Raw genomic sequence first — 57,671 nt, 5'->3', positions numbered from 1 at the left:
CGAGTTCAGGTGATTCACGGGCGTGCTGAAGCGGTCACCAGTGCCATCATGCAGGCTCAGGAAAATGACGTGGTGCTGGTGGCGGGCAAAGGACACGAAGATTATCAACTCGTTGGTAATCAACGTTTTGATTATTCCGATCGCATCACCGTTGCCCGTCTGCTGGGGGTGATTGCATGATTCGCGTTTCCTTGCAGCAGCTTGCCACGGTGCTGAATGCGCAGTTGATTGGCGAAAACATTGATATTGAAGATGTTTCAACCGATACGCGCAAGCTGTCGTCTGGTTGCTTATTTGTCGCGCTAAAAGGCGAAAAATTTGATGCACACGATTACGCTGCTGATGCGGTGAAAGGCGGTGCGGCGGCTCTTTTAGTCAGTAAGCGCTTACCTACTGATGTGCCTCAATTGCTGGTGAACGATACGCGTTTGGCGCTGGGCCAATTAGCGGCCTGGGTACGCCAGCAGTCAACGGCGCGTGTTGTTGCCTTGACAGGCTCATCCGGTAAAACCTCGGTTAAAGAGATGGTGGCGGCGATTCTGCGTCAGTGCGGTTCCGTGCTGTATACCGCGGGTAACTTCAATAACGACATCGGTGTGCCGTTAACGCTGCTGCGTTTGACCGCGGAACACCAGTTTGCGGTGATTGAGCTGGGGGCGAATCACATTGGTGAGATTGCCTATACCACCGATCTGGTGCGGCCGGAAAGTGCGCTGGTCAACAATCTGGCTGCCGCGCATCTGGAAGGTTTTGGTTCACTGGCTGGTGTGGCGCAGGCGAAAGGTGAGATTTTTTCTGGTTTGCCAGTAGACGGCGTAGCGATCGTGAATGCAGACAGTAACGATTTCCCGCACTGGCAGGTCATGTTGAATCATAAAACGGTCTGGCGTTTCTCGCCGCAGGCTGCTGGCGACATTGATTTCTTTGCCAGCGATGTAGCCGTTTTAGCGCAAGGTACGCGTTTCACGCTACACACGCCATTTGGCGAAATTCAGGTTCTGCTGCCTTTGCCTGGTCGTCATAACATCTCGAATGCACTGGCAGCGACTGCGCTGGCAATGTCCGTCGGAGCAACGCTGGAAGCTATTAAATCTGGATTATCCCAGCTTCAGGCGGTGCCGGGACGGCTGTTTCCGATTGCTTTGTCTGAAGGCAAGCTGCTGTTGGATGATAGCTACAACGCCAACGTGGGCTCGATGACGGCCGCGGCACAGGTATTGGCAGAGATGCCGGGTTACCGCGTGATGGTTGTCGGCGATATGGGCGAGCTGGGGGATGATGCTCCTGAGTGTCATCGTCAAGTGGGCGAGGCGGCGCGTGTTGCGGGCATCGATCGCGTATTGAGTGTGGGAACTTTGAGTGAATTGATCGGCATTGCCAGCGGCAATGGTGAGCATTTTCAGGATAAAGCTGCACTGGTTTCACGTTTGAAGGTGCTGATGTCAGAACATAACGTCATCAGCGTATTGGTTAAAGGCTCACGCAGTGCTGCGATGGAGCAGGTTGTACATGCATTACAGGAGAATGCTCAATGTTAGTATGGCTGGCCGAACATTTGGCCAAACTTTATACCGGTTTTAACGTCTTTTCTTATTTGACGTTCCGCGCCATTGTCAGCCTGCTGACCGCATTGGTTATTTCCTTATGGATGGGGCCACATATGATCGCCTGGCTGCAACGTTTGCAGATTGGGCAAGTAGTGCGTAACGAAGGGCCAGAATCACATTTCAGCAAGCGTGGAACCCCTACGATGGGGGGCGTGATGATTCTGGTGGCCATTATCGTTTCTGTTTTGATGTGGGCGAATCTGTCTAACCCGTATGTCTGGTGCGTACTTCTCGTGCTAGCAGGCTATGGCGCGGTCGGTTTTGTTGATGACTACCGCAAAGTGGTCCGCAAGGATACCAAGGGGTTGATTGCCCGCTGGAAATATTTCTGGCAGTCAGTGATTGCGTTAGTGGTGGCTTTCACTATGTATTCCATCGGTAAAGATACGCCAGCCACGCAGCTGGTTGTACCGTTTTTCAAAGATGTGATGCCGCAATTGGGTCTGCTCTATGTTGCGCTAGCCTACTTTGTGATCGTCGGCACCAGTAATGCCGTAAACCTGACCGATGGTTTGGATGGATTGGCAATCATGCCGACCGTGTTTGTTGCTGCTGGTTTTGCGCTGGTGGCATGGGCAACAGGGAACATGAATTTTGCCGGCTATCTACATATCCCGTATATCCGTCATGCCAGTGAGTTGGTGATCGTCTGTACTGCAATTGTTGGCTCGGGGCTTGGATTCCTGTGGTTTAACACCTATCCGGCGCAGGTGTTCATGGGTGACGTTGGTTCTCTGGCGCTGGGCGGCGCGCTGGGGACGATTGCGGTCCTGCTGCGTCAGGAGTTTTTGTTAGTGATTATGGGCGGTGTGTTCGTGGTCGAAACGCTGTCGGTGATTCTGCAGGTTGGGTCCTTTAAGTTGCGCGGGCAGCGGATTTTCCGCATGGCGCCAATTCATCATCATTATGAACTTAAGGGCTGGCCGGAACCGCGCGTGATTGTGCGCTTCTGGATTATTTCGTTGATGCTGGTGCTGATTGGCCTGGCAACGCTGAAGGTACGATAAGACATGGTGGACTATCAGGGTAAAAAAGTCGTCATTATCGGGTTGGGTCTGACCGGGCTTTCCTGTGTTGATTTCTTTCTCGCACGTGGTGTCGTACCGCGCGTGGTGGATACCCGTATCAGTCCGCCGGGTCTGGATAAACTGCCGGAGCAGGTAGAACGACATCTCGGTAGCCTGAATGAAGACTGGCTGATGAACGCCGATTTGATCGTCGCCAGCCCCGGTGTTGCGTTGGCGACGCCGATTCTGTGTGATGCCGCCGACGCTGGCATTGAAATTGTTGGTGATATCGAACTGTTCTGCCGTGAAGCTCAGGCACCGATTGTGGCGATTACCGGATCTAACGGTAAAAGCACGGTGACGACGCTGGTCGGTGAAATGGCGCTTGCCGCAGGCTGGCAGGTTGGCGTTGGTGGCAATATTGGCCTACCCGCGCTGCAACTGCTGGAACAGCCTGCTCAGCTGTATGTACTGGAGTTGTCGAGTTTCCAACTGGAAACGACGACTAGCCTGCACGCTGCTGCGGCAACCATTCTGAACGTGACGGAAGATCACACTAACCGTTACCCGTTTGGTTTACAGCAATATCGGGCGGCGAAATTGCGTATTTATGAACACGCAGATTTGTGTGTTGTGAATGCTGACGATGCGCTGACGATGCCGATTCGTGGTGCGGATGCACGCTGCCGCAGTTTTGGTGTTGATGTTGGCGATTATCACCTTAACCGCCAGCAGGGAGAAACCTGGCTGCGAGTGGACGGTGAACGGGTGCTCAACACCCGTGAAATCAAGCTTGTCGGGCAGCACAATTATACGAACGCATTGGCGGCGCTGGCGCTGGCGGATGCGGTGAAGATTCCGCGCACGTCTGCGCTGACGGCGTTGACGTCATTTACCGGGTTGCCGCACCGTTTTCAAATGGCCTTTGAGCGTAATGGCGTGCGGTGGATCAATGATTCCAAAGCGACCAATGTGGGCAGCACCGAGGCCGCATTGAGCGGCTTGGCGGTAGAAGGTACTTTGCATCTGCTGTTAGGCGGTGACGGAAAATCAGCCGACTTCTCGCCGCTGGTGCCGTATTTACAGGGTGAGGGCATTCGCTTGTATTGCTTTGGTCGTGACGGGCAACAGTTGGCTGCGTTGCGTCCAGAAATTGCCGAGCAGACAGAAACGATGGAACAAGCGATGCGCGTTATCGCCGAACGCATAAAGCCCGGCGATATGGTGCTGCTGTCGCCAGCCTGCGCCAGCCTGGATCAGTTTCGCAGTTTTGAACAGCGAGGCGATGAATTTGCTCGTCTGGCGGAGGAGCTAGGCTAATGCGGTTCTTCGGAATGGCGTTTATCGAACGCATCAAGAGCTGGGTTATGGGGACGCGCGAAAGCGATACGCTCAGCATCGTTCTGTACGATAGAACGCTGGTGTGGCTGACGCTTGGTCTGGCTGTGATTGGTTTTGTAATGGTGACGTCGGCTTCCATGCCTGTTGGGCAGCGTCTTGCCAGTGATCCGTTTTTGTTTGCGAAGCGCGATGCGATTTATTTGGGTTTGGCATTTGGCTTGTCGTTAATCACGCTACGTATCCCAATGGAGATATGGCAGCGCTACAGCCCAGTGTTGCTATTGCTTGCCATGGTCATGTTGCTGGTTGTACTTGCAGTGGGAAGCTCAGTCAACGGTGCATCCCGCTGGATTTCGCTGGGGCCATTGCGCATCCAGCCTGCGGAACTGTCAAAGCTGGCGCTGTTTTGCTACCTGTCTAGTTACATGGTGCGCAAGGTTGAAGAAGTTCGAAATAACTTCTGGGGCTTTTGCAAACCAATGGGCGTGATGGTGGTGTTGGCGGTGCTGTTACTGGCCCAGCCTGACCTCGGTACGGTGGTTGTGCTGTTTATTACCACCTTGGCGATGTTGTTTCTGGCCGGAGCCAAGATGTGGCAGTTTCTGGCGATCATTGGTTCCGGCGGGTTTGCTGTTGGCCTGTTGATTGTGGCTGAACCTTACCGTATGCGGCGTGTGACGTCTTTCTGGAACCCGTGGGAAGATCCGTTCGGCGACGGTTACCAGTTAACACAATCTCTGATGGCGTTTGGGCGTGGTGAATTCTGGGGGCAAGGCCTAGGGAATTCAGTACAGAAACTGGAATATTTGCCGGAGGCGCATACCGATTTCATTTTCTCTATTTTAGGTGAGGAACTGGGGTATATCGGTGTGGTTTTGGCGTTGTTAATGATATTCTTCGTCGCTTTTCGCGCGATGTCTATCGGAAAGCGGGCGCTGGAGATCGATCAGCGCTTTTCGGGCTTTCTAGCGTGTTCGATCGGCGTTTGGTTCAGCTTTCAAACGCTGGTAAACGTTGGTGCGGCAGCGGGAATGCTGCCGACGAAAGGGCTAACGCTACCGCTGATCAGTTACGGTGGTTCCAGTTTGCTGATTATGTCGACGGCGATTGTTTTGCTGTTACGCATTGATTTTGAAACGCGTCTGACGAAAGCGCAGGCGTTTACGAGAGGTGCCCGATGAGTGGCGAAGGCAAGCGTTTGATGGTGATGGCTGGTGGCACGGGCGGGCATGTCTTCCCCGGGTTGGCGGTTGCGCATCACCTGATGGCGCAGGGCTGGCAGGTTCGCTGGTTAGGTACGGCGGATCGTATGGAAGCCGATTTGGTGCCTAAGCACGGTATCGAAATTGATTTTATCCGCATTTCTGGCTTGCGCGGTAAAGGCATTCGGGCGCAGTTAAGTGCCCCGATCCGTATTTTTCAGGCAGTGCGTCAGGCGCGGGCGATTATGCGCCGTTACCAGCCTGATGTGGTGCTGGGTATGGGCGGTTACGTTTCCGGCCCCGGCGGTCTGGCTGCTTGGCTGTGTGGCATTCCAGTCGTACTGCATGAGCAGAATGGTATTGCAGGGCTGACCAATCGCTGGTTATCCCATATCGCTAAAAAGGTATTGCAGGCGTTTCCGGGCGCGTTTCCTAAAGCGGATGTCGTGGGTAATCCGGTAAGAACCGATGTGTTGGCGCTGCCTGCGCCGGAAACACGATTAGCCGATCGCTCAGGCCCTGTGAGGGTGCTGGTTGTTGGTGGTAGTCAGGGCGCAAGAGTACTGAACCAAACGCTACCCAGTGTGGCAGCACAGTTGGGCGATCGTGTGACGATTTGGCATCAGGTTGGTAAAGGGGCGTTATCAACCGTTCAGCAGGCTTATCAGGATGTTGGGCAGACGCAGCATAAGATTACCGAGTTTATTGATGATATGGCCGCAGCCTACGCGTGGGCGGACGTTGTGGTATGTCGTTCTGGTGCTCTGACCGTCAGTGAAATTGCGGCGGCTGGTTTGCCAGCGCTGTTTGTGCCGTTTCAGCATAAAGATCGGCAGCAGTACTGGAATGCGCTGCCGTTGGAAAAGGCTGGCGCAGCAAAAATTATTGAGCAGCCACAGTTCAGTGTGGCGGCTGTCAGTGACGTGTTGTCCGGTTGGGATCGCACGACATTGCTGACAATGGCGCAAAAAGCCCGCGCAGTGGCGATTCCAGATGCAACCGAGCGGGTTGCGGCGGAAGTCAGTGCAGCGGCAGGCAGTCGGGCCACACATGTGGCTCATGGTTAATTAATACAACGTTGTCGGGCAGAAGGCTGTGCGACGACGCTACAAGGTAACGATAGAATAAAGTGAATACTCAACAACTGGCGAAACTACGTTCAATCGTGCCCGAGATGCATCGCGTCCGGCACATACACTTTGTCGGCATCGGCGGTGCTGGCATGGGTGGTATCGCCGAAGTGTTGGCCAACGAAGGTTATGAAATTAGCGGTTCCGATCTGGCACCGAATGCGGTGACGCAACAGTTGACCGAACTTGGCGCGCAGATTTATTTCCACCACCGTGCAGAGAATGTTCTGAACGCCAGTGTGGTTGTCGTGTCGAGTGCGATTACTGCGGATAACCCAGAGATTGTCGCCGCGCATGACGCGCGTATTCCGGTGATCCGTCGTGCCGAGATGTTGGCGGAACTGATGCGTTTCCGTCACGGTATTGCGATCGCGGGTACGCACGGTAAGACGACCACAACGGCGATGGTCACCAGTATTTACGCGGAAGCGGGATTGGATCCTACGTTTGTGAACGGTGGGTTGGTTAAAGCGGCAGGAACGCATGCGCGTTTGGGATCAAGCCGTTACCTGATTGCAGAAGCAGATGAAAGCGATGCATCTTTCCTGCATTTGCAGCCGATGGTGGCGATTGTGACCAACATTGAAGCCGATCATATGGACACTTATCAGGGCGATTTTGAGAACCTGAAGCAGACGTTCATCAATTTTCTGCACAATTTGCCGTTTTATGGTCAGGCAGTGATGTGTATTGACGATGCTGTTATTCGCGAACTGTTGCCGCGCGTTGGCCGTCATATCACCACGTATGGTTTTAGCGATGATGCTGATGTCCGCGTTGCTGGATATCGCCAGACTGGCGCGCAAGGGCACTTTACGCTGGAGCGGAAAGACAAACCGCTGCTGAACGTCACGCTGAATGCGCCGGGGCGTCATAATGCGCTCAACGCGGCGGCGGCGGTTGCTGTAGCGACTGATGAAGGAATTGATGACGAGGCGATTCTGCGTGCGCTCGAGCGTTTTCAGGGCACCGGACGTCGCTTTGATTTCCTCGGTGAGTACCCGCTTGAACTGGTTAATGGGCAAAGCGGTACGGCGATGTTGGTGGATGATTACGGCCACCACCCGACGGAAGTCGACGCCACGATTAAAGCTGCCCGTGCTGGGTGGCCGGATAAGCGGCTGGTCATGATTTTTCAGCCGCATCGCTATACGCGAACCCGCGACTTGTATGACGATTTCGCGCATGTGTTATCACAGGTTGACGTGTTGCTGATGTTGGATGTGTATTCCGCGGGAGAAGCGCCGATTCCAGGCGCAGACAGCCGTTCGCTGTGCCGTACGATTCGCGGAAGAGGTAAGATTGATCCGATTCTGGTGACGGATGTGGATACTTTACCGGAACTGTTGTCACAGGCGCTACGAGGTGAAGACCTGATCTTGGTTCAGGGAGCCGGCAACATCGGTAAATTGGCGCGTAAACTGGCTGATTCCAGATTACAGCCGCAGATAAGCGAATGAGGAACATCATGACTGAGAAAGTTGCTGTATTGCTTGGTGGAACCTCTGCCGAACGTGAAGTGTCGTTGCTTTCCGGTCAGGCGGTTTTGGCTGGCCTGAAAGAAGCTGGCATCAACGCGCATGCGGTTGATACGCGTGACTTCCCTGTGACGACGTTGAAGGAAGAAGGTTTTACTAACGTTTTCATCGCCTTGCATGGTCGTGGTGGCGAGGATGGTACATTACAGGGGGTCCTGGAGTTCCTGGGGCTGCCTTATACCGGTAGCGGCGTCATGGCATCTGCACTGACGATGGATAAACGCCGGACCAAACAGGTATGGCAAGCGGTGGGGTTGCCCGTGTCGCCGTATGTGGCGCTGGATCGTCGCCAGTATTCAGAAACGGCGGCGAGTGCATTATTGGCGCAGTTCACCCACCTCGGGTTGCCACTGATCGTCAAGCCAAGCCGTGAAGGTTCCAGCGTTGGAATGAGCAAAGTGAACGCGCTCAGTGAGCTACCAGCTGCCCTCGAAGAAGCATTTCGTCACGATGACGATGTTCTGGTCGAAAAATGGCTGAGCGGCCCAGAGTACACGGTTGCGATCCTGGGTGACGAAGTATTGCCTTCTATTCGTATTCAGCCTGCGGGTACGTTTTACGATTATGAAGCGAAGTATTTATCAGATGATACGCAGTATTTCTGTCCGAGCGGTTTGTCGGATGAGCAAGAGCAGGCGTTAGCAGTACTGGCTATGGCGGCTTATCGTGCGGTGGATTGCAGTGGGTGGGGACGCGTCGATTTCATGCTGGATAGCGACGGCGCTTTTTATCTGCTTGAGGTGAATACCTCTCCGGGTATGACGAGCCACAGTCTGGTTCCTATGGCCGCGCGTCAACGCGGGCTGACTTTCTCGCAACTGGTCGTGAAAATTCTGGAGCTCGCTGGCTGATATGTCGCAGGCAGCGCTGAATACACGCGGACGAGAGCCAGAACCGACGAAAGGAACACGTCGCAGTAATGGAGGCCAATTAGCAGGAGTAATTTTCCTGCTGATGGTGATAGGGACGATCGTCTGGGGTAGCTGGATGGTGGTCGGGTGGATGAAAGACGCCAGCCGCTTGCCGCTCTCCCGCATGGCAGTAACAGGGGAAAGGCAGTACACCACCAACGACGATATCCGTCAGGCAATTTTGTCGTTGGGCTCGCCGGGAACGTTCATGACACAGGATGTGAACGTGATCCAGCAGCAGATCGAGCGTCTGTCGTGGATAAAACAGGCTAGCGTGCGTAAGCAGTGGCCGGACGAATTAAAGATTCATCTGGTTGAATATGTTCCGGTTGCGCGTTGGAATGATCAGCTAATGGTTGATGCGGAAGGAAATTCGTTCAGTGTACCCGCTGAACGTATCGGCAACCGCAAGATGCCGTTGCTGTATGGCCCGGAAGGCAGTGAAGCCGAAGTGCTGGAAGGTTATCGCACAATGAGTCAGACGCTGGCTGCTGGGAAGTTTACGTTAAAAATGGTTGCGATGAGTGCACGACATTCGTGGCAGCTAGGATTAGATGATGATACTCGCCTTGAATTGGGGCGGGACGATAGGGCCAAACGTCTGCAACGCTTTATCGAGCTATATCCGTTGTTGCAGCGGCAGGCTCAGAGCGAAAACAAACGTCTCAGCCATGTGGATTTGCGGTACGACAGCGGAGCCGCGATAGGCTGGGCTCCAGCCTTGCTTGATCAACAAAATGTTGATCGGCAACGAGTTGGTCAGCAATAAGACATTGATCAGCAACAGAACAGTAACCAGAAACAGGCACAGGCTAAACAACAATGATCAAGTCGACGGACAGAAAACTGGTAGTTGGGCTGGAAATCGGTACAGCAAAAGTGGCTGCGCTGGTAGGGGAAGTTCTGCCCGATGGCATGGTCAATATTATTGGCGTAGGCAGTTGCCCGTCACGCGGTATGGATAAAGGCGGCGTAAACGATCTGGAGTCGGTCGTTAAATGTGTTCAGCGCGCTATTGATCAGGCTGAGTTGATGGCAGACTGCCAGATCTCCTCCGTGTATCTGGCGCTGTCGGGAAAACATATCAGTTGCCAGAATGAAATAGGGATGGTGCCTATTTCAGAAGAAGAGGTCACGCAGGATGACGTGGAAAGCGTGGTGCATACCGCTAAGTCTGTGCGTGTGCGCGATGAACACCGTGTTCTCCATGTGATTCCACAGGAATATGCGATCGATTATCAGGAAGGGATTAAAAACCCAGTTGGCTTATCCGGCGTGCGTATGCAGGCGAAAGTCCACCTGATAACCTGCCATAACGATATGGCGAAGAATATTGTTAAAGCCGTTGAACGCTGTGGTTTAAAGGTCGACCAGCTGATTTTTGCGGGATTGGCTTCCAGCTATGCGGTGCTGACAGAAGACGAACGTGAGCTGGGCGTGTGCGTTGTTGATATCGGTGGCGGTACAATGGATATCGCGGTCTATACCGGCGGTGCATTGCGACACACTAAAGTGATTCCGTATGCAGGCAATGTGGTTACCAGCGATATTGCCTATGCGTTCGGTACGCCGCCGACGGATGCCGAAGCGATCAAGGTACGCCACGGTTGTGCATTAGGTGCGATCGTCGGCAAAGATGAGAATGTGGAGGTCCCAAGCGTTGGGGGACGTCCACCCCGCAGTCTGCAAAGACAGACATTAGCGGAAGTGATTGAACCACGTTACACCGAGCTGTTGAATCTGGTGAACGATGAACTTTTACAGTTGCAGGAGCAGTTGCGTCAACAAGGCGTGAAACACCATCTGGCGGCAGGGATTGTGCTGACGGGCGGTGCCGCGCAAATAGACGGTCTGGCGGCCTGTGCGCAGCGTGTGTTCCACACACAGGTGCGTATTGGACAACCAATGAACATAACAGGGCTGACGGATTATGCCCAAGAGCCTTATTACTCAACAGCGGTTGGGTTGCTCCATTACGGAAAAGAATCTCACCTAGGTGGTGAGCATGAAGTCGAAAAACGTGCCTCAGTGAGCAACTGGTTCAAGAGAATCAACAGCTGGTTGAGGAAAGAATTTTAATTTTATCAAAGAGATCACCTGGCACAGTTTTATGATCTCGCAGTTACAGGCACAAACGGAGAGAAATTATGTTTGAACCAATGGAATTAACCAACGACGCGGTGATTAAAGTCATCGGCGTCGGCGGCGGCGGCGGTAACGCCGTCGAACACATGGTGCGCGAGCGCATCGAAGGCGTCGAATTCTTTGCGGTCAACACGGATGCGCAGGCATTACGTAAAACGGCTGTTGGCCAGACGATTCAGATCGGTAGTGGCATCACTAAAGGTCTGGGCGCAGGCGCTAACCCGGAAGTTGGCCGTAATTCGGCTGAAGAAGATCGCGAAGCACTGCGTGCAGCACTAGAAGGTGCAGACATGGTGTTTATCGCTGCTGGTATGGGCGGCGGTACGGGCACAGGTGCTGCACCGGTTGTGGCCGAAGTAGCAAAAGACCTGGGCATTCTGACCGTTGCTGTGGTGACCAAGCCTTTCAACTTTGAAGGCAAAAAGCGTATGGCGTTTGCGGAGCAGGGTATCGCCGAACTGTCTAAGCACGTCGACTCGCTGATCACGATTCCAAACGACAAGCTGCTGAAAGTGCTGGGGCGCGGTATTTCCCTGCTGGATGCATTTGGTGCGGCAAATGATGTACTGAAAGGTGCGGTGCAGGGTATTGCCGAGCTGATCACGCGTCCTGGCCTGATGAACGTCGACTTTGCAGACGTGCGTACCGTGATGTCCGAAATGGGTTATGCCATGATGGGTTCCGGTGTTGCGCGTGGTGAAGACCGTGCAGAAGAAGCAGCAGAAATGGCGATCTCCAGCCCACTGTTGGAAGATATCGATCTGTCCGGCGCACGTGGCGTGTTGGTCAACATCACGGCAGGCTTTGACCTGCGTCTGGATGAGTTCGAGACAGTAGGTAACACCATTCGTGCATTCGCGTCCGACAATGCGACCGTAGTAATCGGTACGTCGCTTGATCCGGAAATGAATGATGAACTGCGTGTAACGGTTGTTGCGACGGGTATTGGCATGGACAAACGTCCTGAGATTACTCTGGTAACGAACAAGCAGGCCAGCCAACCTGTGATGGATCATCGTTATCAGCAACACGGTATGACGCCGCTGGCGCAGGAAAAACCGGCTGCTAAAGTGGTTAACGACCAGAATCCGCAGACGAATAAAGAGCCAGACTATCTGGATATCCCGGCGTTTCTGCGTAAGCAGGCAGACTAATTTGCTGCCAGATAACGTTGGAATCTCCGCTCTTTGTGCTAAACTGTGCCACCGAGCCTGGTATATACTAGGTCGGTAGGTTCAGTAACATGCGAGATAAAATGATGATCAAACAACGTACATTAAAACGTATTGTTCAGGCGACTGGTGTCGGGTTACATACCGGCAAGAAGGTCACTTTGACCATGCGTCCTGCACCGGCAAATACCGGGGTCATCTATCGCCGCACAGACTTGAATCCCCCGGTTGATTTTCCGGCTGATGCAAAATCCGTGCGTGATACCATGCTCTGTACTTGCCTGGTTAATGAGCATGACGTGCGTATTTCTACGGTGGAGCATCTTAACGCTGCGCTTGCAGGGTTGGGCATTGACAATATTGTCATTGATGTTGACGCACCAGAAATTCCAATTATGGATGGCAGCGCCAGCCCATTCGTTTACCTGCTGTTAGATGCGGGTATCGAAGAGCTGAACTGCGCCAAGAAATTTGTACGTATCAAACAGCCAGTTCGCGTTGAAGACGGCGACAAGTGGGCCGAAATGAAACCGTTTAACGGTTTCAGTCTGGATTTCACTATCGACTTCAACCACCCGGCGATTGATGCGGGCAACCAACGCTATCGTTTGGACTTCTCTGCTGATGCGTTTGTTCGCCAGATCAGCCGTGCGCGTACGTTCGGTTTCATGCGCGATATCGAATACTTGCAGTCTCGTGGGTTGTGCCTGGGCGGCAGTATGGATTGTGCCATCGTCGTTGACGATTACCGCGTACTGAATGAAGACGGTCTGCGTTTTGAAGATGAGTTTGTCCGCCATAAAATGCTGGACGCCATTGGCGACCTGTTTATGTGTGGTCATAACATCATCGGTGCGTTTTCTGCATTTAAATCTGGCCATGCTCTCAACAACAAATTGTTGCAAGCTGTGCTGGCAAATCAGGAAGCGTGGGAATACGTGACCTTTGAAGACGAAGCTGAAATGCCACTGGCGTTTAAAGCACCGTCTATCGTGCTGGCGTAACGCCTGAAGTAATCACTTCTTATTACGACTGGTTTTACTGGTACTCTCTCCGGCCAGTGAAGCCAGTCGTTCTAATATCTTTCTGAGTTTTTCTGGGCTATTGCCTGCTAACGTCCTCAATGTCTCCGCACTTTGCTCACTCAATTGACGCAACGGTTTGCCCTCGCTATTTTCCGCCGCTGAAATATCACTATTTTTCACGATTTCATGCCCTTTTGCGGCAAGCGTTGGATTAATCCTGATGTCGATTGAAGCCAATGATGGTAGTATTTGTGCGCGTAATGCAGAGAGCAACGCAGGCTGTTCGTAACGTAACCGCATAAGCCAACTGGCGTTGGCGGTTTCCAGGATCAGCAAACCTTGCCGGTAATTAGCGACGCGGCACCATGGGTGCAACGGTGCAGGCAGTAATCCGCGTACGGCACGGTTGAGTTTTAATAAGGCGATAGCGCGCTGTTGCACATCTTGTAGCGGGCCTTTACCCGACATGGATGCGCTATCAAACAGAAATTCCAGTGATTGTGGGCGGCTATCACGCATAGACCTGGCTCCGGTGGATGTTACTCGTGATTGGTATTCTAAATCGTTGGCGACAATTTGGCAGACGTTATTTCTGGCCGCATCTCTTATTAGGGATGGTCGCGGCGAGTCTTGGTCTGCCGACAAGCCTGAACGACTCACAGGATATTGCCTCACTCCCTAATTCAACCTCAAGCGTTAGTCGCCAGAATAGTGTATCACTGAGTCTTACCGATCTGGTGGCGCTCAAAGAAGCGCATCGACGCTCGTCCTATAGCGTTGATTACTGGCATCAGCATGCGATTCGTACGGTAATTCGCCATCTTTCTTTTGCGTTGACGACGCCACAGACAGTCAATACGCAACAGGTTGACGACCTACAGCCCCATTCTCTGGTCTTACTGGATACGTTAAATGCGTTACTGACGCAGGATTTCCAGTATCCCTTTGTGATCTCCCCCCACGCTGGGCGAGTCACTTTTTATCCTCAGGCACATCATCAAATCGGCATCTGGCTTGCCCAAATTCGCGGCATCCGTGCAGGGCCCTATTTTCTCAGCTGAAAGTGTAATGGATAATTAGCTGAAGAAATTTCTCCCGTTTTCGCTGAGTTTCTCAGGTTTTAGATATTGTGTTGCCACTGGATACGTGGCACTTGTGAGATTAAAACTATTATGGTCATGAATATTCTAACCAAAATTTTTGGTAGCCGTAACGATCGTACGCTGCGTCGTATGCGTAAAAATGTTGATGTTATTAGTCGTTTAGAACCAGAAATGGAAAAACTTTCAGATGAGGAACTTCAAGCGAAAACGCTGGAGTTCCGTGTTCGTCTGGAAAAAGGCGAAAAGCTGGAAAACTTGCTCCCAGAAGCCTTCGCCGTGGTGCGTGAATCCAGTAAGCGTGTCTTTGGCATGCGTCACTTCGACGTGCAACTTCTCGGCGGTATGGTACTGAACGAACGTTGCATTGCGGAGATGCGTACTGGTGAAGGTAAAACGCTGACGGCAACGTTACCTGCGTACCTGAACGCGCTGACTGGCCGTGGCGTACACGTGGTTACCGTGAATGATTATCTGGCACAGCGTGATGCCGAAAATAACCGTCCTTTGTTTGAATTCCTTGGCCTGAGCGTGGGTATCAACCTGCCGGGGATGCCTGCACCAGCGAAGCGTGAAGCTTATGCCGCAGACATCACCTACGGCACCAATAACGAATACGGTTTTGACTACCTGCGCGATAACATGGCGTTCAGCCCGGAAGAACGTGTGCAGCGTAAGCTGTACTACGCGCTGGTGGATGAGGTTGACTCCATCCTGATCGATGAAGCACGTACGCCGCTGATCATTTCCGGCCCGGCTGAAGATAGCTCCGAGCTTTATATCAGCGTCAATAAAATTATTCCTCACCTCATTCGTCAGGATAAAGAAGATTCGGATACCTTCCACGGCGAAGGTCACTTCTCTGTTGATGAGAAAGCGCGTCAGGTGAACCTCACCGAGCGTGGTCTGGTTCTGGTAGAAGAGCTGTTGGTGAAAGAAGGCATTATGGAGGAAGGGGAATCACTGTACTCTCCGACGAACATTATGCTGATGCACCATGTTACCGCCGCGCTGCGTGCGCATGTGTTGTTTGCCCGCGATGTGGATTACATTGTGAAAGACGGTGAAGTTATCATCGTTGACGAACACACAGGCCGTACCATGCAAGGGCGTCGCTGGTCCGATGGTCTGCATCAGGCTGTAGAGGCGAAAGAGAAGGTGGCCATTCAGAATGAAAACCAGACGCTGGCTTCCATTACCTTCCAAAACTACTTCCGCCTGTATGAAAAATTGGCGGGGATGACCGGTACGGCAGATACCGAAGCCTTTGAATTCAGCTCCATTTATAAGCTGGATACGATTGTGGTGCCGACCAACCGTCCGATGATTCGTAAAGACTTGCCTGATCTGGTCTACATGACCGAGCAGGAAAAAATCGATGCCATCATTGAAGATATCAAAGACCGCTCCGTAAAAGGTCAACCGATTCTGGTTGGTACGATCTCCATTGAGAAATCCGAAGTGGTTTCTCAAGCGCTCGAGAAAGCGGGCATCAAGCACAATGTATTGAATGCGAAGTTCCACGCGATGGAAGCAGATATCGTCGCTCAGGCTGGCCAGTCTGGCGCTGTCACTATCGCAACCAACATGGCCGGTCGTGGTACGGACATCGTATTGGGCGGTAGCTGGCAAGCAGAAGTGGCACATCTGGAAAACCCAGATGATGAGCAAATTGCAGAAATTAAAGCAGCCTGGAAAGTGCGTCATGATGCTGTGCTGACGGCGGGCGGTTTGCACATTATCGGTACTGAGCGCCATGAATCTCGTCGTATCGATAACCAGCTTCGTGGTCGTTCCGGTCGTCAGGGGGATGCGGGTTCATCACGTTTCTACCTGTCGATGGAAGATGCGCTGATGCGTATTTTTGCCTCCGATCGTGTTTCTAACATGATGCGTAAATTGGGTATGAAACCAGGTGAAGCCATTGAGCACCCGTGGGTCACCAAGGCGATTGCTAACGCCCAGCGCAAAGTAGAAAGCCGTAACTTTGATATTCGTAAACAGCTGTTGGAATACGATGATGTAGCGAGCGATCAACGTCGTGCGATCTACACGCAGCGTAACGAGCTGCTGGACGTGTCCGATATCAGTGAAACCATCACCAGTATTCGTGAAGATGTATTTAAAACGACCATCGACAGCTATATTCCGCCGCAGTCTCTGGAAGAGATGTGGGATACGGAAGGTCTGGAACAGCGCCTGAAGAACGATTTCGATCTGGATATGCCGATCAAGGCGTGGCTGGATAAAGAGCCTGAACTGCACGAAGAAACGCTGCGTGAGCGTATTTTCCAACAGGCGCTTGAAGTTTATCACCGCAAAGAAGAAGTGGTTGGCAATGAAGTCATGCGCAACTTCGAGAAAGGCGTGATGCTGCAGACGCTGGATTCCCTGTGGAAAGAGCATCTGGCGGCAATGGATTACCTGCGTCAGGGCATCCACCTGCGTGGATATGCACAGAAAGATCCGAAACAAGAATATAAGCGTGAGTCGTTTTCTATGTTTGCCGCGATGTTGGAATCACTGAAATATGAAGTGATCAGTACGTTGAGCAAAGTTCAGGTGAGAATGCCGGAAGAAATCGAAGCGCTGGAGCTGCAACGCCGTGAAGAAGCAGAGCGTTTGGCGCAGCAGCAGCAGTTTAGTCATCAGGAAGAAGACAGCCTAAATACGGGTTCACCGGCGCAGGCAGACCGTAAAATTGGACGTAACGATCCTTGCCCATGTGGCTCAGGCAAGAAATATAAGCAGTGCCACGGCCGCTTGCAGAGCTAAATCCAGTGATTAAAATGTGATAAGTACAAAGGCGGTCATTGACCGCCTTTTACTTGATAAGAATCTGATAGGAATGGTCATGACGCAAAAACAGTTATCCGTCGCGGTGGGCATCATCCGCAATACGGAACAGCAATATTTCATTGCTCGTCGCCCTGATGGTGTTCATATGGCAGGGATGTGGGAGTTTCCCGGCGGTAAAGTTGAAGTGGGAGAAAACCCCGAGCAGGCTCTGATTCGTGAACTGCACGAAGAAACGGGTATTGAGGCTATCGCACCCCAGCCGCTAAACGATAAAACGTTTTCTACGCCGGAGAGAATCATCACGCTTCATTTCTTTCTGGTTGAAACGTGGCAAGGAGAACCCTATGGCCGTGAAGGTCAGGAATCTCGCTGGATGAGCGTAGAAGAATTACGTGAGAAGGAGTTTCCGCCAGCGAATGCGGAGATGATCCGCTGGCTGAAATCGCTTTAATTGAATCCTGTCTGAAGTCGTTATCGCGAAACGTGGCTATTAGCGCGTTTCGCTCCAGTCTTCACTGTCTGAAACCATATCATCACTCGGAATGCGCTTTTCTTCATCAGCCCATTCGCCCAAATCGATGAGCTGACAACGTTTGCTGCAAAATGGGCGATAGATGCTGTTTTCATCCCAGATGACCGCCTGCTTGCAGGTTGGGCACTTCACCGTCGTAATCTCTGTTGTCATAAATTTTTTTCACTCTATTTGTACTGAATATCTATTTGATGCTTAACACGTTTTCGTTTATCAGGGCTGAGTCTAACAGCAGGCCAGTTCAAACGTTAAACGAGGCGGAATATGGCCGTTTTCGCTATCTAATGGCAGAAAACGGATAGCATAGCGCGTCTTATGGCCGGATATCTGTGGATAGAGTTGATGCATCTGTTCAAGACGCAAACGCAGCAGATCCGCATCAGAGGCATTGTCCTGAAAGAAACCATTCAGGCTGGTCTGCGGTCGGAATATCCCTGAGTGGCGGATGAGTTCCAGGATCATATCCAGCGCTTGTTTGAGTGGTGACAAAGAATTAAGCCAGCCTGAAACCAATTTCTCGCGCAGATCCTGAGGCTGATGTAGCCAGCTATGTAGCGTTGGCAAGTCGAAACTGCAACACCCGCCGGGAATACCGAGCCGCTGGCGTACCATGCCAATCAGGCGATCCTCACGTAAGAATTGCCCCATCCGCGGTGCTGCCATTAGCGTACTGGACAGATCTTTCAACTGACGTCGTAGCGAGTGGATGCGCTCCATATCAACGCCCGGCACATCACTCCATTGCAGCAGTTTTTGCTGTTGGCGCTCCAATTCTTTCAGCAATTCGGTGCGTACATCTCCGCGTTCCAGCACATCAAGCAACTCGGCGATGGCGCGAAAAAATGTCAGGGCACTTCCCATGTCGGTCAGGGAGTGGTTTTGATGCAACTGCTGCAGTAATGACTCGATACGCAACCAGGTACGTGTTTTTTCGTTCAGCGGATATTCAAATAAAATCGTTGAGGAAGCGTCACTCATTCTTAGCCATCCTGTCGGCTGCGGAGGCGGCTAACTCCAGGTAATGGCGGTGTAATTCCGCAACCTGTGGAGCCAGCTCGTTTGGGCAGCGACTGTTATCAATAATATCATCGGCACAAGCCAGGCGCTGTTCTCGGGTTGCCTGTGCTGCCAGTATGTTTTCTGCTTGCTGCAGACTGATTCCATCGCGGGCCAGTGTGCGTTCAAGCTGTGTTTCTCTGTCTACATCGACGACCAGAATACGTTGTGCTCGCTGTTGTAAACCGTTCTCCACCAGTAAAGGGACGACCCACAGAATGTACGGTGTGGATATGGTCTGAAACTGGGTCTGTGTTTCCTGATGGATCAACGGATGGAGCAAATTATTCAGCCACTGTTTCTCCTCTGGCGAGGAGAAAATTCGTTGGCGCAGCGCGGTACGGTTCAATGAACCATCGTCATTGAGCACGGGATCGCCAAACCGGAGCCTAATGGCATCCAGTGCGGGTTTTCCAGGTTCGACTACCTGACGCGCGATGATATCTGCATCAACGATAGTGGCCCCTAATTTGGCAAATTCGTCGGCTACGGTGCTTTTCCCGCTGCCGATACCGCCCGTTAAGGCTACGATGTATGTCATTGCACTCGTGTTGAAAAATTAACATTTCTACTATTTTCAAGGGAGAGGGATACATTTCCACCCCCTTGAGCCAATCAGGCATAAGCCGTGGTTTGCTCCACGCTATCATCTTGTTAGGCAATAGGTAAATTTTTCTGATTTTATCCCAAATAAAGTGAAAATCGCAGTCTTGCCGCAGGATTATTCCTGCGTATGATAACGTCACTGGTAAAGGGCATTATTTTTTCAAACACGATTAGCCCAGTAACGATACTGAACATTCCGCCGTCACTCACCAGGAACTCGAACCTCATGCGTATTGAAGAAGATTTAAAGTTAGGCTTTAAAGACGTTCTCATCCGGCCAAAGCGTTCGACGCTGAAAAGCCGCTCCGACGTTGAACTAGAACGTCAATTCACCTTCCTTCACGCCGGAGGCAACTGGTCCGGTGTTCCGATTATCGCCGCCAATATGGATACCGTGGGTACGTTTAGTATGGCGGAGGTCCTGGCTTCTTTTGATGTTCTGACGGCTGTCCATAAACACTATTCTGTCGAGCAATGGGCCCAGTTTGTGCAGCGTGCACCAGAATCGGTATTACGCCATGTCATGGTCTCGAGCGGGACATCTGATGCTGATTTCATCAAGTTAAAGCAAATTCTGGCGCTGTCGTCTGAACTGAAATTTATCTGTATCGATGTAGCAAATGGTTATTCTGAGCACTTTGTCACGTTCCTACAAAAAGTGCGTGAGGCCTGTCCAGACAAGGTTATCTGTGCGGGAAACGTGGTGACGGGTGAAATGGTGGAAGAGCTCATTCTCTCTGGCGCGGATATCGTGAAAGTCGGTATTGGCCCCGGTTCTGTCTGCACAACGCGTGTTAAAACGGGGGTGGGTTACCCTCAGCTTTCCGCAGTGATTGAATGTGCTGATGCGGCACATGGTCTCGGCGGACAAATTGTAAGCGACGGCGGTTGCGCGATGCCGGGCGATGTCGCGAAAGCATTCGGTGGCGGAGCCGATTTTGTCATGCTGGGCGGTATGCTGGCAGGACATGATGAATGTGAAGGAACCATCGTTGAAGAAAACGGTGAGAAAATGATGTTGTTCTACGGGATGAGTTCCGCATCTGCGATGGAACGTCACGTCGGCGGCGTGGCGGAGTACCGTGCCGCAGAAGGAAAAACCGTGAAACTGCCACTACGCGGTCCGGTAGATAATACCGTACGCGATATCCTTGGTGGCTTGCGTTCGGCTTGTACCTATGTTGGTGCATCCCGTTTGAAAGAGCTAACGAAGCGCACAACGTTTATTCGCGTAGCCGAGCAGGAAAACCGTATTTTCAACGGATAGTTGTGTCTTCAGATTCCATCTTTCTGCTGTTAACGGTGGTGGTGCGATCTGATTTGTAGACGTTGTCGTGTCGTATTGGTCGGTTCAGGCACCGGCCAATACATTCCCCAGTTGGAAGATAGGTAAATACATGCCAATCACCAGCGCCCCGACCATTCCCCCTACGACCATCATCAGTAACGGCTCCAGCGTTTGTGTCAGCATGTCTGCCTGCTGTTGTACCCGCCCCTCGTGCCATTCTGCCAGCTGTGTAAAGATCGCATCCAGCGCACCGGTTTCTTCGCCAACGCGAATCAACTGTGGACAAGGTGCAGGGAACAGCGCAGCGTGATGTTGTGTGGCATGGTATAGCGACGTGCCCTGATGCAACTGCGCCTGTATCTGTTGAATCGCGGCTTGATAAAGCGGGTGACGGATCGTCGCGGCGGCATCCAGCCCTTCCGGAAGCGTCAAACCCGCATGTTGCGTCATCGCCAGAATAGTAAATATCTGATTCAGCGATTTACCGCGTAGCAGGCTGGATACCACGGGAAGCTTCAGCAACCATTCTTGTTCCCTTATTTTCCATAATGGTTTTTTCTGTCTCAGTCGGGTGTAACCCAGTATCAGACAACTTAGTACCAGCAACCCAATGAATCCGTAACCAGCGATAATATCTGCCAGATGAAGCAACTGCCGGGTAAACCACGGTAATGGCGCGTTAAACGAGGAGTAGAGCGTCGCAAATTCAGGTAAAACTAGAATCAGCATCATCATACTGACCAATATGGCGATGGCTAAAACAAAACAGGGATAGCGTAACGCCTTGATGACTTTCTGTTGCAGTCTGGATTGTTTTTCTTGCTGCTGAGCTAGCTGTAGGCAGCATGTATCTAGTTTCCCTGTTAATTCGCCGACGGCAATGAGGGAGCGGTACAGAACGGGAAAGATATGAGGATAGACGTGCAATGCCTCAGATAGCGAACTTCCTTGAGCAACCTGAGTGCGAACGTCTCGTAATACGCAGCGCCAGCCGGGGCGCTCATGCTGTTCTGACACCAGTTTTAATGCTTCCAGCAGCGGCAATCCTGCTTGTAGCAGGGCAGCGAGCTGTTTGATTAATTCGCCGAGCTGTTCGCGCTTCCAGTAGCGGAGTGACAGGTAATGACCGACTTTTACGAGAAGCGGTTGGTAGCCTTGTGTGATTAGGCTGGCATAGACGTGCTGGCGGTGTGTGCTGATGAGCTCACCTTCGGTAAATTCACCCTCGGACGTGATGCCCTGCCAGTGATATAAGCGTTCTAGCTTCATTGCGCTTCCTGATTTATTGAGTGTTCATCGCCTACAACACGATAGACTTCAGCAAGCGAGGTTAGGCCGTCATTGACCAGATCCAGTCCTGCGGCTAGTAGTGTTGGGAAACCTGAGTTGCGTGACAGAGCAGATAATTCCCCCACGCTGGCGTTGCTTGCTAACGCTGCCTGAAAATCCGGTGTGATGGGGAGCAATTCATAGAGCGCGACGCGCCCATAGTAGCCAGAGAAACAGTGGCTACAGCCGCTGGCTTGCCAATGGAGTAATGGCCCTTGCCATACGTTGCTTGGCAGGGAGAGTAGGGGCTCTCCCGGTGTCTTACAGTGCGGGCATAACCGACGTACAAGACGCTGTGCGACGATGAGCTTTAGCGCTGCGGCTAACAGATAGCCGGGAATGCCCAGATGACTGAGTCGAGTCAGGGTTTCTACGGCAGAATTGGTATGTAGCGTGGACATGACAAGATGGCCGGTTTGTGCGGCTTTTACTGCAATTTCTGCGGTTTCGGTATCGCGAATTTCACCAATCATAATGACGTCTGGATCCTGTCGCAGCAGCGCACGTAAAATTCGACCAAATCCCAGCTCGGCTTTAGGATTTATCGCCGTTTGGTTGATTCCCTGCAAAGGGATTTCGACGGGATCTTCCACGCTACAGATATTGCGGCTGATATCGTTCAGCCAGCGTATCGCGCTATAAAGCGTCACCGTTTTTCCACTGCCCGTTGGGCCAGTGACTAACAGCATGCCTTGTGCAGCGCTCAGCACGCTAATAACCTGCTGCAATGCTTTTGCGGTGAGCCCGAGCTTATCCAGCGCCAGTTCTTGCTGGTGCGTTTGCAAAATACGCAGTACGACTTTTTCTCCTTGTTGCACGGGAAGGGTAGCAATGCGTAACGAGTAGGCTTGTTGATCCAGCATCAGGCTGAATTGACCGTCTTGCGGCAATCGCCTTTCTGCAATATTCAACTTACCCATGATTTTCAGTCGCGCGGTAATTCGGTTTGTCAGTTCGGGAGGGGGCGCGGATATTGCCTGCAACACACCGTCAATCCGTAGCCGCACACGATAACTGTCTGACAACGGCTCAAAGTGGATATCAGAAGCGCGGCGCTGAACGGCGAGGCGCAGCGTTTGATGGATAAATTGCGCTACTGGGGAGGCGTCATCCTGATCCTGTTGCCCGGTGCTGGAACGATCGGCGCTGGTTTGGTAAGTCTCTGTGGGTTCGGCAACGGCATTCACTGGATTAAGCTGTTGTTCCATTCTGGCCTGTGGCCATTGTTCCACCATAATTCGACGATTGCTGGCGAAACGCAGTGCGGCAATCATCTCCGCAGAAGGAGACGTGGTGACGGCAACTGACAGCGTTTGTTCATCAAGACTCAGCAGTAATGCCTGATAACGCCGACACAGTGTCTGTAACTCGCTGAGAGTATGTTCGGAGGACAAGGACGAATCAGTCATGATCAACCCGCCGTATTATCGAAACGGAAAACGTCCTGACAGGCCGATTGCAGGCTCTCTGCGTTGTCATCCGTGGCACAGTTTTTCGTCCAGCGTGAAGCGCCCGTTTCGGTATCCCACGTTGGCGTCAGAATAACGCGCAGACCTTGCAGAGTGGCTTGCCCAGTTAGCGTAATGACCCCTTGAGCGACGCTAACGGCACTGACATAGCGTGAAGATTTACTGCTCGGAATTCCCTGACTTCCTGCGTTGCAGGCGGTAAATGCGGCATTTTCCAGACCGCAGAGATCGACTGGCGTTTTATAAGACACCATTGTTTGTAGCATGTCCGTCAGCGCCGCTTTTTGCAGATAGCCTTGATAGGCCGGCACGCCAATGGCGCTGAGGATGGCTATGATCGCAATGACGACCATCAGCTCAATCAGTGTGAATCCTTGTTGTTTTGTCATGTTGATTTCCCTGTTGTTGGATATAAATTTCTGTGGTGCGCAAAGATAGCGATGCATCAATTCATACGAATGGCTGGCAGCATAGAAAAGGGCGTGAAGGCTGACGAGGAGGGAAAATGAAAACAGGAAAGCGCTACGACATATTTTTAGGAATTTGCAGAGGATTGAAAAATTTTTGCGGGCAGGTACGCATTATTCACATTATCAGGACAGGAAGTCCGTGCGGAGTTGGGAGATAGTATTGTTACGATGTGATGGGAGATGAAGAAATGCGAACGAGGTGCGAAATGGCACCTCGTCGGTAGAAATAGGGATGTGATTAGATAAAGCGCATGGATAAATCCAACGCCTGCACGTGCTTGGTTAACGCCCCCACTGAGATATAGTCCACGCCGGTTTCTGCATAGCCGCGCAGCGTGTCTAGGGTGACATTGCCGGATATCTCCAGTAGCGCACGACCTTGCGTTAAGCCAACGGCTTCCCGGATGTTATCCAGGCTGAAATTATCCAGCATGATGATATCTGCACCCGCTTCTAGCGCCTGCTGTAATTCACCCAGCGATTCGACTTCTACTTCTACCGGAACATCGCTGCGTAAAGACTGTGCTTTTTCTACTGCATTTTTGATTGAACCCGCGGCGATGATATGGTTTTCCTTGATCAGGAAAGCATCGGATAAACCAAGCCGATGGTTATCTCCGCCGCCACAGGATACGGCGTATTTCAACGCGGTTCTCAGCCCTGGCAGCGTCTTGCGCGTATCCAGCAACCGGGTGCGCGTTCCCTGCAATACGGCAACATAGCGGCTGGTTTCGGTTGCGACGCCGGACAGCGTTTGCAGGAAATTCAGCGCAGTGCGTTCACCCGTCAGGAGCTGCTTGGCTGGTCCGGTGATATCACAGAGCGTTTGGTTGGGAGTGATGGTTTCGCCATCGGCGACGTGCCAGACGATCGTTGTCGTGTTGCCCAATTGAGAAAAGACTTCTTCAAGCCAACGCGTACCGCAGAAGATACCCGCTTCACGGGTGATAATGCGAGCGCTGACGGTCTCGTTGTCGGGTAACAGAAGCGCGGTAATGTCTTGATTAGCATCGACGATGCCACCTAAATCTTCACGTAAGGCCAGTTGCACGCTGGCAGGGATATCTTGTGCAATACGAGCAAGCAAGGTTTTTTGGCGTTGTTCTTGACTGTAGCGACGCGTTGACATGACAAAACTCCGAAGGGGGATTCGGAGGTCTATGCTACCTTGTTTATATCAGGACATCCAGAATGAATAGTCTTTGTAATTCAATGTATTACTTTCTTTAACTTTCCGGCGAACATGCGTGGTCGCCGGAAAGGAGATGTCATTTTAGAAGTTGTAACCGACAACCAGATAGTAGCCCCAGCCGGTAGATTTCACTTCAAACGGGCCTTTGCCGAAATTGAGTTCTGCGCCATCAGCCCATTGGCCGCCATTGTGGAAATAACGTGCGACGAAAGAGTAGTGCCAGTGATCGTAGCCCAGAGCCAAAATATGGCTGGAGGCAATGGAGTTGTTCGTGCGGCTTGAATTCGATTTATCACGCAGTTCTGAACCGAAATCGAAATTGGTGAAGCTGATATAAGAGACGTTACCGCCCATCAGCGAGCCCAGCGGGTAAGAGTATTTCACTTTTACGCGGTAGCCGTCCCACTCATTTTCGTTCGCTGCGCCGTAGTTCTGCCATTGGTATTTGGCATAGCCGTTCAATGAGAGAGACAGATCGGTGCCAGTATCAATATCGGTGCCTAAGCCCATGTACCAGGTGCTTTGACGTGAACCACTATTGCGACCCTGATCGTAGATAACGTTATTGGCGATGTACCACTCTTTGAACGGACCAAAGCTCAGGTCAGCTCCTGTCAGTTTATCAATAGAGAAGCGCGGTTCGATCTCGACAAACAGCGGAGAGCCTTTGTCCCAAATGCCACGGCTGTCGGGATCGCCACCGAAAAATTTAGGCGCATCGGCGTAGCCGTAGAAATCGAACCAGTCTTTACGCGCAAATGCTTCATATTCCAGGTAGGTCGTGCTGTTCAGCTGTGGCCCGAAGCGCGTGTGGGCGCTGCCGACGACGTTAATGCTCTGATGCCACCAGTCGGATAGGTATTCGGCTTTATTGCTGTCGGCCAGGACAGGCATTGAGCATGACAGTGCGAGCAAGACGCCTGCAGCGAAAGTTTTTTTCATGTTAAGTACCATAATGTTAGACGTTATTTACGTCGTGCGTAAGACCGCAAAATAAGTTTTGGTAATATCTAAAAAAATCAGAAGATAATTTTGTCATGCATTTTAAGTAAAAATAGACGCAATGCACGAAAACGATTGCCTTTTATTGCAATATTACATTTGTAATGTGATTTTTATCACATAATGGTGTTGGGGATTTTACGTTGCTAAAAAGGATGTAGAGATTGAATGCTGACGGAAAAACAGCGAAAAAATCGCAAAACGAATGGTAAAATCTATTGATATCTAGTTGGATAGATAGCATGGCGTGAAACATGGTATCTTGGATACAAGGACTTTTGGCTCCAATTGTTTTACTCCTGAAACTGATTTTTCGCCTGATTCAGCCGGCTAACGATACGATGCGAGGTTATCGCCGATGCTTTTGGAAAATGGCTGGTTATCCGATATTACACACACGCCTTCACCGCATTATGATGGTCGCCCGAATAATGAGGTGCCTTCTTTACTGGTGATTCACAATATCAGCCTGCCGCCGGGTGAGTTTGGCGGTCCGTATATTGATCAACTGTTTACCGCTACCTTAGATCCTACGGCACATCCCTATTTCGCCGATATTTCCCATTTACGCGTGGCGGCACACTGCCTGATCCGCCGCGACGGGCAAACCACACAGTATGTGTCTTTCAATCAACGTGCTTGGCATGCCGGAGTCTCGGTGTTTGAAGGCCGTGAACGCTGCAATGATTTCTCTATTGGTATCGAGCTGGAAGGGACGGATACGCTGCCTTTTACCACGGAGCAATATCACTCTTTGGCTGCGATTACGCACCTATTAATGCGGGATTACCCCATCACGCCGTCACGAATTACCGGGCATAGCGATATCGCTCCAGGTCGTAAAACCGACCCCGGCCCAGCATTTGACTGGGACGGCTATCATCTTCTGCTACAAGAAAACTGGACAGAGAACAAAGGGAGCCTAGACCAATGACGCTGTTTACACTGTTGCTTACGCTGGCATGGGAACGGTTGTTCAAACAGGGGGAGCACTGGCAGATCGATCACCGGCTTGAAGTGGTGTTCCGGCATGTTCCGTCTCCGTCTTTATTTCAAACGCTGTTCCTGACGCTATGCAGCATGGGCATTGTAGCCGGATTGCTGTGGCTAACGAGCGGCATTCTGTTCGGCCTGATTTCTCTTTTGCTGTGGATCATCATCAGCCTGATGTGCATTGGCGCGGGTGAAATCCGTCAGCACTATCGGCGCTATTTACAGGCAGCACAGCGCGGCGAGGCGGATGCCAGCCGTGAAATGGCGGCTGAACTGGCGCTGATTCACGGTCTGCCAGTGGGCACGAGCGAAAGCGAGCAATTGAAAGAACTGCAAAACGCATTGCTGTGGATAAACTTCCGGTTCTATTTAGCCCCGCTATTCTGGTTCGTCGTCGCTGGGCCTTATGGGCCGATTACGCTGATGGGATACGCATTTTTACGTGCCAGACAGACCTGGCTGGCACGGCACAACACGCCGTTGGAACGCGCCCAGTCCGGCGTTGATAGCTTGCTGCATTGGCTTGACTGGATTCCTGCTCGTCTAGCCGGTGCGGCTTACGCCTTGCTGGGGCACGGCGAAAAAGCGCTGCCTGCCTGGTTCGCATCGCTGGGAGATTCCCGCAGCTCGCAATACTGGGTGTTAACTCAGCTCGCTCAATTTTCTCTGGCGCGTGAATCCCACATCGAACCTGTAGAAACACCCAAAGCCGCTGTGACGCTGGCGAAAAAGGTGACGCTGGTGCTGGTGGTCGTGGTCGCACTCCTGACAATATATGGTGCGCTGGTCTGATTTCCCAGCGCACCTGTTTTTCATCTATTGTCTGTCTGCAGGAGGCTCGCCGAACGCGGGCATGCCGTTACGATCCCAACTGAACGTTTTAATCCGCGTATGGCGGTTCGGGTCATACAGCGGATCGCCTTCGATCTCTGTATAATTGCGGGCATGGTAAACCAGCACATCCTCGCCCGTTTCTGTTTGGGTAAAGCTATTATGCCCAGGCCCAAATTGCCGGTTTTCCCAACTGGTGGTGAAAACCGGCTGCTGCGATTTATGCCAGCTTGTCGGGCTCAACAGATTGCTATCCGCATCCGCCCACAGTAAGCCGATACAGTAATTTTCATCGGTGGCGCTGGCTGAATAGGTGATAAAGATGCGTTCGCCGTGCTTAATGACGGCGGGACCTTCGTTGACTTTAAAACCGATCACTTCCCACGGCAGTTCCGGTTTGCTCAACATGACAGGCGTGCCTTTCAGCGTCCACGGGTTTTCCATTTCCGCCAGATACAGATTCGAGTTGCCCGCAATGGCGGGATCTTTTTGCGCCCACAGATAGTAGCGCTTTCCTCTATGTTCAAAGTGCGTGGCATCCAGTGAGAAGGTATCGAACTGCGTGTAAATCCGTCCTCTTTCAACCCAGTTGCCTGTAAGCGGGTCGCTATCCGCGCATTCCAGTGCAAACATGCGGTGCTGGAATAAACCCTCCTTGATTTCCTCCGTCGGTGCTGCGGCGAAATAGACATACCATTTGCCATCAATCACATGCAGTTCCGGTGCCCAAATCAGCGAGCTTAAGGGGCCGCGTTCATGCTTGCGCCAGATCGTCACCGGGGTGGCATGGGAAAGTGCTTCCAGCGAGCTGGCCCGACGAATTTCGAGCCGATTGTATTCGGGGACCGAGGCAATAAAATAATACTGACCATCCGTATGGCGAAGAATGAAAGGGTCTGCCCGTTGTTCAATCAGTGGGTTAGGCCATTGATGTGGGTTCATCATTCTTTCCTCCTGTTTTGACGTTGAGTGCATGATCGCCACGGCTATCGCTCAGTTCCCGATAGTTATTACGGCGCTTTTCCAGATCAATTTGTATTTGCTGCATGAGCTGGCGATCGACTTTCAGTAAACGTACAACGCCTGCGGTGATCAAATAGCCAACGCCGGGAATGATGGTGAACAACATAATGATGCCATTCATTGCCTCTGCATTTTGCTGTTTGGCATTGGCGTCATAACCATAGTAGGACAGCAGGAAACCGACCATCGCCCCTGCAATGGCTAGCCCGACTTTCAGGAAGAATAGATTGCCTGAGAAACTAATCCCCGTGATCCGCTTGCCGGTTTTCCACTCGCCGTAGTCATCCACATCGGCCATCAGCGACCAGTGGAGCGGTGAAGGGATTTGATGCAGGACATTTAGCAGGAAGTACATCACCAGAATAAAATTGGTTAGGTGAGGGTTGAAGAAATAGAAGGCGCTGGAGAAGATCGCCAGTGCGATGTTGACCCAGAAAAACACTTTCAGCTTACAGAAACGGTCGGTAAGCGGTTTTGCCAGCGCGCTGCCGAACATCATGCCGACGACGCCGAGACTGATAAACAGGCTGGCGAATGAGACGGATTTTTCCATCACCCAGGTGACGTAGTACATCGTGGCCGCCATGCGAATAAATCCTGGGCAGACGTTGCACAAGGTTAATAGCAGGATTCGCGGCCATTGGTCATTTTTCCAGACGTCTCTCAAGTCTGCTTTTAGCGCGTCATTGGTGGGGATGGCAGGTTTGATCCGCTCCTGAACGGTGGCAAAGCAGAACAGAAACATGAATAAGGCAATGATCGCCATCACACCCATCGACATTTGGTAACCGCGCGCTTTGTCTTCGCCGCCGAACCATTCGGCCATTGGCAGCAGCGTCGAAGAGAGAATAAGCGTAGCAATGCCTACCATAATGAAGCGGTATGATTGACAGGAAACCCGCTCATGCGGGTCCGCGGTGATCACGCCACCCAGCGAGCAGTAGGGGATGTTGATCGCAGTGTAGGTCAGTGACATCAGAAAATAAGTGACGAAGGCATAGATGACCTTGCCGTTATAGCTCCAGTCCGGTGTGGTAAACATGAGTACGCTGAACAGAACGTAGGGTACGCAGACCCAAAGCAGGTAAGGCCGAAAGCGACCCCAGCGGCTTTGGGTTCGATCGGCGATTGCACCCATAATCGGGTCCGTGACAGCATCGATAACGCGAATGGAGAGTAGCAGAGTGCCGACCAAGGCAGGTGAAAGCCCATAGATATCCGTGTAGAAATAGCTCAGAAATAGCATGATGGCCCCGCCAATCATGTTACATCCCGCATCACCCATTCCGTAGCCGATCTTTTCTTTAACAGACAGTGCGTTGTTCTTCATGAATACGACTCCTGTGCTTAACGTGTAAACACGATTATTCCTCTCGATAGGGATAAAAGAGCGTATGAAATCGGTTGCAAAAATGGACAAATGAGTTGGGTAAGGAAAAGTGTGATGGACATGGCAAATATGAAAATGGCCGACAGAGTCGGCCATGGAAAAAGATGCGGTTAACGCTGAGGTTTACTTCGCCTGATTTTTCTTTTTGATGAAGTAACCGATGCCCAGAATAACCAGCCAGACTGGAATCAGCATGACGGAAATCTGAATGCCCGGCGTCAGGAACATGATGACCAGTATACCCGCCAGGAACAGCAGGCAGATGTAGTTACCCAGCGGATAAAGCAGCGCTTTAAACTTGGTCACTGTGCCTTCTTTATCCTTTTGCGCACGGAATTTCAGGTGCGCCAGACTGATCATCGCCCAGTTAATCACAAGAGCAGAGACGACCAGCGCCATTAATAGCTCGAATGCTTTGCCGGGAATAAGGTAGTTAATCAGCACACACAACGCCGTCGCTAGCGCAGAGATACCGATAGCGACAACCGGTACGCCACGGCTATCGACAGTTTCCAGTACTTTCGGCCCATTCCCCTGTTTCGCCAGTCCAAACAGCATGCGGCTGTTGCAATAAACACAGCTGTTGTACACCGATAGCGCTGCTGTCAGTACTACGACGTTCAGTATCGTCGCCACAACGTTGCTGTTCAGCTCATGGAAGATCATGACGAACGGGCTACCGCCTTCCACCACTTTTCCCCATGGGTAAAGTGACAGCAGGATAGCGAGTGAACCGATGTAGAAAATCAGGATACGGTAGATAACCTGATTGGTAGCGCGTGGAATGCTTTTCTCTGGGTTATCCGCTTCTGCTGCGGTAATCCCGACGAGTTCGAGGCCACCAAATGAGAACATAATAACGGCCATCGCCATGACCAGACCAAGTCCGCCATTCGGGAAGAATCCGCCCTGCGCCCACAGGTTGGTCACGGTGGCTTCCGGCCCGCCCGTACCGCTGAGCAGCAGCCAGCCACCAAAGACGATCATGCCAATAATCGCTGCGACTTTGATGATGGCAAACCAGAACTCCATCTCACCGTAGACTTTGACGTTCGCCAGATTGATGGCGTTAATCAGCAGGAAGAAGACGGCGGCGGATACCCAGGTCGGTATGTCTGGCCACCAGTACTGGACGTAAATCCCTACGGCGCTGAGTTCGGCCATGGCGACCAGAACATACAACACCCAGTAGTTCCATCCAGATGCAAAGCCAGCGAAATCGCCCCAATATTTATAAGCAAAGTGGCTGAACGATCCGGCTACCGGTTCTTCAACTACCATCTCGCCCAGTTGGCGCATAATGAGAAACGCGATCAGGCCGCCAATCGCATAGCCTAGCAGGACCGATGGCCCAGCCATTTTGATTGTCTGCGCAATACCAAGAAAGAGGCCAGTACCTACCGCGCCACCCAAGGCAATCAACTGTATATGACGGTTTTTCAAACCACGCTTTAGCGTGCCGTCCGTTTGTTGATTATCCATCAAATTTAATCCTCTGCCAGTGCAAGTAAAAAACACGGTGTGAACGAACACACGTATTAGTGACTGTACGTTTGTGTAATTTTATTTTTACGGGATGGTGTTTCTTTAAATAATGAAACATCTACCGTTTGCCAGAGAATAGTGGTAAGTGCGCAAGATTGCACTGATTTCTTATAGTCTGATAATTAAAAACTATCGTCACATCAAAGTTTTTATCTCTCTTTGATTGAACCCCTGATGATGAAAAGCTGGTGGGGGGTTGGAGGGGAATACTTCTTTAGGTTTACTCCCTTTTATTATCTCTTTATCCCCGCTGTAAAAATGGTGCTTACCCCGATAGGGTGCTATGTGTGATCACGCTATCTTTGTGAGAATAAAAAATCTTGTTTTTTGAGTAATTATTCACTATTTGTGCGTTTAAACGGTTCAGCATCGCCTGCTTTACGTTTCAAAAAAGTTAAAATATAGACAGGGGGGATTAATGGTAATACCACAGGCGGGCTATCACTTTGCCGCATGTTTCTCGTGCATTTGTTAAAATCTGGTGGGATTGGTGATTTAGCTCAAGGTCCTTATGGACAGAAGGTGAATACTTTGTTACTTTAGCGTCACGTTTTTGAAATTGGTATTACCAATTGACTCCGCGCCATTCGCAGAGAAGAATTCACTATGGCATACAGCAAGATCCGTCAGCCCAAACTGTCAGATGTGATTGAACAGCAGCTGGAGTTTCTGATCCTTGAGGGAACCTTGCGCCCCGGCGAGAAGCTCCCACCGGAGCGCGAACTGGCAAAACAGTTTGATGTTTCCCGCCCTTCTCTGAGAGAAGCCATTCAACGTCTGGAAGCCAAAGGTTTACTTTTGCGCCGTCAGGGTGGTGGTACCTTCGTTCAAGCCAATCTATGGCAAAGTGTCAGCGATCCGCTGGCAGAATTACTGAGCACACATCCCGAATCACAGTTCGATCTTCTTGAAACGCGTCATGCGCTGGAAGGCATTGCTGCCTACTATGCTGCGTTGCGTGGCACAGAGTCGGATCTGCAACGTATCCGGGATTGTCATGCCGTGATTGAGAAGGCGAGGGAAGCGGGCGATCTGGACGCCGAGTCAGAAGCCGTTATGCAGTATCAGGTTGCTGTAACAGAAGCCACGCATAATGTGGTTTTGCTGCATTTGGTGCGCTGTATGGGGCCGATGCTCGAACAGAACGTGAGGCAGAATTTTGAATTGCTTTATTTGAGCCGTGAAGTGCTGGCTCAGGTGAGCATTCATCGCGCCAGCATCTTTGAGGCGATTGTTGCCCGTGAGCCAGAAAAGGCGCGCGAAGCATCACACCGCCATCTGGCGTTTATTGAAGAAGTATTGCTGGATCTTAACCGGGAACATAGTCGGCGCGAGAGATCGTTGCGTCGGCTCCAGCAACGCAAGGACTGAGCACACGTATTTTTGGTGTTCTGAATGCGGCAATCACGACGATGAGCCTGTCTTCATGCGTTTTGCTTATAGCAAACATAAGCCAGAATGCACGAAGACAGGCTCCAACAAACCAACTTATTAGAGAAGATAAGGAATAACCATGTCAGATCGTTTAAATAATGACGTGGATCCGATCGAAACCCGCGACTGGCTGCAGGCGATCGAATCGGTCATCCGTGAAGAGGGTGTTGAGCGCGCTCAGTTCCTGATAGATCAGGTTCTGGGTGAAGCGCGTAAAGGCGGTGTTAGCGTTGCTGCTGGTACAGCTGCACGTCAATATATCAACACCATCGCAGTGGAAGACGAACCGGAATACCCTGGTAATCTGGATCTGGAACGTCGTATTCGCTCAGCAATCCGCTGGAACGCGATCATGACAGTGCTGCGTGCTTCGAAAAAAGATCTGGATCTGGGTGGCCACATGGCTTCTTTCCAGTCTTCCGCCACTTTCTATGAAGTGTGCTTTAACCACTTCTTCCGTGCTCGCACTGCGCAGGACGGCGGCGACCTGGTCTACTTCCAGGGCCACATTTCTCCGGGCGTTTACGCTCGTGCCTTCCTTGAAGGCCGTCTGACAGAAGACCAGATGAACAATTTCCGTCAGGAAGTTCACGGTAAAGGTCTGTCTTCTTATCCGCACCCTAAATTGATGCCGGACTTCTGGCAGTTCCCGACCGTATCTATGGGTCTGGGCCCGATTGGTGCCATCTACCAGGCTAAATTCCTGAAGTATCTGGAAAACCGTGGTCTGAAAGATACCTCTAAGCAAACCGTTTATGCCTTCCTGGGCGACGGCGAAATGGACGAACCAGAATCCAAGGGTGCGATTACCATCGCGACTCGTGAAAAACTGGACAACCTGGTGTTCGTTATCAACTGTAACCTGCAACGTCTGGATGGTCCGGTTACGGGTAATGGCAAGATCATCAACGAACTGGAAGGCATCTTCAGCGGCGCTGGCTGGGATGTGATTAAAGTGATGTGGGGTGACCGTTGGGACGAACTGCTGCGTAAAGATACCAGCGGTAAACTGATCCAACTGATGGAAGAAACCGTCGACGGTGACTACCAGACCTTCAAATCCAAAAACGGTGCCTATGTGCGTGAGCACTTCTTCGGTAAATACCCGGAGACGGCTGCACTGGTTAAAGACTGGAGCGACGATCAGATTTGGTCACTGAACCGTGGTGGTCACGATCCGAAGAAAGTCTACGCTGCACTGAAAAAAGCGCAGGACACCAAAGGCAAACCAACCGTTATTCTGGCGCATACCATTAAAGGTTATGGTATGGGCGACGCGGCGGAAGGTAAGAACATCGCTCACCAGGTTAAGAAAGTTAACATGGATGGCGTGCGTTACTTCCGTGACCGCTTCAACGTGCCAGTTAGCGATGAAAACATCGAAAGTCTGCCGTACATCACCTTCGATAAAGATTCCGAAGAGTACAAGTACCTGCACGAACGCCGTCAGGCGCTGGGTGGTTACCTGCCGTCTCGTCAGCCGAACTTTGACGAGAAGCTGGAACTGCCAACGCTGGAAGATTTCCGTACGCTGCTGGAAGAGCAGAACAAAGAAATCTCTACCACTATCGCGTTTGTACGTGCCCTGAACGTGATGCTGAAGAACCCATCTATCAAAGATCGTCTGGTTCCGATCATCGCTGATGAAGCGCGTACCTTCGGTATGGAAGGTCTGTTCCGCCAAATCGGTATTTATAGCCCGAAAGGCCAGCAGTACACCCCGCAGGACCGTGAGCAGGTTGCCTACTACAAAGAAGACCAGAAAGGTCAGATTCTGCAGGAAGGTATCAACGAGTTGGGCGCAGGTTCTTCCTGGCTGGCGGCGGCAACGTCTTACAGCACCAACAATCTGCCGATGATTCCGTTCTACATCTACTACTCCATGTTCGGTTTCCAACGTATCGGCGACCTGTGCTGGGCAGCGGGTGACCAACAGGCGCGTGGCTTCCTGATCGGTGGTACTTCAGGCCGTACAACGCTGAACGGTGAAGGTCTGCAGCACGAAGATGGTCACAGCCACATTCAGTCGCTGACCATCCCGAACTGTATCTCCTACGATCCGGCATTTGCCTATGAAGTTGCAGTGATCATGCATGATGGTCTGCACCGCATGTACGGCGACGCGCAAGAGAACATTTACTACTACATCACCACGCTGAACGAAAACTACCACATGCCTGCGATGCCGCAGGGTGCGGAAGAAGGTATCCGTAAGGGTATCTACAAGCTGGAGACGGTTGAAGGTAGCAAAGGTAAAGTTCAGCTGTTGGGTTCTGGTTCTATCCTGCGTCACGTACGTGAAGCGTCTCAGATTCTGGCTAAAGACTACGGCATCGGTTCTGACGTATTCAGCGTAACCTCCTTCACTGAACTGGCTCGCGAAGGCCAGGATTGTGAGCGTTGGAACATGCTGCATCCGACCGAAACCCCGCGCGTACCTTACGTGGCTCAGGTACTGAGCGATGCGCCAGCAGTTGCATCTACTGACTACATGAAGCTGTTTGCTGAGCAAATCCGTAACTTCATCCCAGCTAGCGATTACCGCGTACTGGGTACTGACGGTTTCGGTCGTTCTGACAGCCGTGAGAACCTGCGTCACCACTTCGAAGTGGATGCGTCTTACGTCGTGGTTGCGGCTCTGGGTGAACTGGCTAAACGCGGTGAAATCGATAAGAAAGTGGTTGCTGATGCCATCACTAAATTCAACATCGATGCAGATAAAGTCAACCCGCGTCTGGCATAAGAGGTAAAGATTACATGGCTATCGAAATCAACGTACCGGACATCGGTGCAGATGAAGTTGAAGTCACCGAAGTGCTGGTGAAGGTTGGCGACAAAGTTGAAGCTGAACAGTCGCTGATCACGGTTGAAGGTGATAAGGCTTCTATGGAAGTCCCTTCTCCGCAGGCTGGTGTCGTGAAAGAGATTAAAGTCTCTGTCGGTGACAAAGTTGAAACCGGCAAACTGATCATGATTTTCGATTCCGCCGACGGTGCAGCTGACGCTGCACCTGCTAAGGCAGAAGAGAAGAAAGAAGCGGCTCCGGCTGCTGCACCTGCGGCCTCCGCGGCGAAAGAAGTCAACGTACCGGATATCGGCGGTGACGAAGTTGAAGTGACCGAAGTACTGGTTAAAGTGGGCGACACTGTTGCTGCTGAACAATCTCTGATCACTGTAGAAGGCGACAAAGCTTCTATGGAAGTTCCGGCACCTTTCGCCGGTACGGTTAAAGAGATCAAAATCAGCAATGGCGATAAAGTCTCTACCGGTTCTCTGATCATGGTCTTCGAAGTGGCGGGCAGTGCACCTGCAGCCTCAGCAGAGAAAACTGAAGCGGCACCTGCTGCTGCACCAGCGGCCTCTGCGGCGAAAGAAGTTAACGTACCGGATATCGGCGGCGACGAAGTTGAAGTGACTGAAGTGATGGTTAAAGTCGGCGATAAAATCGCGGCTGAGCAGTCACTGATCACCGTTGAAGGCGACAAGGCTTCGATGGAAGTCCCTGCGCCGTTTGCGGGTACGGTTAAAGAAATCAAAATCAGCACCGGCGATAAAGTTAAAACCGGCTCACTGATCATGGTCTTCGAAGTAGAAGGCGCTGCACCAGCTCCGGCTGCTAAGCAGGAAGCGGCTGCACCGGCTCCGGCGGCAAAACCTGCTGCTGCACCGGCTGCGAAAGCGGAAGGCAAGAGCGATTTCGCTGAGAATGACGCTTACGTTCACGCGACGCCGGTTATTCGTCGTCTGGCACGTGAATTCGGCGTGAATCTGGCGAAAGTGAAGGGTTCTGGTCGTAAAGGCCGTATCCTGCGCGAAGACGTTCAGGCTTACGTGAAAGATGCCGTGAAACGCGCTGAGTCTGCGCCAACTGCTGCCGCTGGCGGCGGTCTGCCAGGCATGCTGCCATGGCCGAAAGTCGATTTCAGCAAGTTTGGTGAAGTTGAAGAAGTGGAACTGGGCCGCATCCAGAAAATCTCTGGTGCTAACCTGAGCCGTAACTGGGTGATGATCCCGCACGTTACGCACTTCGATAAAACTGATATCACCGATCTGGAAGCGTTCCGCAAACAGCAGAACGTCGAAGCTGAGAAGCGTAGACTGGATGTGAAGATCACCCCAGTTGTCTTCATCATGAAAGCCGTTGCTGCTGCGCTTGAGCAAATGCCACGTTTCAACAGTTCACTGTCTGAAGATGCTCAACGTCTGACGCTGAAGAAATACATCAACATCGGTGTAGCAGTTGATACCCCGAATGGTCTGGTGGTTCCAGTGTTCAAAGACGTGAACAAGAAAGGTATCGTCGAACTGTCTCGTGAATTGATGGCGATCTCCAAGAAAGCCCGTGACGGTAAGCTGACCGCAGGCGAAATGCAGGGTGGTTGCTTCACTATCTCCAGCCTGGGCGGTATCGGGACTACGCACTTTGCGCCGATCGTCAATGCGCCGGAAGTTGCTATTCTTGGTGTGTCTAAGTCCGCGATGGAACCGGTCTGGAATGGTAAAGAGTTCACTCCGCGTCTGATGATGCCGATGTCTCTGTCCTTCGACCACCGTGTCATTGACGGTGCTGATGGTGCTCGCTTCATTACCATCATTAACAATACGTTGTCTGACATCCGCCGTCTGGTGATGTAATCGAAAAGCCGGCCTGACGGCCGGCTTTTTTCTGATAAGCTGTTATTTGTTACAGCTGTCAGTGATCAAGGACAAATCGTTAGTCGCTTGTTGTTTCAAAATTGTTAACGATTTTGTAAACTACAGTGGCAAAGACACGTCCCGGTGGAAGAGGGCGTTATTAAAAATGCGCCCTAAATCTGAATGATGACGGGTGTGACGTCACAGACCCGCCGGAAATCAATTAAGAGGTCATGATGAGTACTGAAATTAAAGCTCAGGTAGTGGTACTTGGTGCCGGCCCCGCGGGTTACTCTGCTGCATTCCGCGCGGCGGATTTGGGTCTGGAAACCGTACTGGTAGAGCGCTACTCCACGCTGGGTGGGGTGTGTCTGAATGTCGGTTGTATTCCTTCCAAAGCCCTGCTGCACGTTGCCAAAGTTATTGAAGAAGCCAAAGCACTGGCGGAACACGGTATCGTGTTCGGTGAACCTAAAACCGACATTGATAAAATCCGTCTGTGGAAAGAAAAAGTCATCAACCAACTGACCGGTGGTCTGGCGGGTATGGCGAAAGGCCGTAAAGTTAAAGTCGTTAACGGTCTGGGCAAATTTACGGGTGCCAACACGCTAGAAGTTGACGGTGAAAACGGCAAAACGACGATCAACTTCGATAACGCGATTATCGCTGCGGGTTCACGTCCGATCCAACTGCCTTTCATTCCTCATGATGACCCGCGTGTATGGGATTCTACCGATGCGCTGGAGCTGAAAAGCGTCCCAGAACGTCTGTTGGTGATGGGCGGCGGTATCATCGGTCTGGAAATGGGTACGGTTTACCATGCTCTGGGTTCACAAATCGACGTCGTTGAAATGTTCGATCAAGTGATTCCGGCCGCTGACAAAGATGTCGTTAAGGTCTTCACCAAACGTATCAGCAAGCAGTTTAATCTGATGCTGGAAACTAAAGTGACGGCAGTAGAAGCCAAAGAAGACGGCATCTATGTGACGATGGAAGGTAAAAAAGCGCCAGCCGAGCCACAGCGTTACGATGCGGTTCTGGTTGCTATCGGTCGTGTACCGAACGGTAAAAACCTGGATGCAGGTAAAGCGGGCGTGGAAGTTGACGATCGCGGCTTCATCCACGTGGATAAGCAAATGCGCACCAACGTGCCGCACATCTATGCTATCGGCGACATCGTCGGTCAGCCGATGCTGGCGCACAAAGGCGTGCATGAAGGCCATGTTGCTGCCGAAGTAATCTCCGGTAAGAAACACTACTTCGATCCGAAAGTGATTCCTTCTATCGCCTATACCGAACCGGAAGTCGCTTGGGTGGGTCTGACTGAGAAAGAAGCCAAAGAGAAAGGCATCAGTTACGAAACCGCGATCTTCCCATGGGCAGCGTCTGGCCGTGCTATCGCGTCCGACTGCGCTGAAGGTATGACCAAACTGATTTTCGACAAAGAAACTCACCGCGTTATCGGTGGTGCGATTGTCGGTACTAACGGTGGCGAACTGTTAGGCGAAATCGGTCTGGCGATCGAAATGGGTTGTGATGCAGAAGATATCGCACTGACCATCCATGCGCACCCAACGTTGCATGAGTCTGTTGGTCTGGCAGCTGAAATCTTTGAAGGCAGCATCACTGACCTGCCGAATGCGAAAGCGAAGAAGAAGTAAGTTCTTTCAGGTTCGAATAGCGTGAATTCAATCCGGTACCGTAAAGGTGCCGGATTTTTTTTATGTATCAGACGCGGGAAACACCCTCGCACAGAGGAAATCCACCAGTGCACGCACTTTTGGCGACGGGTGCTTGCTCGCAGGCCACAGCATATGGAAGACGCCGCCGCGTTCCACGTAGTCGCTCAGGATCGGCTGTAGCAGCTCCTCGGCCAGCTGTTCGCGGATAGAGAAATCCGGCAGGTAAGCGATTCCCAGTCCTTGTAGTGCAAAACAGACGCGCGTTTCGATATTGTTGCAGATCATCGACGTAGGCAACTGCAACTCTGGTTCGTTGGGAGCAAGCCGTAGCGCCCATGGCTCTAGCTTGCCGCTGCTGGGGAAGCGATAGTGCAGACAGGCATGCTGCATCAGGTCGGCAGGTGTCTTGGGCGTTCCCCGATGAGCAAGGTAGCCTGGCGCAGCCACCAGCAGAAAACCGAAGGTGCCCAGCTTACGTGCGGTGAGGCGAGAGTCAACGGGGTCGCCTATCCGTACTACGGCATCGAACCCTTCTTCAATGACATCCACCATCCGATCGGTGAAATCCAGCTCCAGTTCGATTTCGGGATATTCGCGCATGAAGTCGCCGAGCACGGGGAGCACGAGTGAGCTAACCAACGGCAGGCTTACCCGCAGGCGCCCGCGCGGTGCGGCATTGGTCTGTGACAGTTCCAGCTCTGCTGCCTCAATTTCGGCCAGGATACGTCGGCTACGCGCGAGAAATAGTGAGCCTTCAGCCGTCAGTGTGATACTGCGGGTACTGCGATGAAACAGCCTCACGCCTAGCTTTTCTTCGAGCCGTGCGACGCTTTTCCCCACGGCAGACGCTGACACGCCTAGTAATCTACCCGCAGCAACGAAACTACGCGTTTCGGCCACCTGCACAAACACCACAAAACCATTCAGGCTGTCCATACTGCTTCCCCATTGCGGATGTTTTGTTCCGTATATCGAGGAACTGTAGCCTACTTTTTCTTTAATTGTCGATTTTCTATCGTAACGGGAACGCTCATTGATGAAAGGAACATTTCGTGATAATTCCCGCATTTCCCCTGCATATCGGTGCTTCACCAGCGCATCTCTCAGCCCAAGTTCAGGCCGTCGTTCAACAAGCGCTAGACGAGCGTCGTTTGGTTGGTGCCGTCGTGCTGGTAGCACGCAACGGTGAATTGATTCATCAGCAGGCTGCTGGGTGGGCTGACCGAGAGAATGCTCGCCCGATGGCGCTGGACGCCATCTTCCGGCTGGCTTCTGTGAGCAAGCCCATCGTGTCCGTAGCGGCGCTGGTGCTTGTGGCGCAAGGTCGGCTCGATCTGGATGAGGATATTACTCGCTGGATGCCAACGTTCCAGCCCCGACTGCTCGATGGCAGCCCGGCGCGCATTACCGTGCGACAGCTGCTTAGCCACACCGCGGGTTTAAGCTATCGATTTTTCGAGGCTCATGCGGATGGCCCCTACGCGCAAGCGGGGGTGTCGGATGGTATGGATGCTTCCGGCATTAGCTTGAATGAGAATTTGCGTCGTATCACCAGCGTTCCACTGCAATACATGCCGGGAACGGCCTGGGGCTATTCGTTGGCAACGGATGTATTGGGAGCCTTGATCGAGCACATTCACGGTTCATCACTGGACGAGGCGGTACGCCAACTGGTGACCGACCCGCTGGGTATGCACGATACTGGCTTCGTTGTGCGTGATCCATTGCGCCTGACGACGACTTACGTGAACGATACTCCACAGCCGCATCGCTTGGCCGAAGGTGAAACGGTTTCCCCTTTTGAAGGGGCAATCGGCATCACCTACAGTCTCGCCCGCATCTTTGATGCACAGGCTTTTCCATCGGGCGGTGCTGGCATGGCGGGTACGCCGTGGGATCTGCTGCGCCTGTTGGAAGCGCTGCGTAAAGGGGGCGGTGTACCGCTGCCTGACGCGCTGATCGAGGAGATGGGACGCGATCAGACACAGGGTCTGGAATTGCCCAATGCACCGGGTTGCGGTTTTGGCCTCGGTTTCTCGGTCTTGCGCGATCCGCAGTTAGCTGAGTCGCCGGAGTCATCAGGCACCTGGCGTTGGGGCGGTGCCTACGGTCATTCATGGTTTGTCGATCGAACTCAAGGTTTGAGCGTGGTGGCTTTCACCAACACGATGTATGAGGGGATGTCGGGGCGTTTTGTCACCGATCTGCGTGATGCGGTGTATGGCGCGTTGGAGACAGAGCAATGACAGCCTCAATCACAACTTCAATGACGAGGACACCGCGCGACAACTTGCCCATTGCCTCACTGCTTGCGCTAGCTATGGCTGCTTTCATCACTATCCTGACCGAAGCGCTGCCTGCGGGTCTGCTGCCGCAAATGGCACAAGGGCTAGCGGTATCCGAAGCCTGGGTCGGACAAACCGTCACTATCTATGCTATGGGTTCTCTGGTAGCTGCGATCCCGTTGACCGCCGCGACGCAAGGTGTACGTCGCCGCCCGTTGCTGTTGGCAGCCATCGCAGGTTTCGTCGTTGCCAATACGATTACGACGTTTTCCGGTAGCTATGTGCTGACGATGGCGGCGCGTTTTCTGGCGGGTATTGCAGCGGGTCTGCTATGGGCACTACTGGCTGGCTATGCAGCCCGTATGGTGCCTGAACACCAGAAGGGACGCGCTATTGCGATAGCGATGGTCGGCACACCATTGGCATTGTCACTCGGCGTGCCCGCTGGCACCTTTCTTGGCAACCTGATCGGTTGGCGAATGTGTTTCGGTATGATGAGTGGTTTAGCCGTCATACTCATGTTGTGGGTACGCGTACAGGTACCGGATTTTGCCAGACAGCCAGTAGGCAAGCGGCTGTCGCTGAGGCAAGTGTTCACCGTAGCAGGCGTGCGACCCGTACTATGCGTGGTGTTGGCCTTTGTACTGGCGCATAACATTCTCTACACCTACATTGCGCCGTTTCTTGCCGCGGCGGGCATGGTCGAACAGACTGGTTTGGTGCTGCTGGTATTCGGCATCACATCACTGCTGGGGATCTGGATCGTTGGCGTGCTGATTGATCGCCATTTGCGAGCCCTGACGCTTGCCTGCTCGGCATTGTTCTGCCTTTCTGTACTGGCGCTTGGCGTGGCAGGTGATGTACCCGTTGTGGTCTATGCGGCGGTGGCAGTCTGGGGACTCGCCTTTGGCGGTGCCGCGACACTGTTCCAAACGGCAATTGTCAGAACGGCTGAGGAGGGGGCTGATGTCGCACAGTCTATGTTGGTCACAGTCTGGAACATGGCTATCGCAGGGGGAGGTATCATCGGTGGTGTTCTGCTGGAGCGTTTTGGTGTCGTTGCATTCTCTCCGGTACTGCTGGCGTTGTTATTGATTGCGTTCGCTGTGGTGTGGTCTGCCAGACAACACGGTTTCCCCGTGGCACGGCGGTAAGATGGCGCAGCGCCAAATTTTTTGCCTGCTGCTTCGCATAATGCGCGCTCCGTCCATTTATTTTTAGCCGCGTCAATTACAATCAAACCTCAAAAAAGAAACGATGTTTTATTTTTGAGGTTATGATGAATCTGAATACCTTACGCTCCTCTGTCTGGCTACTGGCGGCGTTGCTAGCCAGCCCTTCACTGATGGCGAACGATATGAACCCTCACTCTCAAATAGCGGCGGATCAGGCGGTGACGGATGAAGGACTGCCTTCATTTTATCCGCAGCTTAAACAGCAAATGACCTACTCCGATTCCTGGCTATCTGGAAATTTTACGGATTTTAGTCAGTGGCAATCCCAGTCGAGAAAAACGCTGCGTTCGCTGCTTCTGACGCCTGACTCTACCAAAGACTTTGCACCGCAGGCGATTGAAAAACAGGATCGTGGCAGTTACACGGCAGAAAAGGTCGCTTTCAATCTGACTGATGAAAGCCGCGTAGACGCGTTGCTCCTGACGCCAAAAAGCGCGGGGCCTCATCCGGCGGTGATCCTGCTGCACGATCACGGCGCTAAGTTTGATATCGGCAAAGAGAAGATGATCAAGCCGTGGGGCAATGACGAACAGCTTACTTCCGCACAGGCGTGGGCAGATAAGTTCTTCACTGGTCGTTTTGTCGGCGATGAACTGGCGAAGCGGGGTTATGTGGTGCTGGCGGTGGATGCGTTAGGTTGGGGATCGCGCGGGCCGATCAAATATGAGCAGCAGCAGGCGCTGGCGAGTAATTTCTTTAATCTTGGGCGTTCACTCGCCGGGCTGATGGCCTATGAGGATATGCGGGCGACGGATTTTCTGGCATCGCTTGAGCAGGTTGATAAACAACGTATCGGCGTCGTCGGTTTTTCAATGGGCGCGTATCGTGCCTGGCAGCTAGCTGCGCTGTCTGACAAGGTGGCGGCAACCGCGGCGGTATCTTGGATTGGTACGTACGACGGGTTAATGACGCCGGGAAATAACGTGCTGAGAGGCCAGTCGGCATTCTACATGCTGCATCCGGGACTATCGACGCGCTTTGATTTCCCTGATGTGGCGAGTGTCGCCGCGCCAAAACCGATGCTGTTATTTAACGGCGGCCAAGACAAGCTGTTCCCGACGCAATCCGTTGAAGATGCCTACGCCAAGATGCACAAGGTGTGGCAATCCCAGCGGGCGGACATCAAGCTGCAAACCAAGATCTGGCCTGAACTGGGACACGTCTTCTATCAGGAACAACAGGAAGAAGTCTTTAGCTTTCTGGATCAATGGCTGAAACCCTAGCCAGCGGTGCCTGAATTGTAATAAGTTTTTTGATAACATCAGGTTACTGATGCATGACTCGCCTCTGTGTGCTGTCGCATTCAGGGGCTTTTCAATTTTACAGGGATGAGGTGATGAAGAAATACCTGGGCATTATCATGATGGTGCTATGGCTGTCGGGTTGTAATGGCGAAAAAACACGTAGCGAGGGGAAATATCTGGTTGAGGATATTCGCGTTGTGTTTGATAACAGTAAAAGTCCTGAAGCCAATAAAAACAGAGATGATCTTCAGGAACATATCACGCAAGGTCTTAAAGGCATTAAAAACGACATCTATTTTAATCTGACACCGACTCAGGTGAACTACTACAGCGTAGATGGCGAACATACCGAGGACATAAAAGATAATCGAGTACAGATAAACGGTTCGTGGCACACGCTAGAAATCATCGGGAAAAACAAGGTTCAGTTCGTATCGGATAAAAGCGCTGCCTGTGCATTTTATTTCTGTGAAATCACGATGGTCTTGAAAAAGACGGAAGAACAGTCACCCGATTTACTCAAGATTAAGCAACGTTTTGAAGATCGCAAAAAAGCCTATCAGGCGCAACTTCTTAAAGAGAAAGAGGCATTTAACCGTGCACCGATGAGCGATTTCCCCGGAGTTCCCTTTTATCCTGAAGAACATTTTACGATTAAGCTGCCGTTTGCCATGTATGACAAGCTGAGTTTGTGGGAGCACGGGACTTATATCCGCAGAATGGGACGTCTGCTTATCGACCAGGAAAATAAAGACACGCAGATCTATTCCTATCGAGATCGACAGAATAAAACTGACTTTGACCTATTCACCGTGAGCGCGGCGAAAGCAGATTTTAATCTGACGTCATGGCTGGCAGGACAAAAGGGCGTGTTGTTCCAGTCGGAAAACGGCGCGGCATACGATAATCAACAAGGAAAATTGGAAGCTGTTTATTTTCAATATGATGAGGCTAAACAGCGCTATTTTATTGGGTTAGCGAATGCTGAGGACACCGCCGCGTTAGCCAAAGCATTTGCCGTACTGCGTACGATGGATGAACGCTATCGTGGCGAACAAGCGCTGTCGATGTACGATCTAGCATTATCTCCGCAGGCGTTGGAAGCGAAGTATGGTGTAAAGATTGCGGATGAATTTAATATCGCAGAAATGCATCAGGCTATTTGGAAAAAACTCGAACAACGTATGGAGAAGCCTGAGCGTTTTATTAAACGCAGCATGTCAAAAACGCGCATTGAAATACGGTTTCCATCAGAAGTGTTTAAATATGACATTTATTTTAAGATCGTTCCCGAATCGATTCCTGAACTCATGGCTGAAACCAAAGAGATCGTCCCCGAAGGTAAAGAAGCGGGTGACATTTTTATTTATGGCGACAGCGCGTTTGTCGGCTATGAATACGATGTGAATGTGGGAAGTGGGCTCACATTACAATTTTTAGTACCGAAAGATGCAGGAACGCCGCTGGAACGCTTGATGTTTCTGCATGTATTACGTCAGCTTGATGTGGCGCGTTTCCCAGCTATTCCTGCACAAGAGAAAAAGAACCTGTTTCAGTATGGCGAGGCGTCGTTTTTCAAAACCAACTTTGATAATAGCTACTTCAAAGTAGAGCAAGGTCTTATCAACAGTACAGGCAAGCTAATCGTTGCTAATCCTGATGATGGCTATTTTGAGTTTGAATACAAGTCTCCCCATATACTGGCGACCCGTTATAAATCAGAGGGCGAAGGGAATTATTCCAGAGTACCGGGCGTGACGATATTTGATGAAAAAGGGAAATTAATTTCCCATCAGGCAGATTAAGTCGATCTGACGGTATGGTTGTTGTCGAGAATAGTGCTGCCGATAATGATGGTTATCGACAGCAATCAGCATCCCGTTAAAGCCAGTATTTTGTTAAAACCAGCATTGTTAAAATAGCAGCCCAAGCAAATAGCGTAGATCGCCTTCCTGCCGTAACGCGCAACGATCGGCGATCTGGTTGCTGTCGAGATGAGCCAGAGAACCGATGGTTTGCTGCAATTTAGCTCGTAGATCGGTTGGCCGTGCAGAGGTTTCCTGACGCGTGGTGCGCTGGATTAGCGGGCTGCCGTTACGCAAATGCAGGGTGACCTCATGAAAACGTGCTTCTGGGTCAAGCTCATCAGGTGGCGCTGTTTCATCGGCGCGGCGTATGACGCGCTTCGCCAGTGCTGAGATTGCTGCTTCAACTGGCGCTTCTGAAAAATGCGCCAGCTTCAGTTCCCCTTCAATCAGTGCCGCTGCAATGACATATTCCAGACTGAATCGTGCTTCTACGCCATTTGTCGCGTTACGGATGAAAGGAGCGACGTCGCCGCCCGGCGGGAAGGTTACCGTGATACGCTCGATAGCGTCGGCCAGATCGGCATCCGCACCATTTTGCTCATGCCACTGCTCCCGCAACGCAAACGCGGCTTCGGCGGCGCTGTGGGTTCCGCCACAGGTTGGGTAGCGCTTGAACTCCAGACCGGGAGAAAGAATGCGCCACGGCGCTCCCCAGTTTTCAACCAGCAGTGCTGGCTGCTGTTTTTGATCGCCATGCGCGGCAAGAAACGCATCAATCACCAACTGCTTGTTGCCCTCGAAGCCTGCTAACCCCAGCTTGACGGCGGTTAATCCTGCTCTGGCAGAAAGCCCGGCGTGTAACGGTTTGACCGCTGAACCAAACTGCGCCCGCAACCCAGCGGCCTGTGTGGCGGCTAAGCCAAGAATAGTTTGTGTTTGCTCTATTGATGCATCAGACAGACGTGCCGCCGCAGCCGCAGCGGCGATAGCGCCGAGCGTGGCCGTGTTGTGATAGCCGAGACTGTAATGACGCGGGCCGCACGCCAGCCCGATTCTGCCAGCGGCTTCTACGCCTACCACATAGGCTGTCAAAAACGCATCTTCCGTAACGGATGAATCCTCCGCAGCAAGGGCAAACAGCGCAGGTAGAATGACGGTGCTAGGGTGGCCGCGAAATGCAGGATGATAATCGTCAAAATCCAGTACGTGACCGGCATAACCCAAAATCAGACTACGCGTCAGGCTGTCCGTGCCGCTAAATACCTGCTTTAACGGCGCGAGCCCGCTATCAGCAATCGCCCCCTGTGCGATCGGGAGCGCGGTGGAGATGAAGTCAGTCACCCCTTCCCGGGCGGCATCAATCGCGTCTTGGTTTGGCTCGCTATGGATAATGTGGTGGGCAAGCGTTGCGGTGATATCAGTCTGATTGGTCATGAGTTGTCAGGCATCTTGGCAGAAAAACACTAATTTACTGCGCATCGCTGAATAGCAATTAATAACCAAACGGAATAATAAATTCCATTTGGTTATTAGTGGTTAGAATCAAAAGCGGTCTTTTAGCTGCCCAGGTGTAATGCCAAATGCACGGCGCAGCGCGGTGGCAAAGTTGGCGGGGCTGTTGTAGCCCGCGATGCTAGCTGCTTGAGCAATACCGATGCCGTCTTTTTGCAAGGCTAGCATGGCACGTTGTAGACGGCAGTTACGAAGGTACTCAAAAACGCTCATATTGAACGTCTGGCGAAAATGGCGCTGCAGTGTGCTTTCGCTCATGTTGACGCTTTTGGCGATTTCACTCATCGAAAGATGATCGGCGCTGCCGCTTTCCAGCATATCTCTGATCTGCTGAATTCGATGGTAGCCGCGCAGGCTGACACCGCTATTTTTCTCCTGCGCCACGCTGGCGGTCAGTGACGTAAACGCTTCGATAATCAGGCTCATGCACTGCGTTTCCAGATAAAGGCGCTGGAGCGGCGTTTGGCAAGGTTTAGCATCCAGCGTTTGTAAGGCAATTGCCAGCGCCTGTCGGGACGGTGTCCATAAGTGTGTCGCAAGGTGAGTCTGTGTGAAATCGTGGATAGCCTGCCAGTCGCCAACGGTATCCATCATATTGCCGTACAACCATTCTCTGTCGAACGTTAGCGTAATGGTGCGTTCATATTCATCACGCTTGCCGATGCGGGTAAACATCGTCGGCTCCGTTAGTGCAATCAGGGAAGCGGGTTGGCTCTCTCCCAGATGCAGTTCCTGATGGCCAAATGAGATATGTGCATTGCCGCTCACCACGATGGCCAGCTTGATCGCACCATCCAGCAGGTTTTGGGTTTTCATGTTGTGGCGATTAATCACATCCGCGGTATGCAGGATCAGATGCGGATTGAGCTGCACAACCGTGAACGATCCGAATAGCACCGGTGTGTTATCGATCAGCCGGGGACCAATAAAACGGTAATTATTCGCGACCAGACTCGATTGCTGAACGATGTGATCTTTGTAGATCGGCTTTGATGACTGAGTGAAGCTGCGCACGTGATTACCTACCTGATTAAACCCTTCGACCTGCGCCTTCCATTTTGATGCTTTGGCAAAACATTTTGCTGCTAGAGCAAACCCCGTCCTGAATGACAAATGTAACAATGACCGCGCCAAAATGGTAATGCAAATACTTCTCAATAGCATTTTTCGTTGGGGAGGTCACATTGCACGATAAATGCATCTTCCATTTCTGGCAATGCGGAGAAAAGGGCTGATTGATTACAGACAGTATTTCATAACAACGATACGTGATGCTCCGTTTGCATGACGCTTCTCTCCCGATAACCGCTACGTCTGCGCGTTTTATCTCCGCCGTTATTCAGCACTTTTGCTGATTGTCGTTAGGTGTCGCTGTACCGGCTGCGATGTTGAACCTTTTTCAGGCTACTTATTCATTTCTTACAGGGCAGGATAATTTTGATGAAACTACCACAATCGCGCCGTTATTTGGCGACGCTCATTGGCGTTAGCTGCGGGATGACTTCGTTTCTGAGTGCGGCGCAGACCTCGACCATTCCTTCAACAGAACCTGCTCCTCAGGTGCAGAATCAGACCGAGAATAGCCTATCGGGAGACACGATGGTGGTGACGGCTGCGGAGCAAACTCGCCAGGCTCCTGGCGTGTCGGTGATTACGGCTGAGGATATCAGCAAACGTCCACCTGCTAACGATCTGTCTGAGCTGATTCGCACGATGCCGGGTGTCAATCTGTCCGGTAACTCAACTAGCGGCCAGCGTGGCAACAATCGTCAGATCGATATCCGCGGTATGGGACCGGAAAACACGCTGATTCTGGTGGATGGCAAGCCAGTGTCGAGCCGTACGGCAGTACGTTACGGCTGGCGCGGTGAGCGTGATACTCGCGGTGACACCAACTGGGTGCCTGCGGACATGGTTGAGCGCATTGAAGTGCTGCGCGGCCCAGCGGCAGCGCGCTATGGTAACGGTGCCGCGGGCGGTGTGGTCAACATCATCACCAAACAGCCGACGCAAGAATGGCACGGTACCTGGAATACTTACCTGAACGAGCCGGAACATAGCTCGGAAGGTGCAACCAAGCGTACCGATTTCAGCCTGATGGGCGGCCTAACCGACAGCCTAAGCTTCCGCCTGTTCGGCAATCTGAATAAAACTGAGGCCGATGCACGCGATATTAATGAAGGACATCAGTCCGTGCGCGCGGGTAATCAGTCAGCTTCACTGCCTTCTGGGCGTGAAGGGGTACGCAACAAAGATATCAATGGCCTCCTGCGTTGGGATATGACCAAGCAGCAGTCGCTGGAGTTTGAAGCAGGTTCCAGCCGTCAGGGTAATATCTATGCGGGCGATTCGCAAAATACCAACACAAACGCGCTTGTCGTCAGCAATTATGGCAAGGAAACCAACCGCATGTACCGGCAGAATTTTGCGGTCACACATCGCGGTTACTGGGACAGCGGCGTCAGCTCTACGTCGTATCTGCAATACGAACGTACGCATAATACCCGTATCCTTGAGGGTCTATCTGGCGGTTTAGAAGGGATTTTTGATACCACTAATCCAAACCAATATGGCACGATAAAGCTGGATAATTTCACTGCGCATAACGAAGTGAATCTTCCGCTGAATGTCTGGGTCGATCAAGTCTTAACGTTCGGGGTTGAGTGGAACGAGCAGAAGATGAAAGACCCGGTTTCTAACTCGCAGACAACAACCGAAGCAGGCAGTGTGGGTTCGCTTAGCAGCAGTGGTCGCAGTGAGAAATCTGTCGCTCGTCTGGCTTCTGCCTTTGTGGAAGATAACGTCCAATTGACCGACAGCACTATGCTGACGCCTGCACTGCGTGTCGATCATCACAGCACGGCAGGTACCAACTGGAGTCCGTCGCTCAATTTGTCGCAGGAATTGGGTGACGACTACACGCTGAAGTTAGGTATCGCTCGTGCTTATAAAGCACCGAACCTGTATCAGACTAACGAGAATTACCTTCTCTATAGCCGTGGCCAAGGCTGTGCTGGCGGCACATCTTGCTACCTGATCGGCAATGAAGATCTGAAAGCGGAAACCAGCCTGAATAAAGAGATTGGTCTGGAGTTTCACCGCGATGGGTTGATCGCGGGCGTCACCTACTTCCATAACGATTACCGTAACAAAATTGAAGCAGGCAATACTGTCATTGGTAAAGCGGTGGGCGGTACTAATTCCCAATATGCTAATGCTAATATTTTCCAATGGGGCAATGTACCGAAAGCCGTCATTCAGGGACTGGAAGGTAACCTGACCGTTCCTGTCACGGAGACGATCAACTGGCGTAACAACCTGACCTGGATGCTGGAGTCGAAGAATAAAACCACGGGTGACTACCTGTCGATTACGCCTGAATTTACGCTGAACTCATCGGTGGACTGGCAGGCGACGGAGAGCCTTTCCTTCCTGGCGGATGTGACCTGGTATGGTCGCCAGAAGCCGAAGAAATATAACTACAAAGGTGAGCGCGTAACGGGTAGCGCCACCAATGAGTTAAGCCCTTATGCACTGTTCGGGTTAAGCAGTACCTATAAATTTAACAAGAACCTGAGCGTGACGGGCGGTGTAGAGAACCTGTTGGATAAACGCCTGTTCCGTGCGGGTAATGCGCAGGATGTGGTGAACAATAACGTTGTCACCATTGCGGGTGCCGGTGCGGCAACCTATAACGAACCGGGGCGCACCTTCTTTGTCAGCGTGAAGACGTCGTTCTAAATCTTATACCCGTCATACTGAGTCGCAAACGCCATGGGAAATCCCGTGGCGTTTTTTATGGCGTGCCATCCCTGGCCGTCACCCCGCGGGCCCTTGCTGCGCAACGTTAAAAATTTCTCCCGGAAATTTTTTATTATCGCTATCAGGGACAGAAAAGGGCTTTTAAGGTGGCGACGATTTTCTCTACGTCGTGATTTTCGATGCGGTAGTACAGTGTTTGTGACTCGCGCCGATAGCTAATCAGCCCTTCTTCACGCATTTTTGCCAGATGTTGCGAGAGGGCGGACTGGCTCAGCGGGATATGCTCAAGTAACGTACCCACCGACATTTCGCTGTGCTCAATGAGTAAGCAAAGCACCAGTAGCCGGTTTTCGTTGCCAATCGCGCGCAGCAATGCCGCTGCTTTTGCCGCGCCGTCTTGCATGAATTCCCGATCCGAATTACTCAACGCCATATTCACTCCGCCGTGCGTTACTGACTAATTTAGTGATGCCTAATGTATTGAGCTTACCATACCCTCGACCTTGAGTGAGGAGAATGACTAGCATCGATAAAGCCGCGGGTGATGGAACCCGCGCTATGCTACCTGCGGTTTACAATAAGGTCGTTCCTCCTTACAATAACCTGACATCCTTTCATGAATCTGCTGCTGCAGGAAAAACAACCTTCTCCTCGAAATGGGAGGAGCGATTTTTTGTTTTCTAGGTAGCACCATGTCTACATTCACTCGCTTACAAAAACGTTTATCCCGTTTGGGGATAGACACCGATTACCAACATTCTATTTATCATCTCCGCAGGCAGCGCGCAGAAGCGCAAATTCTGTTGCCGGAAGCGTTGCCGCTGGAAGAGAAGGCGGTTCAACAACTGCTGGATTTTGCCTCTGTTCATATGCCGGGCAGTGATGCGCACGTCTGTGCCGCTCGCGCGACGCCGGATTTCCACCCCGGTACGCTTGCGCCCGTCGGCAGTATTGTTGCCACAACGGAGAACTTCGTTATCCCTGCGGCGATTGGGACGGATATCAATTGCGGCATGCGCTTGCTGACCACGGGCGTGCATCATGCGGATGCCAATGAGCACAAACCCGCGCTGATTCAGGCGCTCAAAAATACGTTACTTCTGGATCAGCGCGATGTTCCCGTCACGCCGGATTCGTTTTCTGCGCTCTTTGATGAGGGGCTGTCGGCGTGGCTGGCGGCACTGCCTATGCAGGGGCTTTGGCAGGACGTGGACTTCCAACGACTGTCGGCTGAGCTTGCCTCCATCGCCGGAACCGAGGCGATTCACGCCCATAGTCGACATGCGCCCGAGCCGTTTTTTGCGCCTCGTGCGATTATTCGTCCTTCCAGTCTGGGCACGGTCGGGTCGGGTAACCACTTCGTTGAGCTGCAAATTGTCGATGCCGTTTTGGACCGACATGCGGCGTATCAGGCTGGTGTGAAGGAAGGAGAGGTCGTCGTTATGATTCACACCGGTTCACGAGACGTTGGCTTTTATGTCGGCCACCGCGGGATTGATAAAGCGCGCACCTGCTGGCCAACTGGGGAGAAATATCCGGCCTCCGGCCTGTTTGGTCTGGTTGATGAACACGCGGCGGATTATATGGAGGCCATGGGCGTCGCTGCCCGCTATGCGTGGATCAATCGGATTGTACTGACGGAACTGATCCGTTCTTCTTGGAAGCAGGTATTCACGCGAGATACCAGCAAGCTGGTTGTTGATCTATCACATAACATCATTCTGCCGGAACATGGAATGAACCTGCATCGCAAAGGGGCGACACCCGCAAAAGCTGGGGAGTTTGCGCTGATTCCCGGTTCAATGGGGGATTACTCCTATCTCGTTACTGGGAAAGGGAACCCCGATTGGCTGTGGTCGTGTTCACACGGTGCAGGGCGTGCCGAGCGTCGGCAGAGTATGCGTAACAAGATCGATACGGCGAATCAAGTCGATGCGCTGCCCTGGCAATGTATTACGCTGAAGGACGAGCGCCTGCGGGAAGAAGCCCCCGCGGCCTATAAACCGGTGACGCCCGTGATTGATATTCAGGAACAGTCAGGGCTGATTCAACCTGTTGCACGGTTACGCCCGTGGCTGACGTTTAAGGCCTGATGTGACCCGCCCCTGAAGGAATAGATTCAATACTTTTGTACTGAGCATTGCGCCCCAATCGGCGAGTGGTTGATTGGGGCGTATGTTCTTCATCGCCAGCGCCCGTTGTTGGGCATTTGTGGTTATCTGTCCAGACTAGGGTTTTTGTTTGATGACGTTATTGGCGCCGCTAGACGAGAATTTCGGCTCTGTTCCGCCCCATGAGAGGCGGTTACTTATGCCATTGAAAGAGACCAGAGCAGGCCCGTTAAAATCAAAATCGAGATGATGCTCCGTGCCGGTTACGTTCACCTTTACTGGCTTATCATCGGCAACAATGTGAGTGCGGATCGTGTTTTTATAGGCGGCGACGGTCAGGTCTCCGGTTGATTGACCTGTAACGGCAATCTCGGAACCGGTCACGGTAAGCGATGTGGCGGTATCGAATGTGACGTTGTGCTCGGAACCCGTGACGGAAATCGCGGCACATTTGCCTGTGAGGGCGATGTTATTGCCGTTGCCTGAAATACTGACATCATTACCATTACAAGGAATATCGCGTGTTAAGCCGATACCCTCCAGTTCGATAGGTGCGGCATAGACAGATGCGGTGAACGCCAGAAGTGTGGCAGAAACCACGTGCAGATACCGTTTCATCTTCATGGAGTCTTTCCTGTTATCAATGAAGCCATCCGGCATTGTTGCCGTGGGGGCCCTATCATCTGTTAACACTTATCCAGACTCTATTGCGAACATTCTGATTATCTCTGCGTCCTTAGACGATGCTTAATCACGTTATGTTGTTAAAAACCCACATATTACGTGGTTAAATCAGCATAGTTAGTGTGCGCTGTCAGGGACATGCTATTCTGCTGATGTCGGTATTTTTCAGTGATAGTGACATTGGTCACATAGCACAGTTGAATAAAAATTAATGTTGCTATTATGTGAACGAATTAACAATCAATTCAAATCCTGATATGCTGACGAGGCTGGACCGGACACTCTGCTACCTTACATCCACACGCTGACACCCAGGCATGGACACCACAAGTGGGAACAAGAGCGCCGGGCATAATGAAGACAATGAGAGCGAGGAGAACGTCGTGCTAGAAGAATACCGTAAGCACGTAGCTGAGCGGGCTGCGCAGGGAATTGTTCCTAAACCGTTAGATGCCACGCAGATGGCCGCGCTGGTTGAGTCACTCAAGAATCCCCAAGCAGGCGAAGAAGACGCGTTGCTTGATCTGTTGATTAACCGTGTTCCGCCCGGTGTTGATGAAGCCGCCTACGTGAAGGCTGGCTTTTTGGCTGCCGTCGCTAAAGGCGAAGCCACTTCCCCCTTGGTTAGCCAGGAAAAAGCGATTGAGCTGCTGGGCACCATGCAAGGTGGTTATAACATTCATCCGCTAATTGATGCGTTAGACAGCGACACGCTGGCACCGATTGCCGCGAAAGCGTTGTCCCAGACGCTGCTGATGTTTGATAACTTCTATGATGTGGAAGAAAAGGCGAAAGCAGGCAATGCGCACGCCAAGAAAGTGATTCAATCCTGGGCTGATGCCGAGTGGTTCCTGTCCCGCCCGAAACTGGCGGAAAAAATTACCGTTACCGTCTTTAAAGTCACCGGTGAAACTAACACGGATGACCTGTCTCCGGCACCTGATGCCTGGTCACGCCCTGATATCCCGCTGCATGCGTTGGCGATGCTGAAGAACGCCCGTGAAGGCATTGATCCCGATCAGCCTGGCAACGTGGGCCCGATCAAACAGATCGAAGAACTGAACAAGAAAGGCTTCCCTCTGGCTTACGTCGGTGACGTCGTCGGTACGGGATCATCGCGTAAATCTGCCACCAACTCCGTGCTGTGGTTCATGGGTGAAGACATTCCTCATGTTCCGAACAAACGCGGCGGTGGTGTGGTGCTGGGCGGAAAGATCGCCCCGATCTTCTTCAACACTATGGAAGATGCCGGTGCGCTGCCGATCGAAGTTGATGTTAACGATCTGAATATGGGTGATGTGATCGACATCTATCCGTATGAAGGTGAAGTACGCCGTCATGATACGAATGAAGTGCTGGCGACATTTGCCCTGAAGACCGACGTATTGCTGGATGAAGTGCGCTCCGGTGGCCGTATTCCACTGATCATCGGACGCGGGCTGACGTCTAAAGCGCGTGAGTCACTGGGCTTGCCGCACAGCGATGTCTTCCGTATTTCCAAAGCGGTTGAAGCCAGCAAAAAAGGCTTCTCACTGGCGCAGAAAATGGTCGGCCGCGCTTGTGGCGTCGCGGGTATTCGCCCTGATGAATACTGCGAACCTAAGATGACATCCGTGGGTTCACAGGATACCACCGGGCCGATGACTCGTGATGAGCTGAAAGATCTGGCTTGTCTCGGCTTCTCCGCTGACTTGGTGATGCAGTCGTTCTGTCACACTGCGGCCTATCCGAAGCCAGTTGATGTGACCACGCACCACACGCTGCCTGATTTCATCATGAACCGTGGCGGTGTATCGCTGCGTCCGGGCGATGGTGTTATCCACTCCTGGCTGAACCGTATGCTGCTGCCGGATACCGTTGGTACGGGCGGTGACTCCCACACCCGTTTCCCAATCGGCATCTCTTTCCCTGCGGGTTCTGGGCTGGTGGCGTTCGCTGCGGCTACGGGCGTGATGCCGCTGGACATGCCGGAATCCGTTCTGGTGCGCTTCAAAGGCAAAATGCAGCCGGGTATTACTCTGCGCGATCTGGTTCACGCCATTCCGCTGTATGCCATCAAGCAAGGTTTGCTGACCGTTGAGAAGAAAGGTAAGAAGAACATCTTCTCTGGTCGTATTCTGGAGATCGAAGGTCTGCCGGATCTGAAAGTCGAGCAGGCGTTTGAACTGACCGACGCCTCGGCGGAACGTTCTGCGGCTGGTTGTACCATCAAGCTGGATAAAGCGCCGATCATCGAGTATCTGAACTCCAACATCGTGCTGCTGAAGTGGATGATCTCCGAAGGTTACGGCGATCGTCGTACGCTGGAACGTCGTGTTCAGGGTATGGAAAAATGGCTGGCGGATCCGCAACTGCTGGAAGCGGATGCCGATGCTGAGTATGCGGCGGTGATCGACATCGATCTGGCCGACATCAAAGAGCCGATCCTGTGTGCGCCGAACGATCCAGACGATGCGCGTTGGCTGTCTGACGTGCAGGGCGAGAAGATTGATGAAGTCTTCATCGGTTCCTGTATGACCAACATCGGACACTTCCGTGCGGCGGGTAAACTGCTGGATAGCCACAAAGGCCAGCTGCCGACTCGCCTCTGGGTTGCGCCACCGACCAAAATGGACGCTGCACAGCTGACGGAAGAAGGCTACTACAGCGTGTTTGGCAAGAGCGGTGCGCGTATCGAGATCCCAGGCTGCTCGCTGTGCATGGGTAACCAGGCGCGTGTGGCTGATGGTGCGACCGTCGTTTCTACGTCGACCCGTAACTTCCCGAACCGTTTGGGAACCGGTGCCAACGTCTATCTGGCATCTGCGGAACTGGCTGCGGTTGCCTCGCTGCTGGGCCGTTTGCCGACGTCGGAAGAGTACCAGACCTACATGTCGCAAGTGGATAAAACCGCGCAGGACACCTATCGCTATCTGAATTTTGACCAGTTAGGTCAATATACCGAGAAAGCCGATGGTGTGATCTTCCAGACGACTGTCTAACTCGCTATAGTTCGCATCCCTACACCGAAGGAGGCCTTGTGCCTCCTTTTTTTCTGCCTGCTCCATTCCACCTTGTGCATCTGCAACATCAAAGGTGAAGGTGCATCACGACGATAGGGTGTAGAGGCGACTAAACTGAACAAAAGAAACATCACAGTGAGGATGGCATCATGGACTATGAATTTTTGCGGGATGTGACGGGTCAGGTCATCGTTCGTATGTCGATGGGACATGAAGCGATTGGGCACTGGTTCAATGAAGAAGTGAAAGGCCAGCTAACGATATTGACTGACGTTGAGGATGCGGCGCGTTCCGTCGCAGGCAGCGAGCGGCAGTGGCGACGAGTGGGCCACGAATATACGTTGCTGCTGGATGAAGAAGAAGTGATGGTGCAAGCGAATCAGCTCTCTTTCACCACGGATGAGCTGGAGGAGGGCATGAGTTATTACGACGAAGAGAGCCTGTCTCTATGCGGTCTGGATGATTTTCTGACGCTGGTGGAAAAGTATCGCGAGTTCATCCTGCATTGATCGTTTTAGTTATTCGAGCGTTTTGATAACACGATCGTTTTGAAAACACCACCCGCCAGACGGAT

At 52.0% G+C, this 57,671-nt stretch carries 47 protein-coding genes (1 of these 47 running past the window's edge); 30 read left to right on the top strand and 17 right to left on the bottom strand.

The annotated features are described in order from the left end of the window. The 12 genes from murE to lpxC all read left to right on the top strand — a co-directional run. A protein-coding gene (gene murE / locus A0G03_RS15255) for a UDP-N-acetylmuramoyl-L-alanyl-D-glutamate--2,6-diaminopimelate ligase (protein WP_048262351.1) crosses the window boundary here: on the top strand, window positions 1–180 show its final stretch. 1,308 nt of this gene lie to the left of the window's left edge; the window shows 180 of its 1,488 coding nt (coding positions 1,309–1,488); its start codon lies beyond the left edge, outside the window; the stop codon is at window positions 178–180. Continuing rightward, the gene (gene murF / locus A0G03_RS15250; RefSeq protein WP_048262350.1) at window positions 177–1,538 is read left to right on the top strand and encodes a UDP-N-acetylmuramoyl-tripeptide--D-alanyl-D-alanine ligase; all 1,362 of its coding nucleotides are present in this window, start codon (window positions 177–179) and stop codon (window positions 1,536–1,538) included. Before murE ends, murF begins: the two co-directional genes overlap by 4 nt. Further along, window positions 1,532–2,614, top strand: coding sequence for a phospho-N-acetylmuramoyl-pentapeptide-transferase (gene mraY / locus A0G03_RS15245; RefSeq protein WP_048262348.1), 1,083 nt, complete (start codon window positions 1,532–1,534; stop codon window positions 2,612–2,614). The genes murF and mraY overlap by 7 nt, the downstream gene beginning before the upstream one ends. A gap of 3 nt (window positions 2,615–2,617) precedes the next feature. Beyond that, the gene (gene murD / locus A0G03_RS15240) at window positions 2,618–3,934 is read left to right on the top strand and encodes a UDP-N-acetylmuramoyl-L-alanine--D-glutamate ligase (protein WP_048262346.1); all 1,317 of its coding nucleotides are present in this window, start codon (window positions 2,618–2,620) and stop codon (window positions 3,932–3,934) included. Beyond that, window positions 3,934–5,136 (top strand): cell division protein FtsW, encoded by a 1,203-nt coding sequence (gene ftsW / locus A0G03_RS15235; protein ID WP_048262344.1) that lies wholly within the window; start codon window positions 3,934–3,936, stop codon window positions 5,134–5,136. Before murD ends, ftsW begins: the two co-directional genes overlap by 1 nt. Beyond that, entirely contained in the window at window positions 5,133–6,224 is a 1,092-nt protein-coding gene (murG, locus tag A0G03_RS15230) for an undecaprenyldiphospho-muramoylpentapeptide beta-N-acetylglucosaminyltransferase (RefSeq protein WP_048262343.1), read from the top strand. The genes ftsW and murG overlap by 4 nt, the downstream gene beginning before the upstream one ends. Before the next feature lie 62 nt (window positions 6,225–6,286). After that, window positions 6,287–7,747 (top strand): UDP-N-acetylmuramate--L-alanine ligase, encoded by a 1,461-nt coding sequence (murC, locus tag A0G03_RS15225; RefSeq protein WP_048262341.1) that lies wholly within the window; start codon window positions 6,287–6,289, stop codon window positions 7,745–7,747. Window positions 7,748–7,755: 8 nt separating this feature from the next. After that, on the top strand, window positions 7,756–8,676 hold the full coding sequence (locus tag A0G03_RS15220; RefSeq protein WP_048262338.1) for a D-alanine--D-alanine ligase: 921 nt from the start codon (window positions 7,756–7,758) through the stop codon (window positions 8,674–8,676). A gap of 1 nt (window position 8,677) precedes the next feature. Next, entirely contained in the window at window positions 8,678–9,505 is an 828-nt protein-coding gene (gene ftsQ / locus A0G03_RS15215; RefSeq protein WP_048262337.1) for a cell division protein FtsQ, read from the top strand. A gap of 53 nt (window positions 9,506–9,558) precedes the next feature. Continuing rightward, the gene (ftsA, locus tag A0G03_RS15210; RefSeq protein WP_010298002.1) at window positions 9,559–10,815 is read left to right on the top strand and encodes a cell division protein FtsA; all 1,257 of its coding nucleotides are present in this window, start codon (window positions 9,559–9,561) and stop codon (window positions 10,813–10,815) included. 68 nt (window positions 10,816–10,883) lie between these two features. After that, entirely contained in the window at window positions 10,884–12,035 is a 1,152-nt protein-coding gene (gene ftsZ / locus A0G03_RS15205; protein ID WP_011095311.1) for a cell division protein FtsZ, read from the top strand. Between the two features lie 104 nt (window positions 12,036–12,139). Next, a complete protein-coding gene (gene lpxC / locus A0G03_RS15200; protein ID WP_039278868.1) occupies window positions 12,140–13,057 on the top strand; it encodes a UDP-3-O-acyl-N-acetylglucosamine deacetylase in 918 nt (305 codons plus the stop codon). Between the two features lie 12 nt (window positions 13,058–13,069). On the opposite strand, the gene A0G03_RS15195 is transcribed toward lpxC, so the two are convergent. Further along, window positions 13,070–13,597, bottom strand: coding sequence for a DUF721 domain-containing protein (locus A0G03_RS15195; RefSeq protein ID WP_048262335.1), 528 nt, complete (start codon window positions 13,595–13,597; stop codon window positions 13,070–13,072). Window positions 13,598–13,623: 26 nt separating this feature from the next. Between A0G03_RS15195 and secM the strand changes: the two genes are divergently transcribed. From secM to mutT, 3 genes are all read left to right on the top strand, one after another. Next, a complete protein-coding gene (gene secM / locus A0G03_RS15190) occupies window positions 13,624–14,139 on the top strand; it encodes a secA translation cis-regulator SecM (protein WP_189315225.1) in 516 nt (171 codons plus the stop codon). A gap of 111 nt (window positions 14,140–14,250) precedes the next feature. Then, window positions 14,251–16,953, top strand: a complete 2,703-nt coding sequence (secA, locus tag A0G03_RS15185; RefSeq protein WP_048262332.1) for a preprotein translocase subunit SecA — start codon at window positions 14,251–14,253, stop codon at window positions 16,951–16,953. A gap of 79 nt (window positions 16,954–17,032) precedes the next feature. Beyond that, window positions 17,033–17,428, top strand: coding sequence for an 8-oxo-dGTP diphosphatase MutT (gene mutT, locus A0G03_RS15180; protein WP_048262330.1), 396 nt, complete (start codon window positions 17,033–17,035; stop codon window positions 17,426–17,428). 39 nt (window positions 17,429–17,467) lie between these two features. Here mutT and yacG read toward each other — a convergent pair whose 3' ends face one another. The 3 genes from yacG to coaE all read right to left on the bottom strand — a co-directional run bounded on the left by yacG (window position 17,468) and on the right by coaE (window position 19,106). Then, window positions 17,468–17,662 (bottom strand): DNA gyrase inhibitor YacG, encoded by a 195-nt coding sequence (gene yacG / locus A0G03_RS15175; protein WP_039305782.1) that lies wholly within the window; start codon window positions 17,660–17,662, stop codon window positions 17,468–17,470. 72 nt (window positions 17,663–17,734) lie between these two features. Continuing rightward, complete coding sequence (gene zapD, locus A0G03_RS15170) at window positions 17,735–18,487, bottom strand: cell division protein ZapD (RefSeq protein ID WP_048262328.1); 753 nt, start codon at window positions 18,485–18,487, stop codon at window positions 17,735–17,737. Next, complete coding sequence (gene coaE, locus A0G03_RS15165) at window positions 18,480–19,106, bottom strand: dephospho-CoA kinase (protein WP_048262326.1); 627 nt, start codon at window positions 19,104–19,106, stop codon at window positions 18,480–18,482. The genes zapD and coaE overlap by 8 nt, the downstream gene beginning before the upstream one ends. A 291-nt stretch (window positions 19,107–19,397) precedes the next feature. On the opposite strand from coaE, the gene A0G03_RS15160 reads away from it, so the two are divergent. Next, complete coding sequence (locus tag A0G03_RS15160; RefSeq protein WP_048262324.1) at window positions 19,398–20,438, top strand: GMP reductase; 1,041 nt, start codon at window positions 19,398–19,400, stop codon at window positions 20,436–20,438. 84 nt (window positions 20,439–20,522) lie between these two features. On the opposite strand, the gene hofC is transcribed toward A0G03_RS15160, so the two are convergent. The 5 genes from hofC to A0G03_RS15135 form a co-directional block, all read right to left on the bottom strand. Continuing rightward, window positions 20,523–21,728: a protein transport protein HofC gene (gene hofC, locus A0G03_RS15155; RefSeq protein WP_048262322.1), complete on the bottom strand. Its 1,206-nt coding sequence runs from the start codon at window positions 21,726–21,728 to the stop codon at window positions 20,523–20,525. Continuing rightward, the gene (gene gspE / locus A0G03_RS15150) at window positions 21,725–23,197 is read right to left on the bottom strand and encodes a type II secretion system protein GspE (RefSeq protein WP_048262320.1); all 1,473 of its coding nucleotides are present in this window, start codon (window positions 23,195–23,197) and stop codon (window positions 21,725–21,727) included. Before gspE ends, hofC begins: the two co-directional genes overlap by 4 nt. A gap of 2 nt (window positions 23,198–23,199) precedes the next feature. Continuing rightward, window positions 23,200–23,646 carry a prepilin peptidase-dependent pilin gene (gene ppdD / locus A0G03_RS15145; protein ID WP_048262318.1) on the bottom strand — a complete coding sequence of 149 codons (447 nt, stop codon included), beginning with the start codon at window positions 23,644–23,646 and terminating at the stop codon, window positions 23,200–23,202. Window positions 23,647–23,965: 319 nt separating this feature from the next. Continuing rightward, window positions 23,966–24,856 (bottom strand): carboxylating nicotinate-nucleotide diphosphorylase, encoded by an 891-nt coding sequence (gene nadC / locus A0G03_RS15140; RefSeq protein ID WP_048262315.1) that lies wholly within the window; start codon window positions 24,854–24,856, stop codon window positions 23,966–23,968. Between the two features lie 144 nt (window positions 24,857–25,000). Next, window positions 25,001–25,861 (bottom strand): nucleoside-specific channel-forming protein Tsx, encoded by an 861-nt coding sequence (locus A0G03_RS15135; RefSeq protein ID WP_048262313.1) that lies wholly within the window; start codon window positions 25,859–25,861, stop codon window positions 25,001–25,003. A gap of 418 nt (window positions 25,862–26,279) precedes the next feature. On the opposite strand from A0G03_RS15135, the gene ampD reads away from it, so the two are divergent. After that, the gene (ampD, locus tag A0G03_RS15130) at window positions 26,280–26,855 is read left to right on the top strand and encodes a 1,6-anhydro-N-acetylmuramyl-L-alanine amidase AmpD (RefSeq protein WP_048262311.1); all 576 of its coding nucleotides are present in this window, start codon (window positions 26,280–26,282) and stop codon (window positions 26,853–26,855) included. Beyond that, entirely contained in the window at window positions 26,852–27,706 is an 855-nt protein-coding gene (gene ampE / locus A0G03_RS15125; protein ID WP_048262309.1) for a beta-lactamase regulator AmpE, read from the top strand. Before ampD ends, ampE begins: the two co-directional genes overlap by 4 nt. A 24-nt stretch (window positions 27,707–27,730) precedes the next feature. Here ampE and A0G03_RS15120 read toward each other — a convergent pair whose 3' ends face one another. The 3 genes from A0G03_RS15120 to A0G03_RS15110 form a co-directional block, all read right to left on the bottom strand. Next, window positions 27,731–28,687: a glycoside hydrolase family 43 protein gene (locus tag A0G03_RS15120; RefSeq protein ID WP_048262307.1), complete on the bottom strand. Its 957-nt coding sequence runs from the start codon at window positions 28,685–28,687 to the stop codon at window positions 27,731–27,733. Beyond that, on the bottom strand, window positions 28,665–30,098 hold the full coding sequence (locus tag A0G03_RS15115; RefSeq protein WP_048262305.1) for a glycoside-pentoside-hexuronide (GPH):cation symporter: 1,434 nt from the start codon (window positions 30,096–30,098) through the stop codon (window positions 28,665–28,667). The genes A0G03_RS15120 and A0G03_RS15115 overlap by 23 nt, the downstream gene beginning before the upstream one ends. Before the next feature lie 183 nt (window positions 30,099–30,281). After that, complete coding sequence (locus A0G03_RS15110) at window positions 30,282–31,640, bottom strand: amino acid permease (RefSeq protein ID WP_048262303.1); 1,359 nt, start codon at window positions 31,638–31,640, stop codon at window positions 30,282–30,284. A 669-nt stretch (window positions 31,641–32,309) separates the two neighbouring features. Between A0G03_RS15110 and pdhR the strand changes: the two genes are divergently transcribed. From pdhR to lpdA, 4 genes are all read left to right on the top strand, one after another. Beyond that, the gene (pdhR, locus tag A0G03_RS15105) at window positions 32,310–33,074 is read left to right on the top strand and encodes a pyruvate dehydrogenase complex transcriptional repressor PdhR (protein WP_048262301.1); all 765 of its coding nucleotides are present in this window, start codon (window positions 32,310–32,312) and stop codon (window positions 33,072–33,074) included. Window positions 33,075–33,216: 142 nt separating this feature from the next. Then, a complete protein-coding gene (gene aceE, locus A0G03_RS15100; protein ID WP_048262300.1) occupies window positions 33,217–35,880 on the top strand; it encodes a pyruvate dehydrogenase (acetyl-transferring), homodimeric type in 2,664 nt (887 codons plus the stop codon). A gap of 14 nt (window positions 35,881–35,894) precedes the next feature. Next, window positions 35,895–37,772: a pyruvate dehydrogenase complex dihydrolipoyllysine-residue acetyltransferase gene (gene aceF, locus A0G03_RS15095; protein WP_048262298.1), complete on the top strand. Its 1,878-nt coding sequence runs from the start codon at window positions 35,895–35,897 to the stop codon at window positions 37,770–37,772. A gap of 236 nt (window positions 37,773–38,008) precedes the next feature. Continuing rightward, window positions 38,009–39,433, top strand: coding sequence for a dihydrolipoyl dehydrogenase (gene lpdA, locus A0G03_RS15090; protein ID WP_048262297.1), 1,425 nt, complete (start codon window positions 38,009–38,011; stop codon window positions 39,431–39,433). A gap of 60 nt (window positions 39,434–39,493) precedes the next feature. On the opposite strand, the gene A0G03_RS15085 is transcribed toward lpdA, so the two are convergent. Continuing rightward, the gene (locus tag A0G03_RS15085) at window positions 39,494–40,390 is read right to left on the bottom strand and encodes a LysR family transcriptional regulator (RefSeq protein ID WP_048262295.1); all 897 of its coding nucleotides are present in this window, start codon (window positions 40,388–40,390) and stop codon (window positions 39,494–39,496) included. A 116-nt stretch (window positions 40,391–40,506) separates the two neighbouring features. Between A0G03_RS15085 and A0G03_RS15080 the strand changes: the two genes are divergently transcribed. The 4 genes from A0G03_RS15080 to A0G03_RS15065 all read left to right on the top strand — a co-directional run bounded on the left by A0G03_RS15080 (window position 40,507) and on the right by A0G03_RS15065 (window position 46,023). Next, window positions 40,507–41,700, top strand: a complete 1,194-nt coding sequence (locus tag A0G03_RS15080) for a serine hydrolase domain-containing protein (RefSeq protein ID WP_048262293.1) — start codon at window positions 40,507–40,509, stop codon at window positions 41,698–41,700. Next, entirely contained in the window at window positions 41,697–42,893 is a 1,197-nt protein-coding gene (locus A0G03_RS15075) for an MFS transporter (RefSeq protein ID WP_262982882.1), read from the top strand. Before A0G03_RS15080 ends, A0G03_RS15075 begins: the two co-directional genes overlap by 4 nt. A gap of 125 nt (window positions 42,894–43,018) precedes the next feature. Next, the gene (locus tag A0G03_RS15070; protein WP_048262291.1) at window positions 43,019–44,197 is read left to right on the top strand and encodes a dienelactone hydrolase family protein; all 1,179 of its coding nucleotides are present in this window, start codon (window positions 43,019–43,021) and stop codon (window positions 44,195–44,197) included. A 68-nt stretch (window positions 44,198–44,265) separates the two neighbouring features. Then, complete coding sequence (locus tag A0G03_RS15065; protein WP_223250573.1) at window positions 44,266–46,023, top strand: hypothetical protein; 1,758 nt, start codon at window positions 44,266–44,268, stop codon at window positions 46,021–46,023. Between the two features lie 108 nt (window positions 46,024–46,131). Here A0G03_RS15065 and A0G03_RS15060 read toward each other — a convergent pair whose 3' ends face one another. Next, a complete protein-coding gene (locus tag A0G03_RS15060) occupies window positions 46,132–47,460 on the bottom strand; it encodes an MmgE/PrpD family protein (RefSeq protein WP_048262287.1) in 1,329 nt (442 codons plus the stop codon). A 108-nt stretch (window positions 47,461–47,568) separates the two neighbouring features. Then, window positions 47,569–48,552 carry a helix-turn-helix transcriptional regulator gene (locus tag A0G03_RS15055; RefSeq protein ID WP_048262284.1) on the bottom strand — a complete coding sequence of 328 codons (984 nt, stop codon included), beginning with the start codon at window positions 48,550–48,552 and terminating at the stop codon, window positions 47,569–47,571. A gap of 426 nt (window positions 48,553–48,978) precedes the next feature. On the opposite strand from A0G03_RS15055, the gene A0G03_RS15050 reads away from it, so the two are divergent. Further along, window positions 48,979–51,279, top strand: coding sequence for a TonB-dependent siderophore receptor (locus A0G03_RS15050; protein ID WP_048262282.1), 2,301 nt, complete (start codon window positions 48,979–48,981; stop codon window positions 51,277–51,279). 142 nt (window positions 51,280–51,421) lie between these two features. Here A0G03_RS15050 and A0G03_RS15045 read toward each other — a convergent pair whose 3' ends face one another. Continuing rightward, a complete protein-coding gene (locus tag A0G03_RS15045) occupies window positions 51,422–51,733 on the bottom strand; it encodes an ArsR/SmtB family transcription factor (protein ID WP_048262281.1) in 312 nt (103 codons plus the stop codon). A 259-nt stretch (window positions 51,734–51,992) separates the two neighbouring features. Here A0G03_RS15045 and A0G03_RS15040 point away from each other — a divergent pair, with 259 nt between their 5' ends. Beyond that, a complete protein-coding gene (locus A0G03_RS15040) occupies window positions 51,993–53,393 on the top strand; it encodes an RtcB family protein (protein WP_048262279.1) in 1,401 nt (466 codons plus the stop codon). Between the two features lie 135 nt (window positions 53,394–53,528). Here A0G03_RS15040 and A0G03_RS15035 read toward each other — a convergent pair whose 3' ends face one another. Beyond that, window positions 53,529–54,035 carry a DUF3060 domain-containing protein gene (locus A0G03_RS15035; protein WP_048262277.1) on the bottom strand — a complete coding sequence of 169 codons (507 nt, stop codon included), beginning with the start codon at window positions 54,033–54,035 and terminating at the stop codon, window positions 53,529–53,531. Window positions 54,036–54,478: 443 nt separating this feature from the next. On the opposite strand from A0G03_RS15035, the gene acnB reads away from it, so the two are divergent. Further along, window positions 54,479–57,076, top strand: coding sequence for a bifunctional aconitate hydratase 2/2-methylisocitrate dehydratase (acnB, locus tag A0G03_RS15030; RefSeq protein WP_101749519.1), 2,598 nt, complete (start codon window positions 54,479–54,481; stop codon window positions 57,074–57,076). A 170-nt stretch (window positions 57,077–57,246) separates the two neighbouring features. Beyond that, the gene (gene yacL / locus A0G03_RS15025) at window positions 57,247–57,606 is read left to right on the top strand and encodes a protein YacL (RefSeq protein ID WP_039305843.1); all 360 of its coding nucleotides are present in this window, start codon (window positions 57,247–57,249) and stop codon (window positions 57,604–57,606) included. Window positions 57,607–57,671 lie beyond the last annotated feature (65 nt).

The sequence above is a fragment of the Pectobacterium peruviense genome, from assembly GCF_002847345.1.
Lineage (GTDB): Bacteria > Pseudomonadota > Gammaproteobacteria > Enterobacterales > Enterobacteriaceae > Pectobacterium > Pectobacterium peruviense.
This window is presented reverse-complemented; position numbering and strand designations above follow the sequence as displayed.

Coding starts and splice junctions, on each gene's coding strand:
- A0G03_RS15045 (WP_048262281.1), bottom strand. CDS start 51,733: ATGGCGTTGAGTAATTCGGATCGGGAATTCATGCAAGACGGCGCGGCA.
- secA (WP_048262332.1), top strand. CDS start 14,251: ATGGTCATGAATATTCTAACCAAAATTTTTGGTAGCCGTAACGATCGT.
- A0G03_RS15050 (WP_048262282.1), top strand. CDS start 48,979: ATGAAACTACCACAATCGCGCCGTTATTTGGCGACGCTCATTGGCGTT.
- A0G03_RS15085 (WP_048262295.1), bottom strand. CDS start 40,390: ATGGACAGCCTGAATGGTTTTGTGGTGTTTGTGCAGGTGGCCGAAACG.
- A0G03_RS15220 (WP_048262338.1), top strand. CDS start 7,756: ATGACTGAGAAAGTTGCTGTATTGCTTGGTGGAACCTCTGCCGAACGT.
- A0G03_RS15160 (WP_048262324.1), top strand. CDS start 19,398: ATGCGTATTGAAGAAGATTTAAAGTTAGGCTTTAAAGACGTTCTCATC.
- ftsA (WP_010298002.1), top strand. CDS start 9,559: ATGATCAAGTCGACGGACAGAAAACTGGTAGTTGGGCTGGAAATCGGT.
- A0G03_RS15115 (WP_048262305.1), bottom strand. CDS start 30,098: ATGAAGAACAACGCACTGTCTGTTAAAGAAAAGATCGGCTACGGAATG.
- aceF (WP_048262298.1), top strand. CDS start 35,895: ATGGCTATCGAAATCAACGTACCGGACATCGGTGCAGATGAAGTTGAA.
- ampD (WP_048262311.1), top strand. CDS start 26,280: ATGCTTTTGGAAAATGGCTGGTTATCCGATATTACACACACGCCTTCA.
- A0G03_RS15060 (WP_048262287.1), bottom strand. CDS start 47,460: ATGACCAATCAGACTGATATCACCGCAACGCTTGCCCACCACATTATC.
- murF (WP_048262350.1), top strand. CDS start 177: ATGATTCGCGTTTCCTTGCAGCAGCTTGCCACGGTGCTGAATGCGCAG.
- ftsQ (WP_048262337.1), top strand. CDS start 8,678: ATGTCGCAGGCAGCGCTGAATACACGCGGACGAGAGCCAGAACCGACG.
- A0G03_RS15135 (WP_048262313.1), bottom strand. CDS start 25,861: ATGAAAAAAACTTTCGCTGCAGGCGTCTTGCTCGCACTGTCATGCTCA.
- ampE (WP_048262309.1), top strand. CDS start 26,852: ATGACGCTGTTTACACTGTTGCTTACGCTGGCATGGGAACGGTTGTTC.
- A0G03_RS15195 (WP_048262335.1), bottom strand. CDS start 13,597: ATGCGTGATAGCCGCCCACAATCACTGGAATTTCTGTTTGATAGCGCA.
- A0G03_RS15040 (WP_048262279.1), top strand. CDS start 51,993: ATGTCTACATTCACTCGCTTACAAAAACGTTTATCCCGTTTGGGGATA.
- aceE (WP_048262300.1), top strand. CDS start 33,217: ATGTCAGATCGTTTAAATAATGACGTGGATCCGATCGAAACCCGCGAC.
- A0G03_RS15035 (WP_048262277.1), bottom strand. CDS start 54,035: ATGAAGATGAAACGGTATCTGCACGTGGTTTCTGCCACACTTCTGGCG.
- coaE (WP_048262326.1), bottom strand. CDS start 19,106: ATGACATACATCGTAGCCTTAACGGGCGGTATCGGCAGCGGGAAAAGC.
- A0G03_RS15120 (WP_048262307.1), bottom strand. CDS start 28,687: ATGAACCCACATCAATGGCCTAACCCACTGATTGAACAACGGGCAGAC.
- murG (WP_048262343.1), top strand. CDS start 5,133: ATGAGTGGCGAAGGCAAGCGTTTGATGGTGATGGCTGGTGGCACGGGC.
- ftsW (WP_048262344.1), top strand. CDS start 3,934: ATGCGGTTCTTCGGAATGGCGTTTATCGAACGCATCAAGAGCTGGGTT.
- yacL (WP_039305843.1), top strand. CDS start 57,247: ATGGACTATGAATTTTTGCGGGATGTGACGGGTCAGGTCATCGTTCGT.
- nadC (WP_048262315.1), bottom strand. CDS start 24,856: ATGTCAACGCGTCGCTACAGTCAAGAACAACGCCAAAAAACCTTGCTT.
- ppdD (WP_048262318.1), bottom strand. CDS start 23,646: ATGACAAAACAACAAGGATTCACACTGATTGAGCTGATGGTCGTCATT.
- hofC (WP_048262322.1), bottom strand. CDS start 21,728: ATGAAGCTAGAACGCTTATATCACTGGCAGGGCATCACGTCCGAGGGT.
- zapD (WP_048262328.1), bottom strand. CDS start 18,487: ATGAGTGACGCTTCCTCAACGATTTTATTTGAATATCCGCTGAACGAA.
- mraY (WP_048262348.1), top strand. CDS start 1,532: ATGTTAGTATGGCTGGCCGAACATTTGGCCAAACTTTATACCGGTTTT.
- murD (WP_048262346.1), top strand. CDS start 2,618: ATGGTGGACTATCAGGGTAAAAAAGTCGTCATTATCGGGTTGGGTCTG.
- lpxC (WP_039278868.1), top strand. CDS start 12,140: ATGATCAAACAACGTACATTAAAACGTATTGTTCAGGCGACTGGTGTC.
- mutT (WP_048262330.1), top strand. CDS start 17,033: ATGACGCAAAAACAGTTATCCGTCGCGGTGGGCATCATCCGCAATACG.
- A0G03_RS15110 (WP_048262303.1), bottom strand. CDS start 31,640: ATGGATAATCAACAAACGGACGGCACGCTAAAGCGTGGTTTGAAAAAC.
- lpdA (WP_048262297.1), top strand. CDS start 38,009: ATGAGTACTGAAATTAAAGCTCAGGTAGTGGTACTTGGTGCCGGCCCC.
- A0G03_RS15070 (WP_048262291.1), top strand. CDS start 43,019: ATGAATCTGAATACCTTACGCTCCTCTGTCTGGCTACTGGCGGCGTTG.
- yacG (WP_039305782.1), bottom strand. CDS start 17,662: ATGACAACAGAGATTACGACGGTGAAGTGCCCAACCTGCAAGCAGGCG.
- ftsZ (WP_011095311.1), top strand. CDS start 10,884: ATGTTTGAACCAATGGAATTAACCAACGACGCGGTGATTAAAGTCATC.
- gspE (WP_048262320.1), bottom strand. CDS start 23,197: ATGACTGATTCGTCCTTGTCCTCCGAACATACTCTCAGCGAGTTACAG.
- A0G03_RS15075 (WP_262982882.1), top strand. CDS start 41,697: ATGACAGCCTCAATCACAACTTCAATGACGAGGACACCGCGCGACAAC.
- pdhR (WP_048262301.1), top strand. CDS start 32,310: ATGGCATACAGCAAGATCCGTCAGCCCAAACTGTCAGATGTGATTGAA.